Here is a 54594-nt window from a genome sequence, read left to right as displayed (position 1 = left end):
CGTCACGGTCGCCGAAGGCCTCGGCTGCAAGGCGCTGCGCGTGTTCAAGCCGGAAGAGATCGCCCCGGCGCTCAAGCAGGCCCAGGCGCTCGCCGCCGAGCACAGCGTGCCGGTCGTCGTCGAAGTGATTCTCGAGCGCGTGACCAACATCTCGATGGGCGCTGAAATCGACGCGATCAACGAGTTCGAGGAACTGGCCGAAAAGCCCGAGCACGCGCCGACTGCCATCAGCGCGCTGAATGCCCTCGACTGAGCGTATTCGACCACGCATCACCGCAGCATTGGCAGCGCACACGGCATCGGCGCGCTGCCTGACCGATTTACCGCGTGATTTACCGCGTGACTTCCCGCCTGACTTCCTCTACTGACCGACCAGCGAGACCCAGCACCATGCCAAAATTCGCCGCGAACCTCACCATGCTGTTCAACGAAGTGCCCTTCCTCGACCGCTTCGCAGCGGCCGCACAAGCGGGCTTCGACGCCGTGGAGTTCCTGTTCCCGTATCCGTACAAGGCCGCCGAACTGGCCGAGCGTCTGGAGGCCAACGGGCTGAAGCTCGTCCTCCACAACTTGCCCGCCGGCAACTGGGAAGCGGGCGAGCGCGGCATTGCCTGCGTGCCCGAGCGCCGCGGCGAATTCCAGGAAGGCGTGGGCCGCGCGATCGAATATGCGAAGGCGCTGAAGGTGCCGCAACTCAACTGCCTCGTCGGCATTCCGACGGCCGGCGTCGATCGCGACACGGCACTCGCCAACATCGCCGAGAACCTGCGCTACGCCGCAGACGCTCTGAAACGCGAAGGCATCCGCCTGCTGGTCGAGCCATGCAACGCGTACGACATTCCCGGCTTCGCGCTGAACCGCTCGGCCGAAGCACTCGACGTGATCGAAAAGACCGGCTCGGACAACCTGTTCCTGCAGTACGACATCTATCACATGCAGCGTATGGAAGGCGAACTCGCCGCGACGATCAAGAAGCACTTCGCGAAGATCGCCCACATCCAGCTCGCCGACAATCCTGGCCGCAACGAACCCGGCACGGGCGAAATCAACTACCCGTTCCTGTTCGATCTGCTCGACACGCTCGGCTACGAAGGCCACATCGGCTGCGAATACAAGCCGCGCACGACGACCGTGGAAGGCCTCGGCTGGCTGCGCAGCGCGAAGCTGCGCACGGCCGAACTCGCCTGAGCCCCTACGCACATTCACGCATTCGCTTTCACGGAGACACAAGATGGCAAAGATTGGCTTTATCGGACTCGGCATCATGGGCGCGCACATGGCGCGCAACCTCATCAAGGGCGGCCACACGCTCGCCGTGAACGGCAAGTACCCGGTGCCCGACGACCTGCGCACGCAAACCGAAGTCGTCGCCGATTCGACGGCTGTGGCGAAGGTCTCGGACATCGTCATCGTGATGGTGCCGGACACGCCTGATGTCGCCAACGTCCTGTTCTCCGACGACGGCGTCGCCAAGGGTCTCTCGGCCGGCAAGCTCGTGATCGACATGAGCTCGATCTCGCCGCTCGAAACGCAACAGTTCGCCAAGCAGATCAACGCGCTCGGCTGCGACTATCTCGACGCGCCGGTCTCGGGCGGCGAAGTTGGCGCACGCGAAGCCACGCTCACGATCATGGTGGGCGGCCCGCAAAAGTCGTTCGATCTTGCCAAGCCACTGTTCGACTTGATGGGCAAGAACATTTCGCTCATCGGCGACAACGGCGCGGGCCAGACCTGCAAGGTGGCGAACCAGATCATCGTCGCGCTGAACATCGAGGCCGTGGCCGAAGCGCTGCTGTTCGCGGCACGTTCGGGCGCGGACCCCGAGCGCGTGCGCAAGGCCCTGATGGGCGGCTTCGCTTCGTCGCGCATTCTCGAAGTGCACGGCGAGCGCATGACCAGGCGCACGTTCAATCCGGGCTTTCGCATCGAACTGCACCAGAAGGACCTGAACCTCGCGATCGACGGCGCGCGCAAGCTGGGCATCGCCCTGCCGCACACCGCGAGCGCGCAGCAGCTCTTCAGCGTGTGCGCCGCGAACGGCGGCAAGGCATGGGACCACTCGGCCATGATCCGCGCGCTGGAGATCATGGCGAACTTCGAGATCGCCGAACCGCAAGCGCAGGCGAAGGTGGCCTGAGGACTAGCGGTTGCAGGACGGCGTTTCGCGCGACGCAACGTGCGGACCGCCCGCAGAACCGGATCACGCAGACCGGCTCGCGCGCAGCAACACAAGCGCACGAGCCTCCCGTGGGGCGCTTCGCGGCGGCGGCAACCGTCGCGAGGCAAATCGGTGCCGCTCTGGGCTGAGGGCGGCCAGTGGGGTCCGAAAGCGGCGCCCGGTGACGGCGGGGAAGCCTTGGTCGGTCAGACGTCGTCATCGGGTGTCCGCGTGTCGGATGCCCGTTTTTTTTGCCTTCTTTTTTCTCGCAGGCTTCACACTCTTTGACGCTGCCCCGATGGACGCCTTCGCGGCCGCGTTTCCAAAATTGTGCTTTCATCCGGCTGTCACGCAGACGGGTCAAGGTGGACACGACGCGTGACCACCCAGTCATTTCCAGCACGTGAGGAGTGTGATCAATGGGCATTATCAATTTCATCAAGGAAGCAGGCGAAAAACTCTTCGGCACGGCTGCAGCGCCCGCCGCCGCCGCGGAACCCGCTGCCGCACCGGCAGACCCCGCTGCGAATCTCGCCGAATTGAACCAGAAGGCCGGCGAGGCGATCGCGGCCTATATCCGCTCGCAAGGCCTCGACGCCGACAACCTCGGGGTGACCTACGACGGCGTCTCGCACACGGTGACGGTCACCGGCAACGCCGCCGACCAGCCGACGAAGGAGAAGATCCTCGTCGCGGCCGGCAACGTGCAGAACGTCGACAAGGTCGACGACCAGATGACGGTGACGAACCCCGCGCCCGAAGCGCAGCACCACACGGTCGTTTCTGGCGACAACCTCTGGAAGATCGCCGAGAAGTACTACGGCAGCGGCGCGAAAAACGACGCGATCTTCCAGGCGAACACGCCGATGCTCAAGAGCCCGGACAAGATCTATCCGGGTCAGGTGCTCGTGATTCCGCCGCTGCAGTAAGCGCGGCAACTCGCAAACACGGCCAGAAACGAAACGGGCCTGACGGAGCGATCCGCCAGGCCCGTTCTTCCCTGTGCGCGGCCCGCCTCAGTACGTGTCGAACACGTCCTGCAGCCCTGCCTTGTCGGTCGTGCCCGCTGCCAGCGCGAGCAGCAGCAGCACACGTGCCTTGTACGGGCTGAGCGTGCCCGACGAGACGAAGCCGAGCGTATCGTCCTTGGCCGCGCCGTTGTGCATCACGTGACCCGAGCCGACGCGCGAGGCGCGCACGACGGCCACGCCCTTGGCGGCCGCCTCGGCCAGCGACTGCTGCAACGCGCCGTGAATCGAGCCGTTGCCCGTACCGGCCACGACGAGCCCATCCACGCCGGCGGCGACGAGCGCTTCGACCGCCGCGCGCGACACGCCCGCATAGCTCGTCACGATCTCGACCTGCGGCCATTGCGCCGACGCCGTGAACGGCGCATCGACCGTATGCGGGCGCAGCGCGCGGCGCTGGAATTCCACGCGGCCATCCTGCACCCAGCCCAGCGCACCGATTTCCGGCGACTGGAACGCATCCACCGCGTAGGTGCTGACCTTCGCGACGTCGCGTGCGCAATGAATGCGGTTATTGAACGCCACCAGCACGCCCTGCCCGGCCGCTGCCTCCCTCGCCGCGAGCGTGACGGCATTGAGCAGATTGAGCGGGCCGTCGGCGGAAAGCGCCGTGGCGGGCCGCATGGCGGCCGTCAGGATGCACGGTTTCGTGCTCTTCACCGTGAGATGCAGCAGGTACGCGGTTTCTTCGAGCGTATCCGTGCCGTGCGTGATCACCACGCCGTCGATCTCGTCGCTGGCCAGCAGTTCGTCCACGCGCTGCGCGAGCGTGGACCACAACGCGAGCGACATGTCCTTGCTGTCGATGCTCGCGACCTGCTCGGCATGGATCTGCGCGATGGCGTCGAGGCCCGGCACGGCTGCGAGCAGCTGCGCGACGCCGATCACGCCGGCCTGGTAGCCGGCGGTGTTGGCGGCGTCTGCTGCGGAGCCCGCAATCGTGCCGCCGGTGGCGAGCACGGCGATACGCGGCAGCGCCTTTGGCGTCGCCGCTGAAGAGGAAGTGGAAGTATTCATGGCGGCGATTTTAAGCGATCCGCCGCCCGCCGGGAAAATCAGCCCGCCTTTCAGGTTGCCTCGCGCAGCTGGCTCGCGATCTGCTGCTCGGTGAGCTGCGGCGCGAACATTTCGATGAGCCGGTATGCGTACTGGCGCAGGAACGCGCCCTTGCGCAGGCCCACTCGCGTCGTGCTCGCATCGAAGAGATGCTCTGTGTCGAGCGCGACGAGTTCGCTGTCGCGCTTCGGGTCGTAGGCCATCGCCGCAACGATGCCCACGCCCATGCCGAGTTCGACGTAGGTCTTGATCACGTCCGCGTCGATGGCGGTCAGCACCACGTCGGGTACCACGCCGGCTTTCGCGAACGCCTGGTCGATATGCGAGCGGCCCGTGAAGTCCTGGTCGTAGGTGATGACCGGGTACTCGGCCACGTCTTCGAGCGTGAGATTCTCGCGGCCCACGAGCGGATGCGTCTTCGGCACGACCACCACGTGATGCCACGAATAGCACGGAAACGTGACGATATCGGGGAAGCGATCGAGCGCCTCGGTCGAGATGCCGAGGTCGGCCTCGCCGTTGATGATCATCTGCGCGATCTGCTGCGGATTGCCCTGGCGCAGCGCGAGGTGGACTTTCGGAAACACTTCGCGGAACTGGTGCACGACCTTCGGCAGCGCGTAACGCGCCTGCGTGTGCGTCGTCGCGACCACGAGGTGACCGCTGTCCTGGTCCGCGAACTGGCGCGCCACGCGGCGCAGGTTCTCGGCGTCGAGCAGCATGCGCTCGATCAGCTGATGCACGGCCTTGCCCGGCTCCGTGAGGCCGGTCAGGCGCTTGCCGCGGCGAATGAAAATGTCCACGCCGAGTTCGTCTTCGAGATCCTTGATCTGCTTGGAGACGCCCGACTGCGACGTATACAGCACGTTCGCCACTTCGGTCAGGTTCATGTTCTGCCGCACGGCTTCGCGCACGAAACGCAACTGCTGAAAATTCATGGTCTTCTCTCCGGGACTGCTGACCGATTATTCGTTTTTCTCGATGTGAGCACTGTAACGCTCATTGCGCCGGAAATACGCGCAGCCCGCGCGGCACCGCCGTCACGCCCTCGCCCACTGCGAGGCCCAGCGCGCGCCACGACTCGCGGTCGAGCTCGGCTTCGAGCGCGCCGCCCGTGCGGCTTTCCAGCTCCACGCGCACCGAACCGCCCAGCGTCACCACGCGGCGCACGTCGACCACGATGCCGTCGCGATGATCGCTCGCTTCGCGGTGCAGCACGAGGTCGTGCGGCCGCACGTAGGCGAGCGCCGGGCCTTCGAAGCTCGCGTGCACCGAGATCGGCTGCGCCGCGCCCTCGGCGACGAAACCGCGCGCATCCACGTTGCCGCGCAGCCGGTTCGCGGCGCCGAGGAATTCGTAGACAAAGGCGGTCTGCGGATGATCATAGACGTCCTGCGGGCTGCCCACCTGCTCCACGTGCCCATGATTCATCACGACGATGCGATCGGCCACCTCGAGCGCTTCCTCCTGGTCGTGCGTGACGAAGATGGTCGAGATGTGCAGATCGTCGTGCAGGCGGCGCAGCCACGAGCGCAGCTCCTTGCGCACCTTGGCGTCGAGCGCGCCGAACGGTTCGTCGAGCAGCAGCACCTTCGGCTCCACGGCGAGCGCGCGCGCAAGCGCGATGCGCTGACGCTGCCCGCCCGAAAGCTCGGACGGATAGCGCTGCGCGAGCCAGTCGAGCTGCACGAGCTTGAGCAGCTCATGCACCTTCTCGCGAATCACGGCCTCCGAGGGCCGCTCGCTGCGCGGCTTCACGCGCAGGCCGAACGCCACGTTCTCGAACACCGTCGTGTGGCGGAACAACGCGTAATGCTGGAACACGAAGCCCACCTGGCGCTCGCGCGCGCCCACCTCACCCACGTCCTGGCCTTGCAGCACGACCTGGCCCGCGTCGGCGTATTCGAGGCCCGCGATCACGCGCAGCAGCGTGGTCTTGCCACAACCGGAAGGTCCGAGCAGCGCAACCAGTTCGCCGGGCGGAAAGTCGAGCGAGACGTTGTCGAGGGCGGTGAAGTCGCCGAAGCGCTTGTGCAGATTGCTGACGGTGATGCCCATGTTTACTGCTCCCCTACTTGAATCGGTTGGCGCACGGCGCGAGGCGCTGCGCGTTGTGAAACATGTTGCACGGCCACGGGTTGCGGGCCCGCATAGGCGGGAATCTCATCCGCGCCGCGCAGTTCCGACGAAAGGCGGCGCTCCGCGAGCAGCTTCAGGCCGAGCGTGACGAGCGCGAGCAACGCGAGCAGCGATGCCACGGCAAACGCCGCCGCGAAGTTGTACTCGTTGTAAAGAATCTCGACGTGCAGCGGCATCGTGTCGGTCTGGCCGCGAATATGGCCCGACACCACCGAAACCGCGCCGAACTCGCCCATGGCGCGCGCGTTGCAGAGAATCACGCCGTACAGCAAACCCCAGCGGATATTGGGCAGCGTCACGCGGCGGAACATCTGCCAGCCCGAGGCGCCCAGCACGTGGGCGGCCTCTTCTTCGTCGTTGCCCTGCGCCTGCATCAGCGGAATCAGCTCGCGTGCGACGAACGGGAACGTCACGAAGATCGTGGCGAGCACGATGCCCGGCACCGCGAAGATGATCTGCACGTTGTGGTCTTCGAGCCACGGCCCGAGCCAGCCCTGCGCGCCGAACAGCAGCACGTAAATGAGACCCGAAATCACGGGCGAAACCGAAAACGGCAGGTCGATCAGCGTGGTGAGCAGCGCCTTGCCGCGAAACTCGAACTTCGCGATCGCCCACGAAGCCGCGAGGCCGAAAGCCAGATTCAACGGCACCGCGATCGCCGCGGTGATGAGCGTGAGCTTGATCGCGGCGAGCGCGTCGGGATCGACGAGCGACGTGAAGTAGAAGCCGATTCCCTTCGACAGCGCCTGCCAGAACACGGCGACGAGCGGCACCACGAGAAACAGCGCGAGAAACGCGAGCGCGATGCCGATCAGGAGCCAGCGCACCCACGCTGCTTCGGTGACCGGGTCCGGCCGGCGCGTGCTTCGTTGTTGCGGCAGCGGGCTCATTGCGCACCTCCCGCGACGGTTGCGCCCACCACGGCATTCGGCGCGCTGCCGGCCGTTACACCCCGGCTCGTGCGGCGTTGCAAATACCACTGCAGTGAATTGATGAGGAGCAGCATGACGAACGACACGCAGAGCATCATCACGGCGAGCGCCGTTGCGCCCGCGTAGTCGTATTGTTCGAGCTTCGTGATGATGAGCAGCGACGTGATCTCCGACTTCATCGGCACGTTGCCGGCGATGAAGATGACCGAGCCGTACTCGCCCAGCGCGCGCGCGAATGCGAGCGCGAAGCCGGTGAGGAGCGCCGGCAGTACCGCGGGCAGCACGACACGGCGGAACGTGAGCCAGCGCGAGGCGCCGAGGCACGCGGCGGCCTCTTCCTGTTCGCGCTCGAAGTCCTCGAGTACCGGCTGCACCGTGCGCACGACGAACGGCAAGCCGATGAAGGTCAGCGCCACGAGCACGCCGAGCGGCGTGAAGGCGATCTTGAGACCGAGCGGCTGCAGGAACTGGCCGATCCAGCCATTGCCCGCATACACGGCGGCGAGCGAAATGCCCGCCACGGAAGTCGGCAGCGCGAACGGCAGATCGACGAGCGCATCGATCACCCGTTTGAACGGAAACGTATAGCGCACCAGCACCCATGCGAGCAGGAAGCCGAATACGGCATTGATCAACGCCGCGCCGAGCGCGGCGGTGAACGTGAGCCGGTACGACGCGATCACGCGCGGCGACCACACTGCGCGCACGAACTGGTTCCAGTCGAGTGTCGCCGTCTTGAGAAAGGTGGCGGCGAGCGGAATGAGCACCACGAGGCTCAGGTAAGCCACGGTGATGCCAAGCGTCAAGCCGAATCCGGGCAGCGCACTAGGCTTGCGGAATCTAAACGTGGTCATGCTCATCATCCAGACATGGGTTGCGCGCTTCCTGTATTCAAAGCGGCGCCGAAAAGCGCGCCCGTAGGCGCGCTTCGTTGTTATCCGGTCACGTCGCTATGCGGACCGCTTGCTGCTTGACAGCTTTACTGCGGTTGATAGATCGAATCGAACACGCCGCCATCCGCGAAATGCGTCTTCTGCGCGTTGGGCCAGCCGCCGAAGGTGTCGTCGACCGTGTAGAGCTTGAGCTTCGGAAACTTCGCCGTGAGCGCCGCCGGGACCTTGTCCGAACGCGGACGGTAGAAGTTCTTCGCGGCGATCTCCTGGCCCTCTTCGCTATAGAGGAACTGCAGGTAGGCCTCAGCCTCCTTGCGCGTGCCCTTCTTGTCGACCACCTTGTCCACCACGGCCACCGGCGGCTCAGCCAGAATGCTCACCGAAGGCACGACGATCTCGAACTTGTCCGGGCCGAATTCCTTGAGCGAGAGAAATGCTTCGTTCTCCCATGCAATCAGCACATCGCCGATGCCGCGCTGCACGAAGCTCGTCGTGGCGCCTCGTGCGCCCGAGTCGAGCACGCCCGCGTTCTTGTAGAGCTTCGAGACGAAGTCCTTCGCCTTCTGCTCGTTGCCGCCCGGCTGGTGCAGCGCATACGCCCACGCCGCGAGATAGTTCCAGCGCGCGCCGCCCGAGGTCTTCGGATTCGGCGTGACGATCGAGACACCCGGCTTGGTCAGATCATCCCAGTCCTTGATGTGCTTCGGGTTGCCCTTGCGTACGAGGAACACGATGGTCGACGTGTACGGCGACGCGTTGTCGGGCAGGCGCTTTTGCCAGTCCTTCGCGACGATGCCCTTGTTGGCGAGCGCGTCGATGTCCCATGCCAGCGCGAGCGTCACGACGTCGGCTTGCAGGCCGTCGAGCACCGAGCGCGCCTGTGCACCCGAGCCGCCATGCGACTGCTTGATGGTGAGCGTTTCGCCCGTCTTCGCCTTCCACTGCTTGATGAAGGCTTCGTTGATGTCCTGGTACAGTTCGCGCGTCGGATCGTAGGAGACATTGAGCAGCGATGTATCCGCGTGAGCAGCCACCGGCGCCATGGCCGCCATCGTCGCGACGCCGACGAGCGGCGCAACGCCGATCACCAGTTTTGCCGCCAGTGTTTTCAGCCAGCCCGCGCGCCCCGTATGTGTCGTGCCCATCTATCTGTTCTCCGTTCTCGTGTGTGCTCGTTTGCGCCCATTGGTGAAGTGCAGCGAACGATGGAGGCCAGTCTAGCGATCTGCTTACATTATTAAAAATGATGTTTTTTCATTTTTTAATACGCAAAAGTGGTAAGGACAGAGGAAGTCGCTGCTGGAGCGCGGTTTCATCCGCGCAAACGCGGGAAAGCGGCCTGATGGCAACGCTCAGTCGACGAACTTCAAGTAACACTTGAAAAGTGGCGAGTACTGTATAAAAATACAGTTACCTGTTCAAACATACAGTGGCGCCATGACCAAACTCACCGCACGACAGCAGCAGGTTTTCGATCTGGTTCGCCGGGCCATCGAGCGCACGGGCTTCCCGCCCACGCGCGCCGAGATCGCGGCGGAACTCGGCTTCAGCTCGGCGAACTCCGCGGAGGAGCATCTGCGCGCGCTGGCGCGCAAGGGCGTGATCGAACTGGCTGCGGGCGCCTCGCGCGGCATCCGCCTCATGCCGGGGCCCGACGACCTGCCGCATCAGTTCACGCTTCCGCACGCGAGCATCATGCAGCTCTCGCTGCCGCTCGTTGGCCGCGTCGCAGCGGGTAGCCCGATCCTCGCGCAGGAGCACATCTCGCAGAACTACATGTGCGACCCGGCGCTCTTCTCGAGCCGACCCGACTACCTCTTGAAGGTGCGCGGCCTTTCCATGCGCGACGCCGGCATCCTCGACGGCGACCTGCTCGCCGTGCAGAAGAAGGCCGAAGCGAAAGACGGCCAGATCATCGTGGCGCGTCTTGGCGACGACGTCACCGTGAAGCGCCTGAAGCGCCGTCCGAACGGGCTCGAGCTGATCGCCGAGAACCCCGATTACGACAATATTTTTGTCGAGGCCGGCAGCGCGGAATTCGCGCTCGAAGGCATCGCGGTTGGGCTGATCCGCCCCACCGAATTCTGAGCAATCCGTCTGCGCGCAGTTTGCACATTGTTTGCGCACCCTCTGCGCACTACCTGGAGAGAGTCATGGAACGTCTTGCCCGCTTGCTGCCCTTCCGCCAATTCGGCCGTCTTCGCCATCTCCGTGGTATCGCCTCGTGCGCGGTCCGCGAAGTCCGCGATTCGGCTACCGCACTGAGCGGCTCGCTCTTCGAAGACTCGCCAGAGATGGTGGCGGCCAGCACGGCCGACCTGCCGGTGCTGCCCTCGGCCCAGCCAGCGTTTGCGCGCGTGTCGCTCAACAGCACGCTCAACACCGAACAGCCCATGCGCCGCGCGCCCGTGCGCGTCTATCAGGGTCCGTCGCGGCTCATCCTCGTCGGCACGGTTGACGCGGTTTGCCGCGCGATCGACCGCTGCATCGCCGAGCAGCACAGCGACCTGCCGGCTGCACTCGCGAAGTAAGCCGCAACGCTGCTCAAATGTGAGAAGAGGTTACAGGCGGGATCGTTTGGCCTGGTTTGCGGTCAACACCGTGTCTAAACGATTTGCCCTATGCCGATGACGGAATCTCTCTCGACCCCGCGTAAGACCCAAGGCTGGAAAAAGCCGGTCGCAATCACGGTTGCGCTCACCATGGTGGTTGCCGCGATCGGCTACGCCTATGCGTCGCCCTATATCGCGGTGAAACACATGAAAGCCGCCGCCGACGCGCGTGACGCCGTCGCGCTCAACGAGTACGTCGATTACCCTGCACTGCGCCTGAGCCTGAAACAGCAGGTTGGCGGGATGCTGCAGCGGCGCGTCGAGGGGCAGCACAGCAGCAATCCGCTGCTGATCCTCGGCGCCGTGATTGGCGCGGCATTGATTAGTCCGCTCGTGGATGCCTACGCCACACCGGAAGGCGTGGCCGCCCTGCTCGATGGCATGCCGCCGACGGGCAAGCCCGGCGACCGGCCGCACGCGCCGCCGCCAGCAGAATCCGGCGCGCCATCCACGCAATCGGCAGAACCAGCTCAATCGGCACCCGCACCCGCCGCGCCACCTGCTCCGGCGGCATCCGGCAACCCCGCGCCCGAAGCTCGGCCGGTGACCACGGCCGGCTATCGCGGCCTCAATGAGTTCGCGCTCACGTGGGACCGCGGCAATACGGGCGAGCACTACGCCGCCATCCTGCAGCGTCACGGGATCTTCTCGTGGAAGCTCTCGGCGGTCGAGCTAAACGAAGGAAACGTCTCGAACTGAGACAGTTCGGAAGTGACAGCGGAGCCAGGCCGGTTCTGTGCGAACCGGCCTGCTTGATCCCTTACGCGGCGGCTTGCTGCTTCTTTTCCTCAGCCGCCGACGAACACGCCACGAGAATGCTGCACGATACGCGGTCGAGCAGCGGCGTGTTGCCCGCGCCCATCCACCAGCGCGAGAGCCCCGTGCGGCAACGGTGGCCCACCACCACGAGGTCGGCATTCAGCTCGTTGGCCAGATTCGCGATTTCGTCGATCGGATGACCGAACGCGAAGTGCCCCTGGGCGCGCACGCCACGCTCGGTTAGCCAGTCCACGCCTTCCTGAAGAATCTCGCGCGCCGTTTCCTCGAAGCGGCCGCAGGCCACGTCGGTCAGCAGGCCGGCGCTCTGGGCGATCGTCGAACGCATGTCGACGACCGAGAGCAGGTGCGTCTCAGCCTGCAGATCGAGCGCAAGGTCGGCGCCGCAGCGCAGTGCCTTGCGGCCTTCGCGCGAGCCGTCGTAACAGAGCAGAATTTTTTTATAGCTCGCCATGATCGCTTCTCCCCGCCCGCGTGATTTGCAGGCTGTGCGATTCTCATGATGGTGCGCCGCAATTCCACACGCAAGGGCTGGAAAACGCCAGGTGTGCATCGAAAAACGCCAGATGTGCCCCGAACGGCGCACGCATCTTGTGCACTGGCGAATGATTGCCGCGACATGCATTTGCCCGCGCATCGTCAAACCGCCTCGAAGCGAGGCCCCACCCGCCAGGCAGCAATGCACTAAAATGGGCCGCCTTGTTTCGTGCGATTTTCCGTTCGATGCTTCGATCGACTCGCGCGATGCCCGTTCGACTCACGTTCAACCGGTCCATGCCCGCACCCGCCATCGAATTCGAGCAGGTCATCAAACATTACGGAGACAGGGCGGTCGTCAACGGCCTGTCGTTCGACGTTCTTCCCGGCGAGTGCTTCGGACTGCTCGGTCCGAACGGCGCGGGAAAAACCACGACGCTGCGCATGCTGCTCGGCATCGTTTCGCCCGATGCCGGGCGCATCAGCCTGTGCGGCGAGCCGGTGCCGGCGCGTGCGCGCCACGCCCGCCAGCGCGTGGGGGTGGTGCCGCAGTTCGACAATCTCGACCCCGACTTCACCGTGCGCGAGAATTTGCTCGTGTTCGGCCGCTACTTCGGCTTGTCCGCGCGTGAAACGCGCGATCTCGTCGCGCCGCTGCTCGAATTCGCGCGCCTCGAAAGCAAGGCCGACGCACGCGTGGGCGAACTCTCCGGCGGCATGCGCCGTCGTCTCACGCTCGCGCGCGCGCTGGTGAACGACCCCGACGTGCTCGTGATGGACGAGCCCACCACGGGCCTCGATCCGCAGGCGCGGCATCTGATCTGGGAGCGGCTACGCTCGCTGCTCGCGCGCGGCAAGACGATTCTGCTCACCACGCATTTCATGGAGGAGGCCGAACGGCTTTGCAATCGCGTCTGCGTGATCGAGGAAGGCCGCAAGATCGCCGAGGGCGCGCCCAAGGCGCTGATCGAATCGGAAATCGGCTGCGATGTGATCGAGGTGTACGGACCGGACCCGGTCGCGTTGCGCGACGAACTCGCGGCCGATGCGAAGCGCACGGAGATCAGCGGCGAGACGCTGTTCTGCTATGTGGACGACCCCGCGCCCGTTCATGCGAAGCTGCGCCATCGTTCCGATTTGCGCTACCTGCACCGGCCCGCGAATCTCGAAGACGTGTTCCTGCGGCTCACGGGCCGCGAGATGCAGGATTAACTGCGGCAGGATTAACTGCGGCAAGATTAACGGCGGCGGACGAATCGCCAAGGACACCATGCAGACACGCACCAACAACCCGACGCCCTCGCGCCCCGAGCATGCGAGCGTGCGCGAGTCGCGCGCCGCGCTGCCTTCGAACGCCACGCACTGGATGGCCGTGTGGCGACGCAACTATCTGGTCTGGCGCAAGCTCGCCCTCGCGTCGATGTTCGGCAATCTCGCCGATCCGATGATTTATCTGTTCGGTCTCGGCTTCGGGCTCGGGCTGATGGTGGGGCACGTCGACGGCGTCTCGTACATCGCGTTTCTCGCGGCGGGCACGGTGTCGTCTTCGGTGATGATGTCGGCGAGCTTCGAGTCGATGTACTCGGGCTTTTCGCGCATGCATGTGCAGCGCACGTGGGAAGCGATCATGCACACGCCGCTCACGCTCGGCGACGTCGTGCTCGGCGAAGTGATGTGGGCCGCGAGCAAGTCGATGCTCTCGGGCTTGGCGATTATGGTGGTGGCGGCCCTGCTCGGCTACGCGAGCTTTCCTTCCATGCTGCTCGCGCTGCCCGTGATCGCGCTCGCGGGCCTCGCGTTCGCGAGCTGCGCCATGATCGTCACCGCGCTCGCGCCGTCCTACGACTTCTTCATGTTTTATCAGACGCTCGTGCTCACGCCGATGCTGCTGCTCTCCGGCGTGTTCTTTCCGATTGCGCAACTGCCCGCGGCCGCGCAACACATCACGTTGATGCTGCCGCTCGCGCATGCCGTTGCGCTGATCCGCCCCGCCATGCTCGACCGGCCTGTCGAGCAGGCCGGCCTACACCTGCTGGTGCTCGCGATCTACGTGGTGGTGCCGTTCGCGATCGCTTCCGTGCTGTTCCGTCGGCGCATGATGCGCTGAAAGCGCACCGCGCGGCGTTCAGTCCTCGTCATCGCCCCAGGGAATATCGACGTCCGAAATGAACGCGACCGTCGCGAACGGGCCGCCTTCCTGGCGGCCGACCTTGCCGTCGGCGCGATGCCATTCCACGCGGAACATCGTCGATTGGGTCTGGGCGAGCAAACGCACCGTGCGGACCTCTTCGGGATCCGACTCCTCCACCGGGCCATCGAGCGAAACCAGCAGCGACTGCGGCCAGAGACCGTCGGCCGGGTCGTAAATGCGATCGCCGTCGGGAATCGAGGTATCCGCCTCGACGCCGATGGTGGCCGAAGCCTCGACGATCATCTTGCCGAGCGCGCGCAGCACCGCCGTGGCGCGGGCCGAATTGGCCTGGCGAATGGCGAGATCGCCGCGCGTGAGCGCCTGCTCGAGTTTCGGATTGGTTTTTTGCTTTGCCATGCTGGTTTTCGGGCCGCGGCCCGCTCCGTGGCGGACGGCGAACCGCCCGCGTATTACAAGAATGCCAACGCTGAGCGCATGGCGCCTGCCTCGTCCCGGCGTCCCTAGAAGCCGAGGGCCACCGCCGCTAGCCCGGCGGCGATGCCGAAGAACACCACCGTCGTGCCCACGACGGCAAGCATGCGCGGCCGGAACGAGCCCGCCAGCATCGCGAACGACGGCACGCTCACGGGCGGCAGCGTCATCAGCAGCGCGCCCGCGGGACCCACGCCCATGCCGAGCGCGAGCATCGCCTGGATGATGGGGACCTCGCCGGCCGTGGGAATCACGAACAGCATGCCGACCACGGCGAACGTGACGATCCAGCCAAGGCTGCTCGTGACTTCCGGGCCGATGTGCGGGAACAGCCATGCTCGCGCGGCGCCGAGCAACAGCACCAGCACGATGTATTCCGGCACCAGCCGCACGCCCATGCGCGCGAAGATACGCGCCCAGCGCACGAAGACGTTGCCGCCTTCGGCCTGCTGCTGGGCGAGTTGCGCGAGGCGGTCGTCGGCGGCGCGCGATTCCTCGGGTGTAACGAGCCGGTTGCAGACCCAGCCGAGGCCGAACACCATCAGCAGGCCCAGCGTGAGACGCAGCGCACTCCACTGCCAGCCGAGCACGAAGCCCATGAACACGAGCGTGGCGGGATTGAGCACCGAGTTGCCGAGCCAGAACGCGATCGCGCCGCCGGCCGACGCATTGCGCGCCCGCAGGCCCACGACCACGGGCGCGGCGCAGCAGGTGCACATCATGCCGGGCACCGCGAGCAGGCCGCCCGCCGCCACGCTGCCAAAGCCGCGCCGGCCGAGCACGCGCGCGACCCATTGCACGGGCAGCAGTGCCTGCACGCCGGAGCCGAGCAGCAGGCCGAGCACCATGGCCTGCCAGATCGCCCGGCCGTAGGCGAAGGCGTAATCGAGCGCAGCGGAGAACGAGGGGTCGGGGGCCGTGGCCGCGCCGCCCATCAGGATCGATTTGCCGATGGAGTGGGTTTCCTCGGCGGTGAATGCGCGGTGATAGTACGGAAACCACTTCACGTAGAAGAGGCCGGCCACCGCCAGCAAAATGAAAATGGGCCAGCCGTAAGACGGGGGCGATTGCGCTGGACGTGCGCTCGTCATTGTAAAAATTCTCCGGGATTGAGCGTATGGACGGCCGCCGGGCGGCGCATGCTGGATCGTAGTGTATGCCTTGCGAATCGCCAACGATTTTGCTACGTCGGCGTTCGCGCGGCGCCGCGCGGCCCGGCAAGGGACCGCGCGGTTTCCCGCTTTCCCTTTAAGGGGCCGGGTTAGGTTGCTGCTCGTGCAGCGCGTCGATCTGCGCGAGCAGTTCGGGGGTGAGCTTGACGTCGGCGCTGGCGATATTTTCCTTCAACTGCTCGAGCGAGGTCGCGCCGATCAGATTGCTGGTGAGGAACGGCCGGCTGTTGACGAACGCAAGCGCAAACTGCGCGGGCGTGTGGCCGTGTGCGCGGGCGAGTTCCACATAACGCGTCGTCGCGGCCACCGTTTCCGGCTTGCTGTAGCGCTTGAAGCGTTCGAACCGCGTGATGCGCGCGCCTTCCGGACGCGCCCCGCCCTCGTACTTGCCCGAAAGCCAGCCAAATGCGAGCGGCGAATATGCGAGCAGGCCCACGCCTTCACGGTGCGCGAATTCGGACAGGCCGCTTTCGAACGTGCGGTTGAGCAGGCTGTACGGATTCTGGATGCTGACGATGCGCGGCAGACCGAGCTTTTCGGCGGCGCGCAGGAACTGCGCAACGCCCCACGGCGTTTCGTTCGATACGCCGATATGGCGGATCTTGCCCGCCTTCACGAAATCGGCGAGCACGCTGAGCGTTTCCTCGATCGGCACCGTGTAGGCATCGTCGAGATACGGATACATGCTTCGGCCGAACGTCATCGTGCTGCGGTCGGGCCAGTGCAGTTGATACAGGTCGACGTAATCGGTCTGCAGGCGCTTCAGGCTGCCGTCGAGCGCTTCTGTCAGATTCTTGCGGTCGAACTGGTTCTGCGGCCCGCGAATGTGCTGCGGGTTGTGCGGCTGGCGAGCCGGGCCTGCAATTTTGGTGGCGAGCACGATGCGCTCGCGCGCCGCGCGATGCTGCGCGAGCCACGTCCCGATGAAGCGCTCGGTCTGTCCCTGCGTCTCCGGACGCGGCGGCACGGGGTACATTTCAGCAGCATCGATCAGCGTGACGCCCTGGTCGAGCGCGTAGTCGATCTGCTCGTGCGCCTCGCGCTCCGTGTTCTGCTCGCCCCACGTCATCGTGCCGAGCCCGATCAGGCTCACCTTGACGTCGGTATCGCCGAGTGTGCGGTATTCCATGGAAACGTTGTCCATCAGTTCGGTTGGGGAGCGCCGAAACTACCACGGCGCGGGAATTTTTTCAGGAGTTGCAGAATACGGCCGCATTCCTCCGCAAGCGGCCGCATGCGCCGCGGCCGGTCGTGACGCCGTTCGGCGGGAGACGTGCCAGAATCGGCACAGCCGCCTACGAGGAGAAATCGGCATGGAAAACCGACGCAGCTACGAATACATGGGTTTCGACATGACAGCCGGCGTGGACGGCGACCACGAAGCCGGCTTTTTCGTCTCGACGCAGATCATCCAGAGCCTCACGGACGCCGAAAACGCCAACGTGCCGGTCGACGGCATCGCCGCCGGCCGCTTTCCGACTCAGGACAACGCCTTCGATGCGGCCTTCGACCGTATTCGCGAGGCGATCGACAAGCGCGTGCGCGCCGCTTCCTGAGCGTCGCCCGAGGGACAAATTAGATCGGGCGCAGAAATGCAAAAAGCCGGACGTCGCAATGACATCCGGCTTTCGGGCCGTCCGTCTCGCGGGCGGCCCGGCAACGAAGCGGAAACTTCGGCGCGAGTTACTGGCCGAAGAAGACCGATTGCGGGCCCGTGGCCTTCGCGTGGCTGCCCGACTGCGAAGCCGAGCCGGCGACACCGCCGTAAGCCGTTTGCGCGCCTTGTTCCTGGACGCGTTCGGCGGCCACGGTCTGGACGCTCTGGCCACGCTGCGAAGCCGGCGCGCCGACGTCCGGGCGATAGAACGGTGCCGGGCCGTAGCCGCTGGCAAACGCCGGAGCGGCAACAGAAGCGGTAGCTGCGACCAGCAGCGCTGCGATGAGTTTGGTCTTCATGGTGAACTCCAATATCAGGTTCAGTTGCGGATCGGGAAGGCGCCGCGCCTGGGAGGTCAGTGCCCACGAGCTGCGTCAACGAAACTCAGTGTATACACCTACTATTGGAAAATAATCGCGATAATCCGAATTTACTATTCTCCGTTCCACAACAATCCCGTCAGGCAGTTCTGACGGGGCTGAGCGACGAACAGACCCTAAACACGCCCACAAAAGAATTTGCGCAACGCAGCAAATTCCACGCGGAATACATAACGCCGGTAGGGTTTTTCGGCCAAAAATGGGCTTTGGGCGCGCTTCCTGCGGAGATATCCGGCAAATTGGCGCAGTGCGCAAAGGGTACGAAGGGCCAGCCCGGTATGCGTTAAAATGCAAGGTCGTTCCACGCCAGCCGTTACTCATCGGTTTCCATCGCCATGTCCGCCAACCGTCAAGCCAGCCCCCGCCGCGTCTCCGTCGCGCCGATGATGGACTGGACCGATCGCCACTGCCGCTCGCTGCATCGCTTCATCTCCCGGCACACCTGGCTGTACACGGAGATGGTGACGACGGGCGCCCTCCTCCACGGCGACGTACCGCGCCATCTCGCGTTCACGCCGGCCGAGGCGCCGGTCGCGCTTCAACTGGGCGGCAGCGAACCCGTCGACCTCGCGCGCGCCGCGAAGCTCGGCGAACAGTGGGGCTACGACGAGATCAACCTGAACTGCGGCTGCCCGTCCGAGCGCGTGCAGCGCGGCGCGTTCGGTGCGTGCCTGATGAACGAACCGCAACTGGTGGCGGACTGTGTGAAGGCGATGCGCGATGTCGTATCCGTGCCCGTGACGGTCAAGCACCGCATCGGCGTGGATACGGTCGAGGACTATGCGTACGTGCGCGACTTTGTCGGCACGATTGCCGAAGCGGGCTGCGAGGTTTTCATCGTGCACGCGCGCAACGCGATCCTGAAGGGCTTGAGCCCGAAGGAGAACCGCGAGATCCCGCCGCTCAAGTACGACTACGCTTACCAGCTCAAACGCGACTTCCCGCAGCTCGAAATCATCATTAACGGCGGCATCAAGACGCTCGACGAAGTCGAGCAGCATCTGCAGCATGTCGATGGCGTGATGCTCGGCCGCGAGGCGTATCACAACCCCTACGTGCTCGCCGACGTCGATGCGCGCTTCTATGGCGCAACCGATGCTGCGCTCACGCGCGAGGAAGTGGAAGCGAGGCTCATCGACTACTGCGCGAGCGAAATCGCGCGCGGCACTTACCTGGGCGCGATCGTGCGCCATGCGCTGGGTCTGTACCGCGGCGTAGCCGGTGCGCGCGGCTGGCGCCGCATCCTCTCAGACAGCCGCAAGCTCGCGACAGCAGATCTCGCGATCTTCGACGAGGCCCGCGAATATCTGCGCGTTCCGGACGAAATTCTTGAATAAAGGGCTAGGCAAGCTAGCTTTGGTATGTATATAATCTTGCTTCTTGATTGACGCCGCTTTCGAAGCAGCGCTAGTTGAGGAAAACAGCGGTGGCTGTAGCTCAGTTGGTAGAGTCCAGGATTGTGATTCCTGTTGTCGTGGGTTCGAGTCCCATCAGCCACCCCAAAGAATTCAGCAGTGAACAAATGGGCCCGCACTGGTTGCGGGCTTTTTTGCGTCTGTGCACGAGAGACACCCGGGAACGCCTTTGAGTTTCGAGGAATACTACAGGCGGCTGCAACTGCCGGAGACTGCGTCGCCGGCAGAGATCAAGCGCGCCTACCGTCAACTGCGTGCCAAGTACCACCCCGACCGCAACAAGGGTCGCGAGGCGGCAGTCGAGCCGGTGTTCAAGCTCATCCAGGAAGCCTTCGAGATTCTGAGCGGCAGGCGCATCGCGCCGACGGCCAGAACAACTGGCGCCGCGAGTTCGGCCAGCAAGACGCGCAACGACGAAGCTGAACCGCGCCAGCGCCGCACGGCCCCGCCCATGCGCGGCGCCAACTGCCTCGTCGAGCTATTCGTGCCGCTCGACGTCGCGATCAACGGCGGCGGCGTTCAGGCCCACTACCCTGTCAAAGGTCCGTGCCCAGCCTGCGAACAGGAAGATCGCGGCGCGCTTTGCGAACAATGCCGTGGCACCGGCGTAAAGACGTCGCGCAAATCGGAAGCAGTCGAGATTCCTCGCGGAGCATGGGACGGTCAGCGTCTCGTGGTAGCCGGTGGCGGCCATCCCGGCGTGAACGGCGGCCCGCCCGGAGACGCGACTTTCTCGGTCTCCATCGTTTGCGGCCCGGGCTTCACGCGCAACGGGCTCGATCTCGCTTGCGAGCTTCCAATCGACATCATGACGGCCATATTGGGCGGCGGCGTTCAGGCAAGAGTCCTCGGCCGCACGTTCGAAGTGAAAATTCCGGCGAACGCGAATGCACGCACGCCAATCCGCCTGCCCGGTGTTGGACTCGCGGACCGCAACGGCGCACGCGGCAACCTTACGCTGCACCTGGTCCTCACGATGCCGGCCGCCGCCGCACATTTGACCAGCGCCGAGCGCCAGCAGCTTCGCGACATGTTCGCCGATGCAGAGCGCCGGGCGAGCCAGTCGGCTGGCGCGGGCTCCCAGGGCAAACGCTAGCGCGCCTGCATGCCGCGCGCATCGATCCACGCGCGCGCTGCTTCGAAGCCCGCTTCCGCGGCCGCGTGCTCGGTAGACCACAGGCGCGTGATATGCACGAGTTGCCAGTCCTCCACGACCGTATCGCCCTTCAGCACGCGATAGTGCGCCTTCACGCCCGTGAGCACCTGCTCGACCGCGACTTCGATGTCATAGTCCTTGTAGCGCTCCTGGTAGTCGCCCATGTCGATGCCCTTCGGCTCCATGCTCGCCTCTTTCGTCTTCCGCTGACGGTTCATGCTAGCACTTCCGGGCGCCGCGACGCGCGGGCGGCGCCGACGCGCGGGCACGCTTCGTATGCACGCTTCACAGGCGCGCGATCGACACCTCCGTCGACTTCACCAGCGCGACCACTTCCGAGCCCACCTTCAGCTCGAGTTCGTCGATCGAGCGCGTGGTGATGACCGAGGTGACGATGCCGAATGCCGTGTCGACATCGACTTCCGAAACGACGGGCCCGCGAATGATTTCCTTGATCTTGCCGCGAAACTGGTTGCGCACGTTGATGGCGGTAATGCTCATAAGTTCGACTCCGTGAGTTCGAGTATAAACAAGAGGATTCCTGATGAATGATTCAAGCCACTGCGCCCGATGGTCGTCCGGCGGCTTGCTGTGAACCGTGGCCGAGCACGCGCAGCAGCACGCGTTCCTCGAGCGCGGCGAAGCGTGCGTCGACGCGCGCCCGCGGGCGCTCGAGCGGCACGCGCTGATCGAGTGCGATGCGCCCGGCCTCGACGAGCAAAATACGGTCGCCCAGTGCGACGGCTTCGTGCACGTCGTGCGTCACCAGCAGCGCGGTGAAGCGATGCTCGCGCCACAGTCGCTCGATCAGCGCATGCATCTCGAGGCGCGTCAGCGCGTCAAGTGCGCCGAGCGGTTCGTCGAGCAGCAACAGGCTCGGACGATGCACGAGCGCGCGGGCGAGCGCCACGCGCTGGCGCTGGCCGCCCGAGAGGCGCGCGGGCCACTCGTCGGCGCGCGCGAGCAGGCCCACTTCGTCGAGCACCGCGCGGGCGTCGTCACGCGCGCCGCGTCCGAGGCCTAGCATCACGTTCTGCAAGACAGTCTTCCACGGCAAGAGGCGCGCGTCCTGAAACATGATGCGCGTATCGAGCGGCGCGCCACCTGCGCCGCGCCGCTCCACCGCGCCCTCGTCCGGTGTTTCGAGGCCGGCGATCAGGCGCAGCAACGTCGACTTGCCGCAACCGCTGCGTCCGACGATCGATACAAAACTGCCGCGCTCGATCGCGAGATCGAAGCCGTCCAGCACGGCGCGCTCGCCGTAGCGTTTTCCCACACCGCGAAGGGCAACGGCGGCGTCCATGTCGGGTGTAGGCGTACGCAGCGCCACGCCCTCGCGCGCCGCTTGCGCCCTGTCGTTGCGTTCGCGCGCCTGCACAGGCTCGAAACCATCCCGCCCCACGCCGCAGTTCGGCGCCAGTTGACTCGCGCTCATGCTTCGTTCTCCTGTTGATAAGCGGGGTGCCAGCGCAGCGCCACGCGCTCGAGCGACTTCGCAAGCCAGTCGGCGAGCTTGCCAAGCGCCGCATAAAGCAGGATGCCGACCACCACCACATCGGTTTGCAGGAATTCGCGCGCGTTCATCGTCATGTAGCCAATGCCCGACTGCGCGGAGATCGTTTCGGCGACGATCAGCGTCACCCACATCAGACCGAGCGCAAAGCGCACGCCGACGAGAATCGAAGGCAACGCCCCCGGCAATATCACCTCGCGATAGAGCGCGAAACCCTTGAGCCCGTAGCTGCGCGCCATCTCGACGAGATGGGCGTCCACCGACCGGATGCCGTGAAACGTATTCACGTACACGGGAAAGAACACGCCCAGCGCCACGAGAAAGACTTTCGCCTCCTCGCCAATGCCGAACCAGAGAATCACGAGCGGAATCATGGCGAGCGCCGGAATATTGCGGACCATCTGCACGGTCGAATCGAGCGCGGTTTCAACGGGCTTGAAAAGCCCGGTAGCCAGCCCGAGCACGAGCCCGATGCCGCCGCCGATCGCGAACCCCGAAAGCGCCCGCCACGTACTCACGCGCACGTCCGCCCACATTTCTCCCGACTCGATCAGCGACCGGGCCGCCCGCACCACGGCGAGCGGCTCGGGCAGCACGCGCGTCGAGAGCGCGCCGCTCCTTGCGGCAAGCTCCCAGATCAAAAGCACCGCCAGCGGCACGAGCCAGGGTGCGAGCCGTCGCCGGCTCGCCCGCACGAATGCCCGCGCGGCGCGCGGCGCGCCGCCTGGGCTCGGTGCGGTCGTGACTACGGATTGCGTCATCGTTGCGTCCTCCACGATTGCTGCCGTTCTCCAGCGCCTCAGCTCTGGCTCACTTTCGGCAGATAGTGATTGCCGACCACTTCGCCGAACGGCCCCGAGAGCGGGCCGCCGGCGCCCTTCGCCGCGCGCCCCGGCAGCAGCGGAAACACGAGTTCCGCAAACCGGTAGGATTCCTCGAGATGGGGATAGCCGGACAAAATGAACGTCTCGATGCCAAGCTGCGCATATTCCTTCATGAGCGCGGCCACCTGTTCAGGATTGCCGACGAGCGCCGTGCCCGCGCCGCCGCGCACGAGGCCCACGCCCGCCCACAAATTCGGATACACCTCGAGATCCTTGCGCGTGCCGCGCTTGCCGCCGTGCAGCGCGGCCATCCGGCGCTGGCCTTCCGAATCCATCTTGGCGAACGCGGCCTGGGCGCGCGCAACCGTTTCGTCGTCGAGGTGGCTGATGAGTTTGTCGGCGGCGGCCCAAGCTTCGTCTTCTGTCTCGCGCACGATCACGTGCAGGCGAATGCCGAAGCGGATCGTGCGTCCGTGCTCTGCGGCCCGCGCGCGAATGTCGGCGATCTTGCGCGCCACGTCTTCGGGCGGTTCGCCCCACGTCAGATAGGTGTCGATGTGCGCGCCCGCCATGGTGTGCGCGGCCGGCGACGAGCCGCCGAACCACAACGGCGGATGCGGGCGCTGCGCGGGCGGATACAGCACCTTGCCGCCCACCGAGCGCAGATGGCGCCCCTCGAAGTCGATCGCCTCGTTCGCGTGCGATGCCGCGAGCAGCTTGCGCCAGATATGCAGGAACTCGTCGGTGATCTCGTAGCGCGTGTCGTGATCGACGAAAAGGCCGTCGCCTTCCAGTTCGGCCGTATCGCCGCCCGTCACGACGTTGATGAGCAGGCGGCCATTGGAGAGCCGGTCGAACGTGGCAGCCATGCGCGCGGAGAGCGCCGGCGACGAGAGGCCCGGGCGGATCGCCACGAGAAACTTCAGACGCCGCGTCGCGGCAATGAGGCTCGACGCCACGACCCACGCGTCCTCGCACGAGCGGCCCGTGGGCAGCAGGACGCCTTCGTAGCCGAGCGTATCGGCGGCGACGGCGATCTGCTGGAAATACGCGAGATCGGCCGCGCGCGCGCCCTGGGTCGTGCCCAGATAGCGGCTGTCGCCGTGGGTCGGGATGAACCAGAACACATTCATGCATTGCTCCTGCCTGGAAATTCGAAACACGAATCGGGTGACTACCGGCCAGCGAGCGCGCGCGGCACGCCGCGCAAACGAACGCGCCGCTCGTGGCTCAATTGAAAGGATTCGACAGCAGACGGAATGCGCCGGCGCGTTCCCCGTGCGCCTCGCGGGAGCGCCCGGTGACGGCGGCGCCGTCTTCATGGGGAACCAGTCTAGGGACGGCTCGCACCCTTTAGAACGATTTTTTTGAGCTTAGGTTTTCCACTTTCGTGCTTTACCCGACGCTTTAGCGTACGGTGCGCCTCGCGCGCACCGCGCGCCGATATAATGGCGCACGCACCCACAAAAACACCGGCACGCCGCGCGCACGACGCTCCATAAGGCGCATTGCGCAGCGAGGCCAAGCAAGCTCTCGCAAGACTCCATGCAAAAACTGATTCTGCCGTTCGTATCCGGCTTTCTGGCGTCGCTCTTCTTTCGCGAGGCGACGCTCGCGCTCCTGCATGCCGCGCAGGTCATCGACGCGGCCGGATTTTCGACGGACCCGTTCGTGCCGCTCGGGCTGCCCGAGTTCCTCGTGAATGCGATCTGGAGCGCCATCTGGGCCGTGCTGATGGCGTGGCTACTGCGCGTGTCGCCTTCGCGGCCCGCGCCGTGGGTTCAGGCCTTCGTGTTCGGCGGCATCGTGCTCACCGCGGCGATGGTGTTCGTCGTCGATCCGCTGCGCGGCATCTGGCCGACCGGCAACATGCTGCCGCGGCTTGCCACGGGCTTTGCTTCGAATGCGATGTGGGGCTGGGGCGCGCTGGTTTTCATGCGCGCGTTCATGAGCGAAACCGCCGAAGACTGACCCCGCCTGAGGGCCGTGCGCGATGCGCGGCCCGCGTTTCCCCGCCGCGTTTTCCCCTCACACTTCTCCCGCCCTTCTCTCGCCGTTTGCTCGCGCCAGCCAGCTCAACCGATGAGTTCGCGCAGCGGGTGCTCCATCGAGCTCCAGGGACTCTCGAACATCCGCTCGACGTCTTCGCGGCGCACGTCCTCGATATTCGCAAAGCGCCAGTGCGGATGATTGTCCTTGTCGATGATGCGCGCGCGTATGCCCTCCATCACATCGCCAATCGCGAAGCTCGAGCGCGTGAGGTCGAGGTCGCGGCGCAGGCAGTCGGCCATGGTGCCTTCGGCGCGCGACACCACCTCGAGCGACACCGCCATGGAAAGCGGCGAACGCTCGCGCATGACGTCCGCCATCTGCCCCGCCCATTGCGCTTGCTCGCCCGCGTCTGCACGGCGCGCGGCTTCGAGCGAAGCCAGCATGGCAGGTACATCGCCTGGCGAGAAATGCCGGTCGATCCAGCCTCGAACCGTGGCCAGCGACGAACCTTCGGCGAGACGCTTCAACTCGGCCGCGGGTAGCGCCGCCAGGCGGATGCGCGCGACCAGTTCCGCGCCGCTCGCAAACGGCTCGCTCTCCAGCGCATCGAGCAGCGCTGGCCACGCGGACTCGTCGAGCGACGCATCGGCCAGGCCCGCATAGACCGCGCTCGCCTGATCGAGTGTCTCGCCTGTCACCGCGAGATAGCGGCCGATCGCGCCAGGCGTGCGCGCAAGGAACCAGCCCATGCCGACATCGGGAAAGAGGCCGATGCGCGTCTCCGGCATCGCCATGCGCGTGGCCGGACCCACGAGCCGGAGCCCGCCCGTGCGATGCGCGCCCTGCGAGATGCCCATGCCACCGCCCATGACCACGCCGTTGAGCATCGCGATGTACGGCTTCGGAAAGGTGAAGATGGCGTGGTTGAGGCGATATTCGTCGGAGAAGAACGTGTCGAGCGCCGCCTGTTCGCCCGCGCGATACGACTCGTACAGAAAGCGAATGTCGCCGCCGGCGCAGAACGCGCGCGCATGGCGCGTGCGCACGATCACGGCGAGCACGCCCGGGTCGTCGCGCCAGCGATCGAGCGCCTCGTGCATCGTGCGGACCATGGCGGTGGTGAGCGCATTGAGCGCCTGCGGGCGCTCGAGTTCGATAAAGCCGATACGGTTCGCGACGCGTGTAAGCACATGCGAGTCGGCATCGGCTGCGGTCGGGCTTGCGTTGGCTTCGTGTGACATGGCGATTGGCAAGGCAGAACGATGAGCGGCGCCTGAATCGGCCGAAGCGCGATCACAGGCTTTCCGAGGCTATCACGACGCCACACCAGGCGCTTGCACGGCCGGCAACGGAGGCGAAGCGGCGCGCGCGCCGAACCAGGCATCGAGCGTGGCGTCGATCAACGGACCGGGCGCCGTGTGCTGAAAGCCGGCGCGCGCGAGTGTGAGCATCACCACGCCGTGCAGCGTGGCCCAAAGCGACTGCGCAAGCAGGGTGCCGTCGATATGCGCCCCGCTCGCCGGCGTCAGCGCGGATAGCGTGGCGGCAAACAGCTGCGCGGCGCAGGCCAGCGCGGCGCCCGCTTCAGGAGCGCCAGCCGCATCGGCCGCGTCGCGCTGACGGCGGGCGGCCGGCCCCACGTGCTCCGAGCGCGCCTTGTGCGCCATGAAGATGAGTTCGTAAGTCTGCGGATGGTCGCAGCCGTACGCCACGTATGCGTGCGCAAGCGCATGAAGCCGCTCGCGCGCATCGGCGATCAACGCGAGCGGTTCGAGTTGCGCGAGCAGTTGCGCGTAACCTTCGCGGCCGAGCGCCTCGGCGATCTCATCGCGGCCGGCGAAATAAAGATAGAGGGACGCAGGCGAATAACCGATCGCGTCGGCGATCTTGCGCATGGAGAGCGCCGCGAAGCCTTCGCGCATGACGATGCGGCGCGCAGCCTCGAGGATGCGCTCGCGCTGGTCGTGCGCGCGCGCTGCGTGCCGTGCGTGGAGTTCGCGGTCCTTGCGTTCGGCAATGCCCATGGTGACGCCAGACGGCTGTGGCAATCGAAAATTCCCGTGACGCCCGAGCGGGCGTGCCTGACTACGAGTACAAGCCTACGAGTCGAGGCGTCCGGGCGGAAAGTGACCGCTCTTGAGCAGCACCGGCGTGCCGTTGCTGAGTTCGAGATGAGCGCGCGCCACAGCCTCGATGCGCGGACGGCCAGCGTCGAACGCCTGCATCCACGCGTCGAGGTTAGCGGGCAGCGCGCCGAAATGGTCCTCGAGCGCCTCGACGGAAATCGCGCAAGGCACGCGTGTGCCGTCGACGAGTGCGGGAAACACCACGGTCAGATTGGCGTCGCGATAGAGCGGCGCGTCGGCGGGAAAACGAATGATCATATCCAGCCCCAGTGGGGAACATCAGCAGAAAGCACTGCCGCCGGAGGACGACGCGGCGCACGGCGGTAACCGGCCATGTTACGCGCGAGGCGCAATGTCTGGCGCGAATGTGGCCAATGCGGTGGCCACCGCAGTCGGCAAATCAAGCCGGTTCAGCCACCGTCTTTCAATGCGCCTGCATCTTCGAGAACAGATTCAGCACGACCACGCCGGCCACGATGAGGCCGAGCCCGAGCACGGCCGGCAGATCGGGCACCTGCCGATAGAGCGCCATCGCCACGAGCGTGATGAGCACGATGCCCACGCCCGACCACACCGCATAGACGATGCCTACCGGCAAACTGCGCAACGTGAGCGAGAGCCCGTAGAACGCAATGCCATACCCCACCACGACGATCGCCGAAGGTACGAGCCGCGTGAAGCCATCTGAAGCGCGCAGCGCAGAAGTGGCGATGACTTCCGCGACGATCGCGATGACGAGCCAGGTCCAGGCCGAGAACGGAGGAATACGCATCGTGTCAGACCTTCGCGAGCGCGAGCTGCGCGTAGTCGACGTTGAGTTGCGCGCAGAGCGCTTCGACCACCAGTTCGTGATCGGCTCGCTGCGGCAGGCCCGAAACGGTGATCGAGCCGATCACGCCCGCCCCCGCCACCGTGAGCGGAAACGAACCGCCGTGCGGCGCGAAATCGCTGATGGGCAGGCCGTGCTTTTCGGCAAGCGTCGAGCCGGTTTGCTGCATGCGCAAGCCGATCGCATAGGAGCTGCGCCGGAAGTGCTCGACCACGCGCGACTTGCGGCGCACCCAGTCGGCGTTGTCGGGCGTGGCGCCGTCCAGCGCGCAGAAGAAGAGCTGCTGGCCGAAGGTGCGCACATCGATGGCGACGGGCAGTGCGCGAGCGCGCGCGAGTTCATGCAGATGCGAGCCGAGCTGCCAGGCGCGATCGGCGTCGAAACGGGGAAACACCAGCGCGTGCTCCTGAGCGGCTATCGATTGCAGATCGAGGGGAATGTCCATGGAAGAGGCAAATGAAGCGCAGTGCGCTGTAGAAGGCAAAGGCGCAGCATGAACGTTGCGAAAAGCATGCACGGCGCCGACCGAGCCCCGATTCTATCCTGACGGTTCAAAAGCCTTTGCGCACGCGTCCTGCAAACATTTTGCAAACGCATGGAAAGGCGTTCGTCATTAGTTGTTGCAACGCGGCGCGAACTGTCTTATAATTTTCTCTTCGACGGACGCGGGGTGGAGCAGTCTGGCAGCTCGTCGGGCTCATAACCCGAAGGTCGTAGGTTCAAATCCTACCCCCGCAACCAGCAGAATTCGAAAGGGTTACAGGTCATTGGCCTGTAACCCTTTTTCCGTTTACGCCTCTTCGAGGCGCGGCGTCCTCGCCATCTTCTTCGGTCGCTCCCTGCTGGCGCATGAGGGCACGTGAGCGAAGGCACTGAGCGGTGATAAACTCGCATCACCCATCCCCCTATCGTGCCCATGAAATTCTGCTCGACTTGCGGTCAGGCGGTCAGCCTGCTCATTCCGCCCGGCGACAATCGCGAACGCTACGTCTGCTCACACTGCGGCACCATCCACTATCAGAATCCGCGCAACGTGGTCGGCACGGTTCCGGTCTGGGAAGACAAGGTGCTGTTGTGCCGCCGCGCAATCGAGCCGCGCTACGGCTATTGGACGCTGCCCGCGGGCTTCATGGAGATGGGAGAGACGACCGCCGAAGCCGCGGCGCGCGAGACGCTCGAGGAAGCCGGCGCGCGCGTCGAGGTGCAGAACCTCTTTTCGCTCCTGAACGTGCCGCGCGTGCATCAGGTGCATCTGTTCTATCTCGCGCGCCTGCTCGACATCGACATCGCAGCCGGCGAGGAAAGCCTCGAAGTGCGGCTTTTTGAAGAGCACGAGATTCCCTGGAACGACATTGCGTTCCCAACGGTCGGGCAGACCCTGCGCTGTTTCTTCGCCGATCGCCAGTCGGGCAGCTTCGGGCTGCACACCGGCGACGTCCTGCGCTCGCTGCGCGACGGCTGATTGTTTATCTGACTGCGCCCGCGACGATGGTCCCCTGGCTTTCGCCCGACGAACCGTTTCCCGCCGTCGAGCGCGCACTCGGCGCGTCGAGCGGCGCGCCAGGCCTGCTCGCCGCCAGCGCGGACCTGCTCCCCTCGCGCCTCATCGACGCCTACCGCCGCGGCATTTTCCCGTGGTACTCCGACGGCCAGCCGGTGCTCTGGTGGAGCCCCGACCCGCGCATGATCCTGCGCCCCGACGAATTCAAGGTCTCGCCCTCGTTCCGGAAAACACTCAAGCGCGTGCTGCGTGAGGACGCGTGGGAAATTCGCGTCGACAACAATTTCGCCGCCGTGATGCGCGCGTGCGCGAACGCGCCGCGGCACGGCCAGCGCGGCACCTGGATCACCGGCGATGTGATCGACGCGTACTCCACCCTGCACCGCGTGGGCGACGCGCACAGCGTCGAGGCCTGGTTCGGCGGCGAACGTGTGGGCGGACTCTACGGCGTGGCGCTCGGCACGATGTTCTTCGGCGAGTCGATGTTCGCCTCCATGACCGACGCCTCGAAGATCGCGCTCGCGGCACTCGTCGCGCATCTGCGCCGCCACGGCGTCGAGTTGATCGATTGCCAGCAGAACACCGCGCATCTCGCCTCGCTCGGCGGCCGCGAAATCTCGCGCAAGGCGTTCATCGCCCACGTGCGCACGCACGTGAACGCCGCGCCCATTCCCTGGAAATTCGATAAAGCGGTGCTCGCCGATCTGCTCGGCGGGTCAGGCGCGCCCGACGAGTTCTTGCCCGCTGCGTGAGTGGCCGGCGAGCGGCAAATGAGCGGCAAATGAGTGGCACATGAAAGGCGCATGAGCGCTCGCGTGCGCGCTTGCGACAGCCCGCGCAATTCGATGGATACATGTTCGGCGTCAATGTTAGACTCAAGAGCGAACCTGTCGCCGCCCGGCCTTCCCTGGCACGCCACGTGCGGCGCCCCGTGTGGTCTGGCAAGGCTTGCGCGCGAGGCTGGGTGCGCGACGCGCGCCACGCGACGATCCGAACTGCTACGAGAGCTGCCAACGTGACGCATCCAAACGAGCTGCCGCTTTCACCGCTTTCCGCGCTGCAATTCTATGCAACGGCGCCCTACCCCTGCAGTTACCTGGAGGGGCGCATCGCGCGCTCGCAGGTGGCGACGCCCAGTCATCTCATCAACTCCGACGTCTATACCGATCTCGTGAAGGCCGGCTTCCGGCGCTCGGGCGTGTTCACCTATCGTCCCTACTGCGACGGCTGCCGCGCGTGCGTGCCGGTGCGCGTGCCGGTCGAGCGCTTCACGCCGAGCCGCACGCAGCGCCGCGCGTGGAAGCGGCATGGCGCGCTCGTCGCCACGGTCGCGCCGCTGCACTACGACGAGGCGCACTACGCGCTCTACATGCGCTATCAGTCCGCGCGCCACGCGGGCGGCGGCATGGATCGCGACAGCCGCGACCAGTACGAGCAGTTCCTGCTGCAAAGCCGGATCAACTCACGGCTGGTCGAATTCCGCGAGCCGGACCCCGCGCATCCGGACGAGCCCGGCGCGTTGCGCATGGTGAGCATGATCGACATCCTCGGCGACGGGCTCTCCTCGGTCTACACGTTCTTCGACCCGGACACGGTCCACACGAGTTACGGCACCTACAACATCCTCTGGCAGATCGAGCAGGCCCGCAGCCTTCAGCTGCCTTACGTCTATCTCGGCTACTGGATCCGCGAGAGCCCGAAAATGGCCTACAAGGCGCGCTTCCAGCCGCTCGAAGGCCTCTTCGACGGCGCATGGGCCGCACTCACGCCCGAAGCCTGAGCCCGCGGCGCGTCGCCCCGGGCCCGCGTTGCCGCTAAAATAGCGGGTTCCCATTTTCCGGCGCCCGCGCCTTCTTCCCGTGTTCAGCACCCTTTATCCGTTCGTTCGCGACCAGCTCTTTCGCATGGACGCCGAAGACGCCCATCACCTCTCGCTGCGCATGATCGGCGCCGCCGGCCGCACCGGCATGGCGGGCCTGCTCGCCCCACGCGTGCCCGATTCGCCGCGCACCGTCATGGGCCTCACCTTCCGCAACCCGGTAGGGCTCGCCGCGGGCCTCGACAAGGAAGGCGCCGCGATCGACGGTTTCGCCGCGCTCGGCTTCGGCTTCATCGAGGTGGGCACCGTGACGCCGCGTCCGCAGCCGGGCAATCCGCGCCCGCGCATTTTCCGGCTGCCGCAGGCGGGCGGCATCATCAACCGCATGGGGTTCAACAACCACGGCGTCGAGCAGTTCGTGAAGAACGTGCAGGCCGCGCGCTATCGCGGCATTCTCGGCCTGAACATCGGCAAGAACGCCGATACGCCGATCGAGCGCGCCGCCGACGACTATCTCTTCTGCCTCGAGCGCGTCTATCCGTTTGCGAGCTACGTGACGATCAACATCTCGTCGCCGAACACGAAGAATCTGCGTCAGTTGCAAGGCGGCGGCGAACTCGATGCCCTGCTCGCCGCGCTCAAGGACAAGCAGCAGCGTCTGGCCGACATGCACGGCAAGCTCGTGCCGCTCGCGCTCAAGATCGCGCCCGATCTCGACGACGAGCAGATCAAGGAAATCGCCGACACGCTCCTGCGCCACAAGATCGAAGGCGTGATTGCGACCAACACCACGCTCTCGCGCGCGGCGGTGGAAGGCATGCCGAATGCGAACGAAACGGGCGGCCTCTCGGGGCGCCCGGTATTCGACGCCTCGAACAACGTGATCCGCAAGCTGCGCGCCGAGCTGGGCGGCGACGTGCCCATCATCGGCGTGGGCGGCATCTTTTCGGGCGACGATGCGCGAGCGAAGATCGCGGCCGGCGCCTCGCTCGTGCAAGTCTATACGGGCTTCATCTACCGGGGCCCGGCGCTCGTCGCCGAATGTGCGCGGGCGCTGGCCTCGGGCCGCGCGTAAAGCTATAGTGGCAGGCTAGTCATGGCGCATCGGAGGCGCTGTGCGCTAGCACCAGAATCGCAGCAGCAGAACAAGAGGAAAACATGAAATCCGGTTTGCTGAAAAAACTCCTTGCACTTGCAATCGTCGGCGCATCGTTCGTCGCGGCGAGCGCCCACGCCGACGACCTGCTCGACCAGGTCAAGGCGCGCGGCACGCTGCGCATCGGTCTCGAAGGCACGTTCCCTCCGTTCAACTCGAAGGCGCCCAACGGCGAGCTGGTCGGCTACGACGTCGACATCGCCAAAGCCGTGGCCGCGAAAATGGGCCTCAAGCCCGAATTCGTCACGACCGAATGGAGCGGCATCATCGCCGGCCTGCAGGCAGGCAAGTTCGACGTGATCGTGAATCAGGTCGGCGTGACCGACCAGCGCAAGGCCGCGCTCGACTTCTCGCCGGCGTACACGTACTCGGCCGCGCAGCTCATCCAGCGCAAGGACGACACGCGCCAGTTCAAGACGCTCGAAGACCTCAAGGGCAAGAAGCTCGGCGTCGGTCTCGGCACCAATTACATGGACATGGCCAAGTCGGTCCCGGGCATCGACGTGAAGACCTATCCGGGCGCCCCCGAATATCTGCGCGACCTCGCAGCGGGCCGCCTCGACGCGGCGCTCAACGACCGCCTGATGCTCGCCTACCTGATGAAGAACTCGCAGCTGCCGCTGCGCACTGGCGCGACGGTCGGCGCCGGCAACCCGTCGGCCATCCCGTTCAAGAAGGGCAATCCGAAGTTCGCCAAGGCGATCGACGAAGCGATGACGCAGCTCGAAGCCGACGGCACCTTCACGAAGATCTCGGACAAGTGGTTCGGCATCGACGTGACGAAGCCGATCTCGCAATGATCCGGCAATGATCGAGAGCGCCGCACAGTCCGGCTGACGCGAAGGGCGGCATCGAACGATGCCGCCCTTCGCACATATGCATCCATTGCAAACCGCGCCACTTCCATTGGTTACCTACGCCCATGCCCATCTATACGCTCATCATCCAGTCGCTGCCGGTGCTCGCACAGGGCGCGGTGCTGACGGTCAAGTTCGCCGTGCTTTCGATGATCTTCGGGCTCATCGGCGGTGCCGTGCTCGCGCTCATGGGCATCAGCTCGAACCGCATGCTCGTGTTCATCGCGCGTGTGTATGTGAGCCTGATGCGCGGCACGCCGCTGCTCGTACAGATCTTCGTGATTTACTACGGATTGCCGAGCGTCGGCATCTCGCTCGACCCGACGCCCGCAGGCGTGATCGCGCTTTCCGCGAACGTGGCGGCGTATCTCTCGGAGAGCATGCGCGGCGCGATTCTCGGCATTCATAGCGGACAGTGGCTCGCGGCCTATAGCCTCGGCCTCTCGCGCACGCAGACGCTGCGCTACGTGATCGCGCCGCAGGCGTTGCGCATCGCCGTGCCGAGTCTTTCGAACAGCCTCATCAGCCTCATCAAGGACACGTCGCTCGTTTCGGTCATCACCGTGACGGAGCTGCTGCGCAGCGCGCAGGAAATCATCGCTTCGACCTATCAGCCGCTGCCGCTCTATCTCGCAGCCGCCGCCGTGTATTGGGTGCTTTGCCAGGTGCTCGAATGGGTGCAGCACTGGTACGAAAGACGCCTCGCACTGCCTGCGCGCCACTGATTTACGTCCCTGACCTCACGCGCGTTTTTCCATACACGGCCCGCACATGCGGGCCGTGTCGCTTTCGGGCCGCTATTCGGCTTCTCACTCACAGGGGAAACGCAGTCCGAGCGCCGCTCGCGCGGCGTCGGCCATGGCGAGCATGCGGCGCGAGGTGTCATGCGTCATCACCGGGCTTTCCAGCGCGCCCGCGCGTAGCAGCTCGCAGAAGTGCGCGGTCTCGTAGTTCAGGCCGCCGCCCTCGAACGGCTCGTCGAGTTCGACGACTCGGCCATCCACATAGCGCACTGTCGCGCGCGCCGGATTCCACCAGTTCGCGTGTATCGTCACGTTGCCAAGCGGCCCCGCCAGCAGCGCGTCGCCATAACCGTGCAGATCGAGCCCGCAGAACAACTGCGCAATGCCGCGCTCATGCTGGCAGTTCAGACTCGCGAACGTATCCACGCCAGTCGAGCCGAGGCGCCCGACGGTCTGCACCTCGCGTGGTGCGCCGAGCCAGTCGACGGCCAGAAACATTTCGTACACGCCGATGTCGAGCAGCGCACCGCCCGCTTGCTCGAACGAAAGCGAGGGATGGTCGGCAGGGACGCTTGCCACCGAACAACCCGCGCGCACGAGCCCGACCGGCCCGATGGGATCAGCGTCTAGTTGCGCGCGCAACTTTCGATAGAGGGGATAGAACGGCGGCTTCATCGCCTCCATGAAGAGGCGCTGCGCGCGGTGCGCCGCGTCGAGCACGCGTTCAAGCTGCGCGCCGTTGACGGTGGAGGGCTTTTCGCACAGCACGGGCAGGCCGGCCTCAAGCGCGGCAATGGCGTACTGGGCGTGACTGTCCTGCATGGTGGCGATGTACACGGCGTCGATGCCGCTCGCGAAGAGCGCATCCACGCTTTCGCACGCCTGCGCGCCGCGGGAAGCGGCAAGCGCCTGCGCAGTCGCCGCGCGCCGCGACCAGACCGCTTCGACGCGTGCATGCGGGACGTGCGCAACGCCCTGCGCGAAGCGATGCGCAATGCGGCCCGCGCCGACGATGCCCCAACGTATCGTTTGTGTTTCGCTCATATGCTGCGTGCTCCGGCTGTGAGGTCAAGGGCCGCCGCACAACGTATGTCACGTACGTCACGCGAGGCGCACCCAAAGACACGCACGATACCGGCACGCGCAGCGCGCCGCAATGCGCTCGCGTCAATCCGCGCGCAGCGAGCGGATTGACGCGAGCGAAGCGACGCTGCGAACGGCCTTAGCGCTGCTCCAGCGCCTCGGGCGCGAGCGCGCGAGTGAGTTCGTCGGCAGTATATTCGATCATCGCGAGCGCGGCCGCTTCGGCCTCTTTCGGCGCGCGACGCTCGATCGCTTCGACGATGCGCCCATGCGCTGCTACGACGTTGTTCCAGCCGCCGTCACGCGTGTTGAGAATCGGATTCACGAGCGAGAGCGCGCCGCGAATGATCGCCGCCATCTGCTGATAAAACTGATTCCCGCTCGCCGCGAGGATGCGCGTGTGCAGAAGCGCGTCGGCGGTCTGGAAATTCGGATCGTCGGTGCTCGTCTGGCGCAGCGCTTCGAACGCCTCGCGAATACCGGTAATCTCCGCCGCGCTCGCGCGCGTGGCCGCCAGCGCGCACGCCGCCGGTTCGATCAGGCCGCGAAATTCGATCACGTCGCGCAAAAACGTCTTGTCCGGTTTCGAACGGAAACGCCAGTTCACGACGTCCTCGTCGATCATGCGCCAGTCGCGCATGGGCCGGATGCGCGTGCCTATTTTCGGCCGCACGTCGAGCATGTGACGCGCGAGCAGCATGGAGAGCGCCTCGCGCATCACCGTGCGGCTCACGTCGAACTCCTTCGAGAGGATGTCCTGCGGTGGCAACACAGCGCCATACCGCTCCTCGACGATGCCTGCAATCAGCCCGTCCATCACCTTGCTGACGAGCGAGCGTTCCTTGTTCCCCAGTTCCATGACCCTACCCCCCCGATGTGGGCGTTATCGCCCATGTTTGCCGGATACTGCGCGGGCCCTCGTGCGTCGTCGAACTTAGGTATTACGTTGCATGCGCTTCGCATAATTCGCCAGCCAGGATATCTCCTGACATGATGCTTGCGGCATGCATCTTGTTCGTATTTGCGCGTGTTACGTCGGCCCTTGCGCTGCTGTTTTTGTAAGGCGATCGTATGAATCGCCCACTTACTTCAATCGACACGCTTTCAATCGGCTTCAAATCAATCGGCAGTCCCTGGCTGTGCATATGCAGGGACGCCGGCGTGCATGTTTCTTCTGCGCACGCTTTTCGCGCGCGGCCCAACGTTGTGCTTTTCGACGTTGCGTTTATTCAACGTTGTATCCGGCCGTACTCATCGTCGAAGCGCACGATGTCGTCTTCGCCCAGATAACCGCCCGACTGCACCTCGATGATCTCGAGCGGCGTCTTGCCCGGATTCTCCAGCCGGTGCTTGACGCCCAGCGGGATGTAGGTCGATTCGTTTTCCGAAAGCAGGAAAACCTCTTCGCCGCGCGTGACGCACGCCGTGCCGCGCACCACGGTCCAGTGTTCCGCGCGGTGATGATGCATCTGCAGCGACAGCCGCCCGCCCGGCTTCACGACGATACGCTTGACCTGGAACCGTTCTCCCTGATCGAGCGAGTCGTAGCAGCCCCACGGCCGCTCCACGCGCCGGTGATGCTGCGCGACCGCGCTGCGCTCCTGCCTGAGCTTGCTCACGATCGCCTTCACGTCCTGCACGCGATCCCTCGCCGCGACGAGGACGGCGTCGGCCGTTTCGACCACCACCACGCCGTGCACGCCCACGCAAGCCACGAGCCGACCGTCCGAATGCGCGAAGGTGTCGGTCACGTCTTCGAACATCACGCGCCCGCGGGCCACGTTGCCGCTTGCGTCCTTGTTCGACACCTGCCACACCGCATCCCACGCGCCCACGTCGGACCAGCCGGCCACGAGCGGCACGACCACGCCCGCGAGCCGCGCGTTGGCGCCGAGCGACTCCATCACCGCGTAGTCGATCGAATCGGACGGGCACGCGGCGAGCGCCGCGGCATCGAGATGCACGGTGCCGTCGGCGTCGATTGCGGCCGCCTCGAACGCCGCCGCGCATTGAGCCGCGATGGCCGGTCGGCAATGCGCGATCGCGGCGAGCCAGACCGATGCACGCACCACGAAAATGCCGCTATTCCAGAGGTAATCTCCCGAGGCCACGTAATTTGCCGCGAGTTCGGGGCCGGGCTTTTCCACGAAACGCTCGATCACGCGCGCGCCGCTGGCGCCGAGCGCCGCCCCCGCGCCGATGTACCCATAGCCGGTCTCCGCGCGCTGCGGCGGCACGCCCAGCGTGACGATCGCGCCACGCGCCGCGTACCCCACCGCTTCTTCGAGTGCGGCGGCAAACGCCGCGCGATCCGCGATCAGGTGGTCCGCCGGCATGGCGATGAGCACGGGATCGCTGTCGCATACCGCACCCGCGCCATCGCGGGCGAGCGCCGCCTCGTGCCCGGCGCGCGCCGCCAGCGCTGCGACAGTGAGTGCCGGCGCGGTGTTGCGCGCAACCGGTTCGAGCACGACGCGAGCGGGCGTGCCGCTTCGGCCGAGCCGGTCGACGGTCATGAGCCGCAGTTCCTCGCTGCTCACGACGACAGGCGCGGCCTTGCGGATCGCCGCGCCCGGCTGGGCATACACCCCGTCGAGCCGCCGCACCGTGGCTTCGAGCAGCGACTCGCCGTCGAGCAGATCGATCAGCTGTTTCGGGCAATGCTCGCGCGAGAGCGGCCACAGCCGCGTGCCCGAGCCCCCGGCCAGCACCACAGGCTGAACGATGAGCGCGACTTCGGGTTCATTGGCTGCCGCGATCAAGCCGGCAGGCGTCACGAGCTGATTCATGCAGTGAGCTCCCCGTTGAAATATGTCGGGTCGCGTCGACGAACGCCGCGCCTGCCTGCCGGCGGGCTCGCGCGAAGCGTCACGCGCCTCCCGGACCTCTCAAGCCTCACAAAGCCCCGAGGCTTTTTACGGACCTCATTGGAGCAAACCTCGGCATGCCAATCTGTACGCATACCCACACTGACCGCGTGCGCACCGCCAAGCCGCTCACGCGCGATGTTTCAGCGTCGAACGTTTTTTCGCCGGCTACGTCTGCGTTGCAACAGAACTGAATCAAAACCGCTTGTTTTTCTGGTCGCCGCCCGAATCGCCCGGGATCCATGTTTCAACGAGGAGCCATTTCTGATTACCCCTGCTACCAGTGGAAATAATCCAATCAAATCATCGGCTTGCGACTTTCAAGAGGGTAATGCGCAGCGCAGCGGCTCGCAAAGTCGCCGTACAAAACTGAAACAAAAACGCGGCGTTTCGCCGCGCTGCCGCATCGCCGGTTCGCGCTCAGCCGCTTCAATGCGTGGTTTCGCACCGACTGGCACACACCCTGCTAAAGAGAGATCGCCACACGAACGCAGACGCGGACGAACGATGCCGCGCACGCAAGCGCAAGAGTGGGACCAGGCAAGAACAAGCAGGAATGAGCACGAACAAGCGGGACTATGGGGCCGGCACGACGAACACAAAAGCCGCACGGGAAACGGCAGACAACAACGAGTTCGGCGAACGGAATCAAAAAACAGGAGGCGGCACGCGCCGCCTCGCACGAGGACCAGTCATGTTAACCCTTCAATCCGATCTTCACGGCAACCATTTGCTGGGCGCCCTCCCGTCGCATGAATGGCAGGCTCTCGCCCCGCACCTCGAACTTGTTCATCTGCGCACCGAACAGTTGATCTGCGATTCCGGCCAGCGCATTCATCACGTGTACTTTCCGACTACCGCGATCGTCTCGCTGCTCTCGACGATGGAAGACGGCAGCTCGGTCGAAATCGCGGCGGTCGGCCGCGAAGGCATGACAGGCGTGCCCGTGCTCACGGGCGGCGAAACGATGCCGAACCGCGTGCAGGTGCAATGCGCGGGCTTCGCCTATCGCATGAGCGCGCAAGCTCTCAAGCAGCAATTCGCGCGCTCGGACTTCCTGCGCCGCCTCATGCTGCTCTATATGCACGCGCTGCTCACGCAGGTTGCACAGACCGCTGCGTGCAATCGTCACCACTCGCTCAGCAAGCAGCTGTGCCGCTGGCTTCTGATCGAAGTGGACCGCGTGGCTTCCAACGATCTCAGCGTCACGCAGCAGCTGATCGCCGACATGCTCGGCGTGCGCCGCGAAGGCATTACCGAAGCCGCTGGCAAGCTGCACGACGAAGGCCTGATCCATCACAGCCGCGGCCATATCCGCGTGCTCGATCGCGAGGGCCTCGAAGCCCGCGCCTGCGAGTGCTACGGGCTCGTGCGCCGCGAATTCGACCGGCTGCTGCCGCGCCTGCACCAGGCGGAAACGGTCGCGTGAGCGCGTAATCGCGCGCGCGTGTGTTTCGCGCCGCGAGTTCATTCGCGTGTCGTCCCCTGACAAGGCGTGCCCGCAGCGGCACGCTTTTGCGCGCCTGCTCACTTTGCGTGCGCGATCGCGCGACCAGTCAGGCAAGGTCGAAGGTAACCGGAACATACAGGATACCGAATCGATCGTATCTTGCCGCGCCAGTTGGAGAGAACAGGAGCGCGCGCCCTCTTCTCTCCAGCCTTGCGGGACTCAATGGGCCGAAGGCACGAGCGCCTGTGCAAGCGGCAACGCGGGCAAGTGCTCGCGTTCGCGCACGAACGGGTCGGTCGGGTCCTGAAGCTTCGGATCCGGGGTCGTCTCGGCATTGCGCAATTGCACGGGCGCGCCATCGTTGTTCGCGACCTTGCGCTTGTCGCCGCATGGATGATCGGTCAGCGCGGCAGCCTCGCGGAAGTCGTCTTCCTGACACATGATGTTGAACGCAATGTCCTTGCGGTCCATGCGCCAGGCCACGGCCGCATTCAGGCGCTTGTTGCAGTCCATATCCTTGATGGTGCCCGCGGCCGTCGCGCCCACGCCCACCACCGACACTGCGGCGGAAATGCTGCCCCAGCAGGTCTCGGTCACCGAAGCCGTCAAGGCCGGCGCGTAGACCGTGGGCGTCGTGCGCACATCGTAGCCGCCGTGATACGTGACGTCCGACGTACCGCCGCTCGGCAATACGACGGTATTGGAGACGGTGCTCGTCTGGCTCGACGCGGACGTGGTCCCCGATGTCATCGTCGGCGTGGTTTGCGCCCACGCAGCGCCTGCAAACAGCAACACCCCGGCAACGGCAATTTTTTGTTTCAGCTTGCTCATTCTTCTCTCCGTGAACGGAAAGGGGGCAACGCCCCCTTTCCGACGCGCTAGTGAACGGCTGACCCGTTCGGATTACCAGTGCATGCCGCCCGTGAGCGAACCCGAACCGCCCGCTGCGACGATGCCGACGCCGCCGTTCGCATTGGCGGTGCCGGTGCCGTTCGCGGTTGCGTTCGACGTGAAGCCCGAGCCACCGTAGCTGCCGCTCGAACCGTCGAACGACGTGTTGATCACCGACGAGTTGAAGTTCTGCGAACCCGACTGCGTGGCGCTCGTGAAGCCGAGCGTCGACGAATTCTGGTTCGTGGTCGTCGTGCCGGTCTGGCCGACGTAGCCGTTAGCCGTCTGGCCGTAGGTCTGCGAGTTGCCGTTTTGCGTCGTGTAGCTCGAACCGAACGTGAGGCTCGCGTTCGAGAACGACTGGTTGCCTTGCGACACGGTGGCGTCGATATGGCCCGGCACCGTCAGCGCCGACGTGAAGCTGCCGTTGACCGACGAGGTCGAGTTCGACGTGAGTGCCGTAGCGCCAAAGCCGACGCCCGCTGCGCCCACCGCCGACGTGGTGGAGGACGACGGCGCGCCCATGCCGCCGGCGCCGCCTGCGAATGCGGCAGCCGAACCGAAAGAGAGCATGGCGGCGAGCGAAATGGCCTGAATCTTCTTCATGATTGTGGTCTTCCTGATAAAACAGGGGAACGTTGGATGAATGCGCGCGCACTCCCCCTGATAGCGCGGGCGCATTTAACACGACTTCGATTGCAATGCCGATAAAATCACTGCATTTAAAATGCGCGAATATCCCCGCGGACCAACCCGATATCGGGAAGATCGTTTAACGGAGTGACCAGATTAAAACTCGCGCGCAGAGCACCCTTAAGCTTTACGCATTCGCGTAAATCAGGCGGTCATGCAGAATTGAAAATCCGGAGAACAGAAAGGAATGCCCCGTAAAACCCTGTACGTTTGGCGGACCCCGTTGAATAGTAGTCCGATACAAATCGTCCGACACCCGCTGTTGTCATTATTTCCCCGTGTACCGCGCGGCGTACGCCACGAACTCTCACGCACTGCCTGACAGAAACCCTCGAGCCGCTGCGCATTTTTGCGCGCCGCCCTTCCCCTGCCCGGTCGTTTCGACGTCTCTTTTAGCGAACCGTTTGCATAACGTCGCCGGACGGTGAATTTATATCTCAGACAGTCAGACTATTGCTACGCCATTCGCATTTTTGTGTGCGGTTCTCAACGTAGCGAATTGCGAAGACCTTGAATTCGGAGATTTCCTTTCAAAAATAATCGAAAGGCGAATTGAAGTTTCGGATAGATGCGCAGACAACCAGATATCGAATCGCGTTCTTTTAATGATTAATCGCGACGTTCGGTTCGGCAGGCCACGCAGGCCTGCCGGAATAAAGAGCGGCAGCGCACAGGCAAAATCAGGCAGAAGCCTGTTGCACGTGCCGCTCGCGCGAGGCCGCTCAGGCCTTGCGGTATTCGATGCGTTCGACGCCGGTTTCGCCGCCGAGCAGGCAGAAGTCCGCGCCGCGGGCGGCGAACAGACCCACCGTCACCACGCCCGGCCATGCATTGACATGCGCCTCGAGCGTGTGCGGGTCGCTGATGCGCAGACCCTTGACGTCGAGGATCTCGTTGCCGTTGTCGGTGATAAAGGGCGAGCCGTCCTTTTGCACGCGCAGCACCGGCACGCCGCCGAGCGCCGTCACGCGGCGGCCAATGGCCGTGCGCGCCATCGGCACGACTTCGATGGGCAGCGGGAACTGGCCGAGCACGTCGACGCGCTTGCTCGCATCGGCGATGCAGACAAACACGTCCGACACCGAAGCGACGATCTTCTCGCGCGTGAGCGCGCCGCCGCCGCCCTTGATCATGGCGCCGGCGCCGTCGATTTCATCGGCGCCGTCCACGTACACGGGCAGCGATTCGATCTCGTTGAGATCGAAGATCTTGAAGCCGTGCGCTTCGAGGCGCGCGGTGGTCGCGACCGAGCTCGACACGGCGCCGCGGTAGCGGCCCTTGCTCGCCGCCAGCGCGTCGATGAAGCAGTTCGCGGTGGAGCCCGTGCCGACGCCGATCACGGCGCCTTCCGGCACGTTCGCGTTGACATAGTCGGCGGCGGCCTGGCCGACCAGTTGCTTGAGTTCGTCTTGAGTCATGGGAGTACAGCCCGAGGAGGAGAAAAACGCGGAATCCGCATAGTTTACCGGAGATGCGGGCACGGGCTGCCCGCATCTCGCAGGATCGCGCGACACGCTATCCGGCGGGCGATCGCTGGGAGATCAGCGCGCAGCCGAGCGCTGGCGCACCGCTTCGAACAGGCAAACGCCCGAAGCCACGGAAACATTGAGACTCTCGACCGTGCCTGCCATCGGAATCTGCATGACTTCGTCGCAGGTTTCGCGCGTGAGGCGGCGCATGCCCTCGCCTTCGGCGCCCAGCACGAGCGCCACGGGGCCGTCAAGCTTCGTCTGGTAGAGGCTCGCGCTCGCGTCGCCGGCGGTACCCACCACCCACACGCCCGCGTCCTTGAGTTCGCGCAGCGCACGCGCGAGATTCGTCACGGTGATGTAGGGAACGGTGTCCGCCGCGCCGCTCGCCACCTTTGCGGCCGTCGCGTTCAGACCCACGGCGCGGTCGCGCGGGGCGATCACGGCGTGCGCGCCGGCCGCGTCGGCCACGCGCAGGCACGCGCCGAGGTTGTGCGGATCGGTCACGCCGTCGAGCACGAGCAGGAGCGGCGAGCCCTGGATGCCGTCGAGCAGCTCCGCGAGATTCTGCGCGAGCGCCAGATCGTGCACGCGGGCCACCACGCCTTGGTGGCGCTCCGTGTGCGCGAGACCCCAGAGGCGCGTTTCGTCGGCTGCGATCACGCGCGCGCCGGCTTCCTTCGCGGTGTGCAGGAAGTCCTGCATGCGGCGGTCGCGGCGCGTCGGATCGTAGTAGACATCCTCGACCGTGGACGCGTCGTGCCGCAAGCGTGCGATCACCGCATGAAACCCGTAAAGAACCTTGAGACGTGACATGACTGAGACAACCCCTGATGAACGTTTTGCGGCGCAGACACAGCGCCGCCAACAACGATGGTCGCCGGCCGCGTCGTGCGGTCCGGCGTATGCAAGCCGCGCCCATGTGGCAAAACCCGACGCGGCACGCAAGTGAAAAAACCGGGCACGCGCACAGTGGCGCGGCCCGGATAGGAAACGGCTGCGGAGCGCGTTTGGCGCTCCGCATGCATGGCGCTCAGCGTTTCTTGCGCGGCGCCTGCTTCTTGGGCGTCGGCTTCACGGCGGAGCGCTTCTTCGCGGTCTTGGCGGCGCCGCGCGCCGCGCGCGCCTCCTTCACCGCGACGCTCGGCGCCGGCGCGGCCTTCTTCTGGCGCGTCATGTCGCCGCCCGGCAGCGCGCGCACACGCGGGCCACCGTCCATGCCACTCTTGTCGACCGGCATCGGCCGGTTGCCGCCCGACTTCACGGGCGTATCGCGCACGAGGCGGAAGTCGATCTTGCGCGCGTCGAGATCCACGCGGCTCACCTGCACGCGTACGCGGTCCGACAGGCGATAGCGAATGCCAGTGCGCTCGCCACGCAGTTCGTTCTTGATCTCGTCGTACTGGAAGTAATCCGAGCCCAGTTCCGTCACGTGCACGAGACCTTCGATGAAGAGCGCGTCGAGCTGCACGAAAATGCCGAACGACGTCACGCCGCTCACCATCCCGCCGTACTCTTCGCCGAGCTTGTCGCGCATGAAGTAGCACTTGAGCCAGGCCTCGACGTCGCGCGAGGCTTCGTCGGCGCGACGCTCGTTCGCCGAGCAGTGCAGGCCCAGTTCTTCCCAGATCGCCGTGTTGGCGCCCCGGGCGCGCTTGCCACGCTTTTCCTCGTCCTCGGCCTGCATGGCGCGAGCGCGCGGCGAGAGCGCGGTATTGAGCTCGACGCCCTCGGGCGCCTGCGGCTGGTACTTCTTGCCTTGCAGAATCGCGTAGATCGCGCGGTGCGTAAGCAGGTCGGGATAGCGGCGAATCGGGCTCGTGAAGTGCGCGTAAGCCTCGTAGGCAAGCCCGAAGTGGCCGATATTGTCCGGGCTGTACACGGCCTGCTGCATCGAGCGCAGCAGCATGGTCTGCAGCATCTGCGCATCGGGCCGGTCGCGGATGTGCGCCATCAGCGCGGCGTAGTCGCTCGCGTGCGGCGTGTCGCCGCCGCCGAGCGAAAGGCCCATGCCGCGCAGGAAGGTGCGCAGGTTTTCGAGCTTTTCAGCGGTCGGCCCCGCGTGCACGCGGTACAGGCCCGGGTGCTTGTGGCGCTTCATGAAGTCCGCCGCGCACACGTTGGCCGCGAGCATGCACTCTTCGATCAGCTTGTGCGCGTCGTTGCGCTGGCGCGGCACGATCTGCTCGATCTTGCCTTGCGCATTGCAGACGATATACGTCTCGGTCGTGTCGAAATCGATCGCACCGCGCTTCTGGCGCGCGGCGAAGAGCGACTTGTACACGCCATAGAGATTCTGCAGTTGCGGCAACAGTGCCGCGCGGCGCGTCGCCTCGGGGCCCTTGGTGTTAGTGAGGACCGCGGCGACTTCGGTATAGGTGAGCCGCGCCGCCGAGTGCATGACGCCCGGATAGAACTGGTACCCCTTGATCTCGCCGCGCGCAGTGATCACCATATCGCAAACGAGCACACAGCGGTCGACATGCGGATTGAGCGAACAGAGCCCGTTCGAGAGCTTCTCGGGCAACATCGGAATCACGCGGCGGGGGAAGTACACCGAGGTGCTGCGCTCGATCGCGTCCACATCGAGACCGCCGCCCGGCAGCACGTAATGCGAGACGTCGGCGATGGCGACGATCAGACGGAAGCCCTCGCCGCGGCCGACCTGCATCGGCTCGCAATACACGGCGTCGTCGAAGTCACGCGCATCTTCGCCGTCGATGGTGACGAGCGGCACGTCGCGCAAGTCCACGCGATAACGAATGTCGGTGGGACGCACGGCGTCGGGCAGCTTCGCGGCTTCATCGAGCGCGGGCTTGCTGAACTCGTGCGGCACGCCGTACTTGCGCACGGCGATCTCGATCTCCATGCCCGGATCGTCGATGTCGCCGAGCACTTCCATCACGCGGCCGAGCGGCTGCGAATGGCGGCTGGGGAAATCGGTGAGTTCGACGACCACGACCTGGCCGACCTTGGCCTTCTTGGGATTCTGCGTGACGAGGATATCGTGGCCGATGCGCTTGTCTTCCGGCGCGACGATCAGCGCGCCGTTCTCGTTGAGCAGGCGCCCGATGACACTGCGGTTCGCACGGTCGGTGACTTCGACGATATGCCCTTCCGGCCGCCCGCGCCGGTCGTAGCCGACGATGCGCGCGAGCACGCGGTCGTTGTGCATGACCTTCTGCATTTCGCCTTGCGGCAGGAACAGATCGTCCTGCCCGTCGTCGCGCACGAGGAAGCCGTAGCCGTCGCGATGCCCCTGCACGCGTCCCGCGACGAAATTCGAAGGATGGGCAAGCTGGTAGTGGCCGCGCGGGTCGAGCCGGATCTGCCCGTCGCGCTCCATGGCGGCGAGCCGCCGGAAGAACCCTTCACGCTCCTGGCGCTTGATAGCGAGCGCCTCGGCGATATCGTTCGCGGTGCACGGCGAGTCGCTGGTCCGCAGCACGCCGAGAATCTCTTCGCGGCTGGGAATCGGATACGGATATTTGCTCAAGGGCTTATCGATGGTTGTTCTCGTTGCGTGGACGTCGGATTTCGCGCGGCCTGATGTGCGATACATGCGGGCGGCGCCCGGTCTTCGAGTGCTGCAATCTGCCGGCCCGTACCGTGGATTGCCTGGCCGCTCGCGCTGCGTGCGCCACGCTGCACGCAGCACCTGAATCACGGACTTTTGCCGGCGGAACTTCTGCGAGGCATTCTAACACCCGCATCGCACCCTACGAGCCGCGGGAGCGGCCTCGCAGCGCGACGAGACGGCCGCTCGACGCGGTCTGCAACGCTTCGGCAGCCGCGCTTTATCGCCCTCCACAAAACGCTTGACAGTCATTCTGTGCCCGCTATAATCTCGCTCTTTGCTGCACAACACGTTGAGCAGCAAACGACACCTTGCCCAGGTGGCGGAATTGGTAGACGCACCAGGTTCAGGTCCTGGCGGTGGCAACACTGTGGAGGTTCGAGTCCTCTCTTGGGCACCAGATTCGAAAGGCCGGCTTCATGCCGGCCTTTTTCATTTCCGGCAGTGGCAACGAGTACAACTGCCCTGCTATCGCGTAAAACGCAGCAACCGCGTTCCCGGGATGAAGATTTTTTGAAAGAAACTATTGACAGGCGCGCGAAATCGCGTCAAAATTTCGTTCTAGCTTGAAGACGTGCCCAGGTGGCGGAATTGGTAGACGCACCAGGTTCAGGTCCTGGCGGTGGCAACACTGTGGAGGTTCGAGTCCTCTCTTGGGCACCACGTCTCATCAAGCAGAACTAGCAGCACACAGGATTCATCGAAAAAGCCCGCAAATCTGCGGGCTTTTTTGTTTTGCGGCCGGTATCCGCTTGTCGCTCCCCGCCTCCACTCATCTTCCACACACGCCGATGCTGGAATCGCACGGTTATCGCAGCGAACGATGCGGCCACGCCCTCGTTATGTTTCATGGTATACATTGCCACACGGCACGGCGCGTGCGTGCAAACCCAAGACAAGTCGATTGAGGAAGGCCGAATGGAATTCGTTGTCGTCGCAGCGATCGTCGCCGTCAGCTTTGGCGCCGCCGCGACCTGGCTGCTCGCAACCCGGCTGCCCGAGCGCTGGCTCGAGAAGAGCGCCAGCGAGGGCCGTTATGCTCATCTCGGGCTGGAAAACGAGCGCGCCGCCGAAGCGGACCTGCGTCGCGAGCAGGCCCGCATCGATACGCGGCGCGTACGGCGCTCACGCGTGCGCGCAAGAATACAGGGCGCCGCGCGGATGATGCGGGCATTGCGTCCCGCATCCGCTAGCCGCGATCACGACCGCACTGCCCGCCCGTAGCGCTTGGGGGCGCCTATCAAAAACGCGCTCACTCATGCGACCCCAGCGGCGACGGTACGAACGCCGAATCGGCGATTCTCGCCTCCTCACCCGACTGAAAGATCCAGCGCCGGCGCATGGGCTGCAAGATCACCTTTGCGCTCACGCCAGCCATCATCGCCACGCAGGCGACCATGTCGAACACCATGTTCCAGCCACCGTGGAGCGCCAGCAGCGTCGCGACAGGCACGAGCATCGCCGCGGTCCCCTTCGCGGTATAGAGCGTGCCCGCGTTGCCGGCCGCGTATTTCGCGCCGAACGTATCGGCGCAGGTTGCCGGAAAGTTCGAAAAGATATCGCCGTAGAACAGGAACACGAGCCCCGAGAACAGCATGAAGAGATACGGGTCGTGGCCGAATGCGCGCAAGCCCAGCAGCGCGAGTCCCTCGCCGAGAAACGTGATGAACATCGTATTCTCGCGGCCGATGCGATCCGAAATGAGCCCGCACAACGGCCGCGTGAAGCCGTTGCAGAGATTGTTGATCGAGAGCGTCATGGTGAGCAGCGGCAGCGTCGCCGCTACGAGCGTGACCGGCATCGAGGCGAAACCGTAGCTCTTCGCGATCGGGCCGATCTGCGCCGTCGCGATGATGCCGCCCGCCGCCACGCAGACGAACATCGCGTACATCACCCAGAAGACGGGCGCGCGGACCATTTGCTTCGTCGTATAGTCGGTCTTCGTCGCCACGATGCGCTTCATGCCCGCCACGTGTGCGGGAGGCTTCGGCCGCACCATCACCAGCGCGAGCGCCATGATGCAGGCACCCTGCAGGAGTCCGAAGAACACGAACGCGCGCTCATAGCCCGATTGCTGGATCATGTTCGAGATCGGGATGACCGTGAGCGCCGCGCCCGCGCCGAAGCCGGCCGCCGTCATGCCGGCGGCGAGACCGCGCCGGTCGGGAAACCATTTGAGCGCGGTGCCGACGCACGTGCCATACACGCACCCCGCGCCGATGCCCGAAATCACTGCCGCGACGTAGAGCACCGGCAGTGCGGGCGCCCACGCGTCGAGCACCCAGCCAAGCGCCACGCAGCACGCTCCGCCCATGACCACGGGGCGCGGGCCGAAGCGGTCGACCAGCCAGCCCTCCACGGGAACGAGCCAGGTCTCCGTCACGATGAAAATGGTGAAGGCGAGCTGGATCGCAGCCTGCCCCCAGTGATGCCGTGCGTCCATCGGCACGACGAAGAGCGTCCACGCGTACTGCAGGTTCGCCACGAGCCCCATGCAGAGAATGCCGGCGACGAGCTGCACCCAGCGGTTGTGCCGCCGGGCCGTGTAGCCGCCATCGATACGATCGGTATATGCCACGTTGTCTGTCTCCATCCGTTGTGATTGCGCGCGGGCTTGTCTCGCATCGCCTCGACGCCGGTACGTGCGCCATTTCCCGCGTTACCGCCAGCGCGGCAGAGGTGAGTTCTGCCGCGCCTTGCCTCGAACGTCAAGCCGCTTCGAGTTGCCGCAGCAGCGCGTCGACGCTGCCCTTCGCGTCGCCAAACAGCATTCGTGTGTTGTCCTTATAGAAGAGCGGATTGTCCACGCCCGCATAGCCCGTCGCCATGCTGCGCTTGGAGACCACCACGGTGCGCGCCTTCCACACCTCGAGCACCGGCATGCCGGCGATCGGGCTGCCCGCATCCTCCTGCGCACCCGGATTGACGATATCGTTCGCGCCGATCACGAGCACGACGTCGGTGCTCGTGAAGTCCTCGTTGATTTCGTCCATCTCGAGCACGATGTCGTAGGGCACCTTCGCTTCCGCGAGCAGCACGTTCATGTGGCCAGGCAAGCGCCCCGCAACGGGGTGGATGCCGAAACGCACGCGAATGCCCAACGCGCGCAGCCGCCGCGTGATCTCGCTGACGGTGCCTTGTGCCTGCGCGACGGCCATGCCATAGCCCGGCACGATCACGACCTCCTGCGCGTCGCGCAGCAGCGAGCCCACTTCGTCAACGCTGGTCGCCACGACTTCCCCTTGCTGTGCCTCGCTTGCCGTGGAACTCACCGTACCGAAGCCGCCCAGGATCACCGAAACGAAACTGCGATTCATCGCGCGGCACATGATGTAGCTGAGAATCGCGCCGCTCGACCCAACCAGCGCCCCTGTCGTGACGAGCAGATCGTTGTCGAGCATGAAGCCCGTTGCCGCCGCTGCCCAGCCCGAGTAGCTGTTGAGCATCGAGACCACCACGGGCATGTCCGCGCCACCGATCGCCATCACGAGGTGCACGCCGAGCGCCGCCGCCAGCACGCACATCACGATGAGCGCGTAGAGTGCGTCGCCACCATCAGGAGCACTGACGAAGCGATAGCCGAGTGCGATGCACGCGCCCAGCACGACCGCGTTGAGCAGATGTCGCGCGGGCAGCACGAGCGGCTTGCCGCTCACCGTGCCCTGCAGCTTCAGGAACGCGACGATCGAACCGCTGAACGTGACCGTGCCGATGAAAGCGCCGACATAGATCTCGGTGTCGTGAATCGCTCGCTCGACGCCACTCATCGGGGTCTGCGGCGAGAGAAAGTTGGCAAAGGCGATGAGCGTGGCCGCCAGACCGACGAAGCTGTGCAGCACCGCGACGAGCTGCGGCATCTGCGTCATCTCCACGCGGCGCGCGAGCATCGCGCCGAGCCCGCCCCCCACCAGCGCGGCGATGAGCGCGATTTGCAGGCCCGCACCGCCGGTGACGAGCAGCGTGGCGAGCACGGCGATCACCATGCCGGTCACGCCATACAGGTTGCCGCGCCGCGCACTTGCGGGATGACTCAGCCCGCGCAGGCTGAGGATGAAGAGCGTCGCCGCGCCGAGCCACGCCATGTTGCCGATTCCGTTGAGCATGACGTCTCCTCAGGTCCGTTGGAACATCTTCAGCATGCGCTGGGTGACGAGAAAGCCGCCCGCGATGTTGATGGTCGCGACGACGAGCGCAATGCCCGCCAGCACGGTCACGATCGTGCTGGCGTTGCCCGGATGCAGCAACGCGCCGATCACGATGATCCCGCTGATCGCATTCGTCACGCTCATGAGCGGCGTATGCAACGAGGGCGTGACGTTCCAGACCACCTGATAGCCGACGAACACGGCCAGCACGAACACCGTAAAGTGCGCGACGAATGCGGGCGGCGCGACGGCGCCGAGCGCAAGCAGCAGCAATGCGGCAATGACGAGCGCCGCCAGCGACCAGACGCCGTTGCGGCGCACGGACTGCGCGGTGGCTTCTTTCGCGTCGCCATTAGCGACGGCAACGGGCTTCGCCTGCGCAGCCGTTTGCGGCGCTGCCGAGACCTGCACCGGCGGCGGCCAGCACACCCGGCCGTGCTGCATGACGGTGGTGCCGCGCTGCACGACGTCGTCCATGTCGAGCTTCAACGCGCCGTCTTTCGCAGGCGTGAGATCGGTCAGCAGATGGCGGATGTTGGTCGCGTAGAGCTGGCTCGACTGGTTCGCCATGCGGCTTGGCAGATCCGTGTAACCGATCACGGTCACGCCGTTCGCATTCACGACTTCACCCGGGCGAGTGAGTTCGCAGTTGCCGCCCTGCTCGGCCGCCATGTCGACGATCACGCTGCCCGCGCGCATGCACGCCGCCGTCTTCGCGTCGATGAGGCGCGGCGCCGGTTTGCCGGGAATCAACGCCGTCGTGATGATGATGTCGACCTCGCGCGCCTGGGCCTCGAAAAGCGCCATCTCCGCTTCGATGAACTTCGCGCTCATCTGTTTGGCGTACCCGCCCGCGCCGCCGCCCTCCTCCTCGATGTCGATGCTCAGGAACTCCGCGCCCATGCTTTCGACCTGCTGGCCGACTTCAGGGCGCGTATCGAACGCGCGCACGATGGCGCCAAGACCGCGTGCGGCGCCGATCGCCGCGAGCCCCGCCACGCCCGCGCCGATCACGAGCACCTTGGCGGGCGGCATCTTGCCGGCCGCCGTGATCTGCCCCGTGAAAACGCGCCCGAAATGCTGGGCCGCCTCGACGACCGCGCGATAGCCGGCCATGTTCGCCATCGAACTCAGCGCGTCGAGCTTCTGCGCGCGCGAGATGCGCGGCACGCAGTCCATCGCGAGCACCGTTACCTCACGCGCGGCGAGTTGTTCGAGCAGCGCAGCGTTTTGCGCAGGCCAGATGAACCCGATCAGCGTCGCGCCGGGTTTCAGGCGCTGCACTTCCTGGCTCGAAGGCGGACGCACCTTGACGACGATATCCGCGCCGCTCAGGAGCGCTTGCGCGTCGTCCACGACGCGCGCGCCGGCCGCGCGGTAGGCGTCGTCCGGATAGGAAGCATTCGCGCCCGCCGTCGTTTCCACTTCGACGGCGTAACCGAGTTTAATTAGTTGTGCCACACTTTCCGGCGTCGCCGCGACGCGTCGTTCGCCTTCGTATGTCTCTCGGGGGACCGCGATCGTCAACGCCATGATGCGCCTCCGAACTCCACATCAGAGCGCGCTGCGGCTGGAACAAACGGAATCGGCGGCGCGCCAGTGCATCTGGCGCGCCGAAAGCGTAGCCACGACTTCATGAAACGTCTCCTGTGTCGGCGGCGTTGGCGCTTCAGCGCCTTACTCCGGCCCCATGTTGGAATGCTTTATATGCCGCGGCTCGATGAGGGCTTTGCCCTATGACACGCCCAGGCGCGGCGAATTGCCGCTCTTGAGAAAAGCGAGCGCCGCCTCGCGCGCACCGGCAATGGCGGCCGCCTCGCTTTCGAATACGGTTTCGTCGACCACCCATTGACGGGGCAATACGGCGGCCGCCAGTGTGTCGGCAGCAGGCTCGACCGCGTGGATCGCAGCGAACGCGGCCCAGCCGCCGTTGTGAATCATTTGCCGGGCCGAGAGTTCGACCTCGAAATGTCCGAGTCTTTCGGTATGCATCGAAGAGCTCCCGAGGTTTCAGGATTGCTGGGCCTGTGCTTCGAGTTCGGTGATGCGTTTCTTGAGCGCGCGCTCCTCCTGGAAGCGCACCGTTTCGTCGCGGATCACGGCGACGATGCCGTCGAGTTCGCCCTGCGGCGAGCGCAGAAGCGCCACGGTAAAGGCAATGGAAAGCGCCTTGCCCGCCTTGTCCACGGCCGGCACGCGCAGCACGTCGTTGCCATAGCGCGTCTGGCCGGTCGCCATCGTCTTGTGATAGCCCTCCCAGTGACGGCCGCGCAGCCGCTCGGGAATGATCAGGTCGAGCGTCTTGCCGAGCGCTTCTTCCGGCGTATAGCCGAACATGCGCGTGGCCGCCGGATTCCAGAACGTGATGTCGCCGGCTGCGTCCGAGATGACGATGGCGTCCCCGATGGCGTTTGCGAGCTGCTCGAAATCGATGGCGGATTGCATGGCGATGACTATGTGGGGTGAGTGATCGTTTATCGTCGTCGCGCGGCCCGCATTGCACATGCCGCGCGGCGTCCTGCCTGCCAGTCTGGTATTGCGATGCTGCGCGGGCGCAGCGTTGGCCGCGCCCGCTTTCTGCGTGCTGCGTTCAGCTGATGGAACTCGAGGCGGAACTCAAACCGCGCGCACCTCGTGCAGCGCCGCGATCTGCTGCGCCGTGTAGCCGAGGTCGGCCAGCACCTGGTCGGTGTGCTCGCCGAGCAGCGGCGAGCCCGTGATCTCCGGCTTCAGCTCCGAGAACTTGATCGGGCTGCCCACCGTGAGATACGAGCCGCGCTCCTTGTGCGGCACTTCGACGATAGTACCGCTAGCGCGCAGCGACGGGTCATTAGCAATTTCCTTCATGCTGAGCACCGGTGCGCACGGAATGTCGAACTTGCGCAGGATGTCGACCGCTTCGAACTTGGTCTTGTCGGCGAGCCACGCTTCGATCGTCGCGAAGATGTCGAAGATATGCGGCTGACGCGCCTGCGCGGTAGCGTAGTTCGGGTCGTTGATCCATTCGGGTTTGCCCAGAGCGTGGCAGATCGGCTCCCACGCGTGGCCCTGCACCGTGAAGTAGATGTACGCGTTCGGGTCCGTCTCCCAGCCCTTGCATTTGAGCACCCAGCCCGGCTGGCCGCCGCCGCCCGCGTTGCCGCCGCGCGGCACGACGTCGCTGAACGTGCCGTGCGGATACTGCGGGTATTCCTCGAGGAAACCCTGGCGGTCCAGCCGCTGCTGGTCGCGCAGCTTCACGCGGCACAGGTTGACCACGCTGTCCTGCATCGACACGGCCACCTTCTGCCCCTTGCCGGTCTTGTCGCGGCCGATCAGCGCCGTGAGAATACCGATGGCGAGGTGCATGCCCGTGTTGCTGTCGCCGAGCGCAGCAGCGCTCACCGTGGGCGGACCGTCCCAGAAGCCCGTGGTCGAGGCCGCGCCGCCCGCGCACTGTGCGACGTTCTCATAGACCTTGAGGTCGTCGTAGTGGTGGCCTTCGCTGAACCCCTTCACCGAAGCGACGATCATCTTCGGGTTGAGTTCCTTGATGCGCTCCCACGTGAAGCCCATGCGATCCAGCGCGCCGGGGCCGAAGTTTTCGACCATCACGTCCGATTCGCGAATCAGCTTTTCCAGCACTTCCTTGCCTTCGGGCTTCTTCGTGTCGAGCGTGAGCGAGCGCTTGTTGCTGTTGAGCATGGTGAAGTACAGCGCATCGACTTCGGGAATGTCGCGCAACTGCGAGCGCGTCACGTCGCCGGCGCCCGGGCGCTCCACCTTGATCACGTCCGCACCGAACCACGCGAGCATCTGCGTGCAGGCGGGACCGGCCTGTACGTGCGTGAAGTCGATGATCTTGATACCGTCGAGGGGTTTGCTCATTTCTCGTATCTCCTGATCTACCTGATCTATGGGGTCTTATTTCTTCATGGCCGCGCTTTGCGGATTCAGATTCGTGAGGCGGCCGCTTTCGGTCCCGGCCGATTCGTCGATGACTGCGTTGATCAACGTGGGCTTGCCCGACGCGATCGCTTCGAGCAGCGCGCTCGTGAGTTCTTCGGGCGTGGTCGCCTGATGGCCGATGCCGCCGAAGGCCTCGATCATCTTGTCGTAGCGAGCGTTCTTCACGAACACCGTCGGCGCGACGTCGCAGCCGCCGCTCGGGTTGACGTCCGTGCCGCGATACACGCCATTGTTGTTGAACACGATGGTGCAGACCGGCAGGTTGTAGCGGCAGATGGTCTCCAGCTCCATGCCCGAGAAGCCGAACGCGCTGTCACCCTCGATCGCCACGACCTGGGTGCCGCTCGTCACGGCTGCGCCGACCGCGAAGCCCATGCCGATGCCCATGATCCCCCACGTGCCCGAGTCGAAGCGCTTGCGCGGCTGGTACATGTCGATGATGCTGCGCGCGTAGTCGAGCGTGTTCGCGCCTTCGTTGACCACGTTGATGTCGGGACGCGTCTTGAGCACGTCGCGGATGGCGCGCAGCGCGCTGTGGAAATTCATCGGCGACGGGTTCTTCGCGAGCGTCGCGGCCATCTTTTCCAGGTTCTTGTTCTTGCGTTCGGCCACGGCATCGAGCCACTCTGCCGGCGG

General features: G+C 65.2%; 57 protein-coding genes and 4 tRNA genes (2 of these 61 running past the window's edge). 25 read left to right on the top strand and 36 right to left on the bottom strand.

Going from position 1 to position 54594, the window contains the following annotated elements:
* The 4 genes from gcl to lysM all read left to right on the top strand — a co-directional run.
* Positions 1–253, top strand: the 3' end of a protein-coding gene (gene gcl, locus M3I56_RS18195) for a glyoxylate carboligase (RefSeq protein WP_254355163.1). It extends 1532 nt beyond the left edge of the window; 253 of the gene's 1785 nt are visible here — the last part of the coding sequence; its start codon lies off the left edge, out of view; the stop codon is at positions 251–253.
* Between the two features lie 137 nt (positions 254–390).
* On the top strand, positions 391–1188 hold the full coding sequence (gene hyi / locus M3I56_RS18190) for a hydroxypyruvate isomerase (protein WP_254355162.1): 798 nt from the start codon (positions 391–393) through the stop codon (positions 1186–1188).
* Between the two features lie 43 nt (positions 1189–1231).
* Entirely contained in the window at positions 1232–2137 is a 906-nt protein-coding gene (locus tag M3I56_RS18185; RefSeq protein WP_028204892.1) for a 2-hydroxy-3-oxopropionate reductase, read from the top strand.
* A gap of 440 nt (positions 2138–2577) precedes the next feature.
* The gene (lysM, locus tag M3I56_RS18180) at positions 2578–3087 is read left to right on the top strand and encodes a peptidoglycan-binding protein LysM (RefSeq protein ID WP_254355161.1); all 510 of its coding nucleotides are present in this window, start codon (positions 2578–2580) and stop codon (positions 3085–3087) included.
* Between the two features lie 87 nt (positions 3088–3174).
* Here lysM and M3I56_RS18175 read toward each other — a convergent pair whose 3' ends face one another.
* From M3I56_RS18175 to M3I56_RS18150, 6 genes are all read right to left on the bottom strand, one after another.
* A complete protein-coding gene (locus M3I56_RS18175; RefSeq protein WP_254355160.1) occupies positions 3175–4203 on the bottom strand; it encodes an asparaginase in 1029 nt (342 codons plus the stop codon).
* Positions 4204–4253: 50 nt separating this feature from the next.
* Positions 4254–5180: a CysB family HTH-type transcriptional regulator gene (locus M3I56_RS18170; RefSeq protein WP_254355159.1), complete on the bottom strand. Its 927-nt coding sequence runs from the start codon at positions 5178–5180 to the stop codon at positions 4254–4256.
* A gap of 61 nt (positions 5181–5241) precedes the next feature.
* Positions 5242–6300 carry a sulfate/molybdate ABC transporter ATP-binding protein gene (locus M3I56_RS18165; RefSeq protein WP_254355158.1) on the bottom strand — a complete coding sequence of 353 codons (1059 nt, stop codon included), beginning with the start codon at positions 6298–6300 and terminating at the stop codon, positions 5242–5244.
* Positions 6301–6302: 2 nt separating this feature from the next.
* Positions 6303–7271, bottom strand: a complete 969-nt coding sequence (gene cysW / locus M3I56_RS18160) for a sulfate ABC transporter permease subunit CysW (protein ID WP_254355157.1) — start codon at positions 7269–7271, stop codon at positions 6303–6305.
* Positions 7268–8167, bottom strand: a complete 900-nt coding sequence (cysT, locus tag M3I56_RS18155) for a sulfate ABC transporter permease subunit CysT (protein ID WP_254355156.1) — start codon at positions 8165–8167, stop codon at positions 7268–7270. The genes cysW and cysT overlap by 4 nt, the downstream gene beginning before the upstream one ends.
* Before the next feature lie 125 nt (positions 8168–8292).
* The gene (locus M3I56_RS18150; protein WP_028204886.1) at positions 8293–9351 is read right to left on the bottom strand and encodes a sulfate ABC transporter substrate-binding protein; all 1059 of its coding nucleotides are present in this window, start codon (positions 9349–9351) and stop codon (positions 8293–8295) included.
* Positions 9352–9643: 292 nt separating this feature from the next.
* Between M3I56_RS18150 and lexA the strand changes: the two genes are divergently transcribed.
* The 3 genes from lexA (at position 9644) to M3I56_RS18135 (ending at position 11517) form a co-directional block, all read left to right on the top strand.
* On the top strand, positions 9644–10294 hold the full coding sequence (gene lexA / locus M3I56_RS18145; protein ID WP_028204885.1) for a transcriptional repressor LexA: 651 nt from the start codon (positions 9644–9646) through the stop codon (positions 10292–10294).
* Positions 10295–10359: 65 nt separating this feature from the next.
* Entirely contained in the window at positions 10360–10737 is a 378-nt protein-coding gene (locus M3I56_RS18140; protein WP_254355155.1) for a hypothetical protein, read from the top strand.
* Positions 10738–10827: 90 nt separating this feature from the next.
* Entirely contained in the window at positions 10828–11517 is a 690-nt protein-coding gene (locus M3I56_RS18135; protein WP_254355154.1) for a DUF2939 domain-containing protein, read from the top strand.
* A 61-nt stretch (positions 11518–11578) separates the two neighbouring features.
* On the opposite strand, the gene M3I56_RS18130 is transcribed toward M3I56_RS18135, so the two are convergent.
* Positions 11579–12049, bottom strand: a complete 471-nt coding sequence (locus M3I56_RS18130) for a universal stress protein (protein WP_254355153.1) — start codon at positions 12047–12049, stop codon at positions 11579–11581.
* A 320-nt stretch (positions 12050–12369) separates the two neighbouring features.
* Between M3I56_RS18130 and nodI the strand changes: the two genes are divergently transcribed.
* Both nodI and M3I56_RS18120 read left to right on the top strand, forming a co-directional pair.
* Positions 12370–13284, top strand: a complete 915-nt coding sequence (gene nodI / locus M3I56_RS18125) for a nodulation factor ABC transporter ATP-binding protein NodI (protein WP_028204881.1) — start codon at positions 12370–12372, stop codon at positions 13282–13284.
* 58 nt (positions 13285–13342) lie between these two features.
* On the top strand, positions 13343–14179 hold the full coding sequence (locus tag M3I56_RS18120; protein WP_302056886.1) for an ABC transporter permease: 837 nt from the start codon (positions 13343–13345) through the stop codon (positions 14177–14179).
* 18 nt (positions 14180–14197) lie between these two features.
* Here M3I56_RS18120 and M3I56_RS18115 read toward each other — a convergent pair whose 3' ends face one another.
* The 3 genes from M3I56_RS18115 to M3I56_RS18105 form a co-directional block, all read right to left on the bottom strand.
* Positions 14198–14620, bottom strand: a complete 423-nt coding sequence (locus M3I56_RS18115; protein WP_028204879.1) for a hypothetical protein — start codon at positions 14618–14620, stop codon at positions 14198–14200.
* 104 nt (positions 14621–14724) lie between these two features.
* Positions 14725–15786, bottom strand: a complete 1062-nt coding sequence (locus M3I56_RS18110) for a permease (protein WP_254355152.1) — start codon at positions 15784–15786, stop codon at positions 14725–14727.
* A 157-nt stretch (positions 15787–15943) separates the two neighbouring features.
* Positions 15944–16996 (bottom strand): NADP(H)-dependent aldo-keto reductase, encoded by a 1053-nt coding sequence (locus M3I56_RS18105; RefSeq protein WP_254355151.1) that lies wholly within the window; start codon positions 16994–16996, stop codon positions 15944–15946.
* A gap of 184 nt (positions 16997–17180) precedes the next feature.
* Here M3I56_RS18105 and M3I56_RS18100 point away from each other — a divergent pair, with 184 nt between their 5' ends.
* Positions 17181–17423, top strand: coding sequence for a hypothetical protein (locus M3I56_RS18100; RefSeq protein ID WP_254314115.1), 243 nt, complete (start codon positions 17181–17183; stop codon positions 17421–17423).
* A gap of 127 nt (positions 17424–17550) precedes the next feature.
* On the opposite strand, the gene M3I56_RS18095 is transcribed toward M3I56_RS18100, so the two are convergent.
* On the bottom strand, positions 17551–17823 hold the full coding sequence (locus tag M3I56_RS18095) for a hypothetical protein (protein ID WP_028204875.1): 273 nt from the start codon (positions 17821–17823) through the stop codon (positions 17551–17553).
* A gap of 416 nt (positions 17824–18239) precedes the next feature.
* Between M3I56_RS18095 and dusA the strand changes: the two genes are divergently transcribed.
* From dusA to M3I56_RS18080, 3 genes are all read left to right on the top strand, one after another.
* Positions 18240–19241 (top strand): tRNA dihydrouridine(20/20a) synthase DusA, encoded by a 1002-nt coding sequence (gene dusA / locus M3I56_RS18090; RefSeq protein WP_254355150.1) that lies wholly within the window; start codon positions 18240–18242, stop codon positions 19239–19241.
* An 89-nt stretch (positions 19242–19330) separates the two neighbouring features.
* Positions 19331–19406: transfer RNA gene (locus M3I56_RS18085), tRNA-His, on the top strand.
* 82 nt (positions 19407–19488) lie between these two features.
* Positions 19489–20415 carry a DnaJ C-terminal domain-containing protein gene (locus M3I56_RS18080; RefSeq protein ID WP_254355149.1) on the top strand — a complete coding sequence of 309 codons (927 nt, stop codon included), beginning with the start codon at positions 19489–19491 and terminating at the stop codon, positions 20413–20415.
* Here M3I56_RS18080 and M3I56_RS18075 read toward each other — a convergent pair.
* The 5 genes from M3I56_RS18075 to ssuD form a co-directional block, all read right to left on the bottom strand.
* The gene (locus tag M3I56_RS18075; RefSeq protein ID WP_254355186.1) at positions 20412–20660 is read right to left on the bottom strand and encodes a DUF6566 family protein; all 249 of its coding nucleotides are present in this window, start codon (positions 20658–20660) and stop codon (positions 20412–20414) included. The genes M3I56_RS18080 and M3I56_RS18075 overlap by 4 nt on opposite strands.
* Positions 20661–20760: 100 nt before the next feature.
* Positions 20761–20976 carry a molybdopterin-binding protein gene (locus M3I56_RS18070; protein WP_028204871.1) on the bottom strand — a complete coding sequence of 72 codons (216 nt, stop codon included), beginning with the start codon at positions 20974–20976 and terminating at the stop codon, positions 20761–20763.
* A gap of 52 nt (positions 20977–21028) precedes the next feature.
* Complete coding sequence (locus M3I56_RS18065) at positions 21029–21910, bottom strand: ATP-binding cassette domain-containing protein (RefSeq protein WP_254355148.1); 882 nt, start codon at positions 21908–21910, stop codon at positions 21029–21031.
* A complete protein-coding gene (gene ssuC / locus M3I56_RS18060) occupies positions 21907–22749 on the bottom strand; it encodes an aliphatic sulfonate ABC transporter permease SsuC (RefSeq protein ID WP_254355147.1) in 843 nt (280 codons plus the stop codon). The genes M3I56_RS18065 and ssuC overlap by 4 nt, the downstream gene beginning before the upstream one ends.
* A 38-nt stretch (positions 22750–22787) precedes the next feature.
* The gene (ssuD, locus tag M3I56_RS18055) at positions 22788–23945 is read right to left on the bottom strand and encodes an FMNH2-dependent alkanesulfonate monooxygenase (protein ID WP_254355146.1); all 1158 of its coding nucleotides are present in this window, start codon (positions 23943–23945) and stop codon (positions 22788–22790) included.
* Positions 23946–24357: 412 nt separating this feature from the next.
* On the opposite strand from ssuD, the gene M3I56_RS18050 reads away from it, so the two are divergent.
* On the top strand, positions 24358–24783 hold the full coding sequence (locus M3I56_RS18050) for a hypothetical protein (RefSeq protein WP_254355145.1): 426 nt from the start codon (positions 24358–24360) through the stop codon (positions 24781–24783).
* A gap of 104 nt (positions 24784–24887) precedes the next feature.
* Here the strand turns inward: M3I56_RS18050 and M3I56_RS18045 are convergent, their stop codons facing one another.
* The 5 genes from M3I56_RS18045 to M3I56_RS18025 form a co-directional block, all read right to left on the bottom strand.
* Positions 24888–26045, bottom strand: a complete 1158-nt coding sequence (locus M3I56_RS18045) for an enoyl-CoA hydratase/isomerase family protein (protein ID WP_254355144.1) — start codon at positions 26043–26045, stop codon at positions 24888–24890.
* Positions 26046–26117: 72 nt separating this feature from the next.
* Positions 26118–26828 carry a TetR/AcrR family transcriptional regulator gene (locus tag M3I56_RS18040; protein WP_254355143.1) on the bottom strand — a complete coding sequence of 237 codons (711 nt, stop codon included), beginning with the start codon at positions 26826–26828 and terminating at the stop codon, positions 26118–26120.
* Between the two features lie 75 nt (positions 26829–26903).
* The gene (locus M3I56_RS18035; protein WP_028204866.1) at positions 26904–27188 is read right to left on the bottom strand and encodes a DUF1488 domain-containing protein; all 285 of its coding nucleotides are present in this window, start codon (positions 27186–27188) and stop codon (positions 26904–26906) included.
* A gap of 166 nt (positions 27189–27354) precedes the next feature.
* Entirely contained in the window at positions 27355–27702 is a 348-nt protein-coding gene (locus M3I56_RS18030) for a multidrug efflux SMR transporter (protein ID WP_042268604.1), read from the bottom strand.
* A gap of 4 nt (positions 27703–27706) precedes the next feature.
* Positions 27707–28204: a heme-degrading domain-containing protein gene (locus M3I56_RS18025; RefSeq protein ID WP_254355142.1), complete on the bottom strand. Its 498-nt coding sequence runs from the start codon at positions 28202–28204 to the stop codon at positions 27707–27709.
* A 219-nt stretch (positions 28205–28423) separates the two neighbouring features.
* On the opposite strand from M3I56_RS18025, the gene M3I56_RS18020 reads away from it, so the two are divergent.
* The 7 genes from M3I56_RS18020 to M3I56_RS17990 all read left to right on the top strand — a co-directional run bounded on the left by M3I56_RS18020 (position 28424) and on the right by M3I56_RS17990 (position 33817).
* A tRNA-Met gene (locus M3I56_RS18020) sits at positions 28424–28500 on the top strand.
* 175 nt (positions 28501–28675) lie between these two features.
* Positions 28676–29221, top strand: a complete 546-nt coding sequence (locus tag M3I56_RS18015; RefSeq protein ID WP_028204863.1) for an NUDIX hydrolase — start codon at positions 28676–28678, stop codon at positions 29219–29221.
* Positions 29222–29247: 26 nt separating this feature from the next.
* Positions 29248–30012, top strand: coding sequence for a leucyl/phenylalanyl-tRNA--protein transferase (aat, locus tag M3I56_RS18010; protein ID WP_028204862.1), 765 nt, complete (start codon positions 29248–29250; stop codon positions 30010–30012).
* A 263-nt stretch (positions 30013–30275) separates the two neighbouring features.
* Positions 30276–31040, top strand: a complete 765-nt coding sequence (locus M3I56_RS18005; protein WP_254355141.1) for an arginyltransferase — start codon at positions 30276–30278, stop codon at positions 31038–31040.
* Positions 31041–31119: 79 nt separating this feature from the next.
* Entirely contained in the window at positions 31120–32154 is a 1035-nt protein-coding gene (locus tag M3I56_RS18000; protein ID WP_028204861.1) for a quinone-dependent dihydroorotate dehydrogenase, read from the top strand.
* Positions 32155–32237: 83 nt separating this feature from the next.
* Entirely contained in the window at positions 32238–33035 is a 798-nt protein-coding gene (locus tag M3I56_RS17995) for a cystine ABC transporter substrate-binding protein (protein WP_254355140.1), read from the top strand.
* 122 nt (positions 33036–33157) lie between these two features.
* A complete protein-coding gene (locus tag M3I56_RS17990) occupies positions 33158–33817 on the top strand; it encodes an amino acid ABC transporter permease (protein WP_254355139.1) in 660 nt (219 codons plus the stop codon).
* An 84-nt stretch (positions 33818–33901) separates the two neighbouring features.
* Here the strand turns inward: M3I56_RS17990 and M3I56_RS17985 are convergent, their stop codons facing one another.
* The 3 genes from M3I56_RS17985 to M3I56_RS17975 form a co-directional block, all read right to left on the bottom strand.
* Positions 33902–34879, bottom strand: coding sequence for a Gfo/Idh/MocA family protein (locus M3I56_RS17985; RefSeq protein ID WP_254355138.1), 978 nt, complete (start codon positions 34877–34879; stop codon positions 33902–33904).
* A gap of 178 nt (positions 34880–35057) precedes the next feature.
* Positions 35058–35777 carry a FadR/GntR family transcriptional regulator gene (locus M3I56_RS17980; protein WP_254355137.1) on the bottom strand — a complete coding sequence of 240 codons (720 nt, stop codon included), beginning with the start codon at positions 35775–35777 and terminating at the stop codon, positions 35058–35060.
* Between the two features lie 370 nt (positions 35778–36147).
* Complete coding sequence (locus M3I56_RS17975; protein WP_254355136.1) at positions 36148–37707, bottom strand: mannose-1-phosphate guanylyltransferase/mannose-6-phosphate isomerase; 1560 nt, start codon at positions 37705–37707, stop codon at positions 36148–36150.
* 772 nt (positions 37708–38479) lie between these two features.
* Between M3I56_RS17975 and M3I56_RS17970 the strand changes: the two genes are divergently transcribed.
* On the top strand, positions 38480–39214 hold the full coding sequence (locus M3I56_RS17970; protein WP_028204855.1) for a Crp/Fnr family transcriptional regulator: 735 nt from the start codon (positions 38480–38482) through the stop codon (positions 39212–39214).
* A 240-nt stretch (positions 39215–39454) separates the two neighbouring features.
* Here the strand turns inward: M3I56_RS17970 and M3I56_RS17965 are convergent, their stop codons facing one another.
* The 5 genes from M3I56_RS17965 to rnr form a co-directional block, all read right to left on the bottom strand.
* Positions 39455–40066 (bottom strand): hypothetical protein, encoded by a 612-nt coding sequence (locus M3I56_RS17965; RefSeq protein ID WP_254355135.1) that lies wholly within the window; start codon positions 40064–40066, stop codon positions 39455–39457.
* Between the two features lie 72 nt (positions 40067–40138).
* Positions 40139–40732 (bottom strand): hypothetical protein, encoded by a 594-nt coding sequence (locus M3I56_RS17960; RefSeq protein ID WP_254355134.1) that lies wholly within the window; start codon positions 40730–40732, stop codon positions 40139–40141.
* Positions 40733–41541: 809 nt separating this feature from the next.
* Entirely contained in the window at positions 41542–42237 is a 696-nt protein-coding gene (rpiA, locus tag M3I56_RS17955; RefSeq protein ID WP_254355133.1) for a ribose-5-phosphate isomerase RpiA, read from the bottom strand.
* 123 nt (positions 42238–42360) lie between these two features.
* Positions 42361–43104, bottom strand: coding sequence for a 23S rRNA (guanosine(2251)-2'-O)-methyltransferase RlmB (rlmB, locus tag M3I56_RS17950; RefSeq protein WP_028204851.1), 744 nt, complete (start codon positions 43102–43104; stop codon positions 42361–42363).
* Positions 43105–43321: 217 nt separating this feature from the next.
* A complete protein-coding gene (rnr, locus tag M3I56_RS17945; protein ID WP_254355132.1) occupies positions 43322–45784 on the bottom strand; it encodes a ribonuclease R in 2463 nt (820 codons plus the stop codon).
* 394 nt (positions 45785–46178) lie between these two features.
* Here rnr and M3I56_RS17940 point away from each other — a divergent pair.
* The 3 genes from M3I56_RS17940 (at position 46179) to M3I56_RS17930 (ending at position 47089) form a co-directional block, all read left to right on the top strand.
* Positions 46179–46265, top strand: a tRNA-Leu gene (locus tag M3I56_RS17940).
* Positions 46266–46441: 176 nt separating this feature from the next.
* A tRNA-Leu gene (locus M3I56_RS17935) sits at positions 46442–46528 on the top strand.
* A 255-nt stretch (positions 46529–46783) separates the two neighbouring features.
* Entirely contained in the window at positions 46784–47089 is a 306-nt protein-coding gene (locus tag M3I56_RS17930) for a hypothetical protein (protein ID WP_254355131.1), read from the top strand.
* Positions 47090–47117: 28 nt separating this feature from the next.
* On the opposite strand, the gene oxlT is transcribed toward M3I56_RS17930, so the two are convergent.
* The 7 genes from oxlT to oxc all read right to left on the bottom strand — a co-directional run.
* Positions 47118–48458: an oxalate/formate MFS antiporter gene (gene oxlT / locus M3I56_RS17925; protein ID WP_302056885.1), complete on the bottom strand. Its 1341-nt coding sequence runs from the start codon at positions 48456–48458 to the stop codon at positions 47118–47120.
* A 115-nt stretch (positions 48459–48573) separates the two neighbouring features.
* Positions 48574–49968, bottom strand: coding sequence for an NAD(P)(+) transhydrogenase (Re/Si-specific) subunit beta (locus M3I56_RS17920; protein WP_254355129.1), 1395 nt, complete (start codon positions 49966–49968; stop codon positions 48574–48576).
* Between the two features lie 9 nt (positions 49969–49977).
* Positions 49978–51543 (bottom strand): Re/Si-specific NAD(P)(+) transhydrogenase subunit alpha, encoded by a 1566-nt coding sequence (locus tag M3I56_RS17915; RefSeq protein WP_254355128.1) that lies wholly within the window; start codon positions 51541–51543, stop codon positions 49978–49980.
* 201 nt (positions 51544–51744) lie between these two features.
* Entirely contained in the window at positions 51745–52002 is a 258-nt protein-coding gene (locus M3I56_RS17910) for a hypothetical protein (RefSeq protein WP_254355127.1), read from the bottom strand.
* Between the two features lie 18 nt (positions 52003–52020).
* Positions 52021–52455: a PAS domain-containing protein gene (locus tag M3I56_RS17905; protein ID WP_254355126.1), complete on the bottom strand. Its 435-nt coding sequence runs from the start codon at positions 52453–52455 to the stop codon at positions 52021–52023.
* Positions 52456–52626: 171 nt separating this feature from the next.
* Positions 52627–53877, bottom strand: coding sequence for a formyl-CoA transferase (gene frc, locus M3I56_RS17900; protein WP_028204843.1), 1251 nt, complete (start codon positions 53875–53877; stop codon positions 52627–52629).
* A 36-nt stretch (positions 53878–53913) separates the two neighbouring features.
* Positions 53914–54594: the end of an oxalyl-CoA decarboxylase gene (gene oxc / locus M3I56_RS17895; RefSeq protein ID WP_254355125.1), read on the bottom strand. Its footprint extends 1068 nt past the window's final position; only the last 681 of its 1749 coding nucleotides appear in the window; its start codon lies beyond the right edge, outside the window — the gene reads right to left on this strand; its stop codon occupies positions 53914–53916.

Origin of the sequence: Paraburkholderia sp. CNPSo 3281 (assembly GCF_024206515.1) — a bacterium.
Taxonomy (GTDB): domain Bacteria; phylum Pseudomonadota; class Gammaproteobacteria; order Burkholderiales; family Burkholderiaceae; genus Paraburkholderia; species Paraburkholderia nodosa.
Note: the sequence above shows the minus strand (reverse complement) of the source record. Positions and strands in the feature narration are given on the sequence as shown.

What these genes read in the sequence shown, in the direction of transcription:
- M3I56_RS18170 (WP_254355159.1), bottom strand. Translation starts at nt 5,180, where the DNA reads ATGAATTTTCAGCAGTTGCGTTTCGTGCGCGAAGCCGTGCGGCAGAAC.
- M3I56_RS18070 (WP_028204871.1), bottom strand. Translation starts at nt 20,976, where the DNA reads ATGAGCATTACCGCCATCAACGTGCGCAACCAGTTTCGCGGCAAGATC.
- M3I56_RS18015 (WP_028204863.1), top strand. Translation starts at nt 28,676, where the DNA reads ATGAAATTCTGCTCGACTTGCGGTCAGGCGGTCAGCCTGCTCATTCCG.
- M3I56_RS18135 (WP_254355154.1), top strand. Translation starts at nt 10,828, where the DNA reads ATGCCGATGACGGAATCTCTCTCGACCCCGCGTAAGACCCAAGGCTGG.
- ssuD (WP_254355146.1), bottom strand. Translation starts at nt 23,945, where the DNA reads ATGAATGTGTTCTGGTTCATCCCGACCCACGGCGACAGCCGCTATCTG.
- M3I56_RS18095 (WP_028204875.1), bottom strand. Translation starts at nt 17,823, where the DNA reads ATGAAGACCAAACTCATCGCAGCGCTGCTGGTCGCAGCTACCGCTTCT.
- M3I56_RS18140 (WP_254355155.1), top strand. Translation starts at nt 10,360, where the DNA reads ATGGAACGTCTTGCCCGCTTGCTGCCCTTCCGCCAATTCGGCCGTCTT.
- M3I56_RS18175 (WP_254355160.1), bottom strand. Translation starts at nt 4,203, where the DNA reads ATGAATACTTCCACTTCCTCTTCAGCGGCGACGCCAAAGGCGCTGCCG.
- lysM (WP_254355161.1), top strand. Translation starts at nt 2,578, where the DNA reads ATGGGCATTATCAATTTCATCAAGGAAGCAGGCGAAAAACTCTTCGGC.
- lexA (WP_028204885.1), top strand. Translation starts at nt 9,644, where the DNA reads ATGACCAAACTCACCGCACGACAGCAGCAGGTTTTCGATCTGGTTCGC.
- oxlT (WP_302056885.1), bottom strand. Translation starts at nt 48,458, where the DNA reads ATGGAGACAGACAACGTGGCATATACCGATCGTATCGATGGCGGCTAC.
- M3I56_RS17975 (WP_254355136.1), bottom strand. Translation starts at nt 37,707, where the DNA reads ATGAATCAGCTCGTGACGCCTGCCGGCTTGATCGCGGCAGCCAATGAA.
- M3I56_RS17920 (WP_254355129.1), bottom strand. Translation starts at nt 49,968, where the DNA reads ATGCTCAACGGAATCGGCAACATGGCGTGGCTCGGCGCGGCGACGCTC.
- hyi (WP_254355162.1), top strand. Translation starts at nt 391, where the DNA reads ATGCCAAAATTCGCCGCGAACCTCACCATGCTGTTCAACGAAGTGCCC.
- M3I56_RS17915 (WP_254355128.1), bottom strand. Translation starts at nt 51,543, where the DNA reads ATGGCGTTGACGATCGCGGTCCCCCGAGAGACATACGAAGGCGAACGA.
- M3I56_RS18100 (WP_254314115.1), top strand. Translation starts at nt 17,181, where the DNA reads ATGGAAAACCGACGCAGCTACGAATACATGGGTTTCGACATGACAGCC.
- nodI (WP_028204881.1), top strand. Translation starts at nt 12,370, where the DNA reads ATGCCCGCACCCGCCATCGAATTCGAGCAGGTCATCAAACATTACGGA.
- M3I56_RS17980 (WP_254355137.1), bottom strand. Translation starts at nt 35,777, where the DNA reads ATGGAACTGGGGAACAAGGAACGCTCGCTCGTCAGCAAGGTGATGGAC.
- frc (WP_028204843.1), bottom strand. Translation starts at nt 53,877, where the DNA reads ATGAGCAAACCCCTCGACGGTATCAAGATCATCGACTTCACGCACGTA.
- dusA (WP_254355150.1), top strand. Translation starts at nt 18,240, where the DNA reads ATGTCCGCCAACCGTCAAGCCAGCCCCCGCCGCGTCTCCGTCGCGCCG.
- cysT (WP_254355156.1), bottom strand. Translation starts at nt 8,167, where the DNA reads ATGACCACGTTTAGATTCCGCAAGCCTAGTGCGCTGCCCGGATTCGGC.
- cysW (WP_254355157.1), bottom strand. Translation starts at nt 7,271, where the DNA reads ATGAGCCCGCTGCCGCAACAACGAAGCACGCGCCGGCCGGACCCGGTC.
- M3I56_RS18120 (WP_302056886.1), top strand. Translation starts at nt 13,343, where the DNA reads ATGCAGACACGCACCAACAACCCGACGCCCTCGCGCCCCGAGCATGCG.
- M3I56_RS18105 (WP_254355151.1), bottom strand. Translation starts at nt 16,996, where the DNA reads ATGGAATACCGCACACTCGGCGATACCGACGTCAAGGTGAGCCTGATC.
- M3I56_RS18035 (WP_028204866.1), bottom strand. Translation starts at nt 27,188, where the DNA reads ATGATCATTCGTTTTCCCGCCGACGCGCCGCTCTATCGCGACGCCAAT.
- M3I56_RS18130 (WP_254355153.1), bottom strand. Translation starts at nt 12,049, where the DNA reads ATGGCGAGCTATAAAAAAATTCTGCTCTGTTACGACGGCTCGCGCGAA.
- M3I56_RS17930 (WP_254355131.1), top strand. Translation starts at nt 46,784, where the DNA reads ATGGAATTCGTTGTCGTCGCAGCGATCGTCGCCGTCAGCTTTGGCGCC.
- M3I56_RS17990 (WP_254355139.1), top strand. Translation starts at nt 33,158, where the DNA reads ATGCCCATCTATACGCTCATCATCCAGTCGCTGCCGGTGCTCGCACAG.
- M3I56_RS17960 (WP_254355134.1), bottom strand. Translation starts at nt 40,732, where the DNA reads ATGAAGAAGATTCAGGCCATTTCGCTCGCCGCCATGCTCTCTTTCGGT.
- M3I56_RS18075 (WP_254355186.1), bottom strand. Translation starts at nt 20,660, where the DNA reads ATGGAGCCGAAGGGCATCGACATGGGCGACTACCAGGAGCGCTACAAG.
- M3I56_RS18115 (WP_028204879.1), bottom strand. Translation starts at nt 14,620, where the DNA reads ATGGCAAAGCAAAAAACCAATCCGAAACTCGAGCAGGCGCTCACGCGC.
- M3I56_RS18025 (WP_254355142.1), bottom strand. Translation starts at nt 28,204, where the DNA reads ATGGACATTCCCCTCGATCTGCAATCGATAGCCGCTCAGGAGCACGCG.
- M3I56_RS18040 (WP_254355143.1), bottom strand. Translation starts at nt 26,828, where the DNA reads ATGGGCATTGCCGAACGCAAGGACCGCGAACTCCACGCACGGCACGCA.
- rlmB (WP_028204851.1), bottom strand. Translation starts at nt 43,104, where the DNA reads ATGTCACGTCTCAAGGTTCTTTACGGGTTTCATGCGGTGATCGCACGC.
- M3I56_RS18065 (WP_254355148.1), bottom strand. Translation starts at nt 21,910, where the DNA reads ATGAGCGCGAGTCAACTGGCGCCGAACTGCGGCGTGGGGCGGGATGGT.
- M3I56_RS18110 (WP_254355152.1), bottom strand. Translation starts at nt 15,786, where the DNA reads ATGACGAGCGCACGTCCAGCGCAATCGCCCCCGTCTTACGGCTGGCCC.
- M3I56_RS18030 (WP_042268604.1), bottom strand. Translation starts at nt 27,702, where the DNA reads ATGCGTATTCCTCCGTTCTCGGCCTGGACCTGGCTCGTCATCGCGATC.
- M3I56_RS18150 (WP_028204886.1), bottom strand. Translation starts at nt 9,351, where the DNA reads ATGGGCACGACACATACGGGGCGCGCGGGCTGGCTGAAAACACTGGCG.
- aat (WP_028204862.1), top strand. Translation starts at nt 29,248, where the DNA reads ATGGTCCCCTGGCTTTCGCCCGACGAACCGTTTCCCGCCGTCGAGCGC.
- rpiA (WP_254355133.1), bottom strand. Translation starts at nt 42,237, where the DNA reads ATGACTCAAGACGAACTCAAGCAACTGGTCGGCCAGGCCGCCGCCGAC.
- M3I56_RS18185 (WP_028204892.1), top strand. Translation starts at nt 1,232, where the DNA reads ATGGCAAAGATTGGCTTTATCGGACTCGGCATCATGGGCGCGCACATG.
- M3I56_RS18050 (WP_254355145.1), top strand. Translation starts at nt 24,358, where the DNA reads ATGCAAAAACTGATTCTGCCGTTCGTATCCGGCTTTCTGGCGTCGCTC.
- ssuC (WP_254355147.1), bottom strand. Translation starts at nt 22,749, where the DNA reads ATGACGCAATCCGTAGTCACGACCGCACCGAGCCCAGGCGGCGCGCCG.
- M3I56_RS17910 (WP_254355127.1), bottom strand. Translation starts at nt 52,002, where the DNA reads ATGCATACCGAAAGACTCGGACATTTCGAGGTCGAACTCTCGGCCCGG.
- M3I56_RS17965 (WP_254355135.1), bottom strand. Translation starts at nt 40,066, where the DNA reads ATGAGCAAGCTGAAACAAAAAATTGCCGTTGCCGGGGTGTTGCTGTTT.
- M3I56_RS17995 (WP_254355140.1), top strand. Translation starts at nt 32,238, where the DNA reads ATGAAATCCGGTTTGCTGAAAAAACTCCTTGCACTTGCAATCGTCGGC.
- M3I56_RS18165 (WP_254355158.1), bottom strand. Translation starts at nt 6,300, where the DNA reads ATGGGCATCACCGTCAGCAATCTGCACAAGCGCTTCGGCGACTTCACC.
- M3I56_RS17905 (WP_254355126.1), bottom strand. Translation starts at nt 52,455, where the DNA reads ATGCAATCCGCCATCGATTTCGAGCAGCTCGCAAACGCCATCGGGGAC.
- M3I56_RS17985 (WP_254355138.1), bottom strand. Translation starts at nt 34,879, where the DNA reads ATGAGCGAAACACAAACGATACGTTGGGGCATCGTCGGCGCGGGCCGC.
- M3I56_RS18045 (WP_254355144.1), bottom strand. Translation starts at nt 26,045, where the DNA reads ATGTCACACGAAGCCAACGCAAGCCCGACCGCAGCCGATGCCGACTCG.
- M3I56_RS17970 (WP_028204855.1), top strand. Translation starts at nt 38,480, where the DNA reads ATGTTAACCCTTCAATCCGATCTTCACGGCAACCATTTGCTGGGCGCC.